The organism is Methylobacterium pseudosasicola (assembly GCF_900114535.1).
GTDB lineage: Bacteria > Pseudomonadota > Alphaproteobacteria > Rhizobiales > Beijerinckiaceae > Methylobacterium > Methylobacterium pseudosasicola.
In genome coordinates this window covers 1-55,593 of record NZ_FOTK01000024.1, presented here as the reverse complement: position 1 = coordinate 55,593, position 55,593 = coordinate 1, and the positions used below count along the sequence as shown (strand labels likewise).

Sequence of the window (55,593 nt, the reverse complement as noted above, 5' to 3'; positions counted from 1 at the left end):
GCCCGGCCCGGCGGATGAAGCGATTCTGCTCGACCGCCTCCATCACTCGGACGGTGTCGCCCTCGGCCTGCGCATCCTCCTGAATCAGGATCGCGTCGGCCCCCTCAGGCACCGGTGCGCCTGTGAAGATCCGCACCGCCTCTCCGGGGCCGATCCGGCCGGAAAAGCCGTGCCCGGCCGCGCTCGTCCCGATCAGCCGCAAGCTCGCACCGACGGTCGCGGCATCGGCGAAGCGGACCGCGTAGCCGTCCATGGCGGAAGCCGGGAACGGCGGCTGCGTGCGGGCCGCCGTGACATCGGCGGCGAGCGTCCGGCCGGCGGCCTGGGCCAGGGGAACGGTCTCGGCCTCGACCGGACCAGGGACGCTCGCCAAGACCCGCGCCAGCGCCTCGGCGACCGGGATCAGGCCGCTCATGCCTCGGGCGCCCGGTAGGCGCCGGAACGGCCGCCATCCTTGGCGACGAGCCGTATGCCCTCGATCCGCATGCCGCGATCCACCGCCTTCACCATGTCGTAGACCGTGAGGCAGGCCACCGAGACGGCGGTCAGCGCCTCCATCTCGACGCCGGTCGGCCCCTGGACCCGCACCTCGGCGGCGATGCGCAGGCCCGGCAGCGCAGCATCCAACTCGCACTCGACCCGCACCTTCGAGAGCAGCAGCGGATGGCAGAGCGGGATCAGCTCGTGCGTGCGCTTGGCCGCCATGATCCCGGCGAGCCGGGCAGTGCCGATCACGTCGCCCTTCTTGGCGTCGCCCTCGCGAATCAGCGCCAGGGTCTCGGGCCGCATCACCACGCTGCCCTCGGCCCGGGCGGTCCGATCGGTGGCGGGCTTGTCGGTGACGTCGACCATGTTGGCCGCGCCGCTGGTGTCGAGGTGGGTGAGCGTCGAACCGGGCTCCATGCTCAGCCCTTCTTCTTGTCTTCTTGCTTCTTGGCCTTGCCGGCTTCGCCGAACAGCAGCGCCCGGGTCGCCTCGGTGACATCCGCCTGGCGCATCAGGCTCTCGCCGACCAGCACGACGCCGAGGCCGTGCTGGCGGAGTCGCTCGACATCGGCATGGCCGCCGATGCCGCTCTCGGCCACGGCAATCCGGTTCTTCGGGATGCCGGGGCCGAGCCGAATCGCGGTGTCGAACGAGACCTCGAAGGTCTTTAGGTTGCGGTTGTTGATCCCGATCAGGGCGGTGCCCAGCGGCAGCGCTCGCGCCAGCTCGGCCTCGTCATGAACCTCGACCAGCACGTCCATGCCGAGCTCGTGCGCGGTGGCGACGAGGGCTTCGGCCTCGTCGTCGTCGAGGCAGGCCATGATGACGAGGATGCAATCGGCGCCCCAGGCCCGCGCCTCGTAGACCTGATAGGGCTCGAACAGAAAGTCCTTGCGCAGGACCGGAAGCCCGCAGGCCGCCCGCGCCTCGGTGAGGTATTCCGGGCGCCCCTGGAACGAGGGCTCGTCGGTGAGAACCGACAGGCAGGTGGCACCGCCGGCCTCGTAGGCCGCTGCCAGCATAGCCGGCGCAAAATCCTCCCGGATCAGGCCCTTCGACGGCGAGGCCTTCTTCACCTCGGCGATCAGGGCCGGCCGCCCGGCGGCGAGATGGGTCCGGATCGCCGCCGCGAAGCCGCGCACCGGCTCGGCCTGGGCGGCCCGCCGCTCCAGCTTGGCCAGGGGCACGCGCAGCTTCGCCTCGGCGATCTCTCGGCGCTTGTAGGCCTCGATCCGGGCCAGCACGTTGGGCCGCTCGGATGGCGCCTCGGCGGCACCCGCTTTGGGCGCCGGATCCTGCGTCAGCGTGCTCATCGGCACTCCTGCCCGTTCGAGCGTTCGTTCGAGGCCCGGACCAGGCGGGCGAGGGTTTCCCGTGCCGCCCCGGAATCTACGGCATCCTGCGCCTGCGCGAGCCCCTCCGCCAGGGTCGACGACGCCCCCGCGACGACGAGGGCCGCGCCCGCATTGAGAACGGCGATGTCCCGGTAGGCGTTGCGCGCGCCCGCAAGGACGGCTTCGAGCGCCCGGGCGTTGTCGGCGGGATCGCCGCCGCGCAGGTCTTCCGGCGCCCGCAGGGGCAGGCCGAACTCCTGCGGATCGATGGTGAAGCGGGTCAGGCGGCCATCTTCGAGGGCGACCACCCGGGTCGGCCCGGTGACGGTGATCTCGTCGAGGCCGTCAGAACCGTGGACGGTCCAGACCCGGCGGCTGCCGAGTTCCCCGAGCACCCGGGTCAACGGCTCGGCCAGCGCCTCCTGGGCAACGCCGAACAGCTGGTAGGCGACGCCTGCCGGATTGCACAGCGGCCCCAGCAGGTTGAAGATCGTCCGCACCGGCAATTCGGAGCGCACCGCTGCGACGTGGCGCATGGCGCCGTGATGGGCTTGGGCGAACAGGAAGCACAGATTGGCCTCGGCGAGGCATCGCGCCTGCCCCTCGGCATCGAGGCCGAGCTTCACGCCGAGCGCCGTCAGCACGTCGGCGGCGCCGGAGCGCGAGGTCGCGGCGCGGTTGCCGTGCTTGGCCACCGGCACGCCGCAAGCGGCGACCAGGATGGCGGCGAGCGTCGAGACGTTGACGCTGCCGGAATGATCGCCGCCGGTGCCGACCACGTCGATAGCGTTGGCGGGCGCGGCGATCCGGGTCATGCGGGCGCGCATGGCCTCGGCCGCGCCGACGATCTCCTCGACGGTCTCGCCGCGCACCTTCAGGGCGGCCAGGAAGGCGCCGGCCTGGACGGGAGTGACCTCGCCCGACAACAGGTCGTCGAAGGCCGCGCGCGCCTCGGCGCGGTCGAGGGCCAAGCCCCCGGCGACCTTGGCGAGATGGGGTCTGAAACTGTCCATGCGCTCTGTCGGAAGGCGGCCCCGGCCGTCCGGCGTCAATGCACGTCGGGGCGGGCTCTGTCACGCGCCGCGTTCCAGGCGGCGGCGAGATCCAGAAAATTCTTCACGATCTCGGTGCCGTGCTGCGACCGGATGCTCTCGGGATGGAACTGCACCCCGTGCAGCGGCCGATCCGCATGCTCCACGCCCATAATCAGCCCGTCGGCTTCCGCGGTGACCCGCAGGGTCTCCGGGCAGCTCGCGCGGTCGATGATTAGCGAATGGTAGCGCGTCGCCTCAAAGCTATCGTTGATCCCGCGGAACAACCCGCTGGCGCCGTGCCGGATGGTCGAGACCTTGCCGTGCAGCGGCAGCGGTGCGCGGATCACGTCGCCACCGAAGGCCTGGCCGATCGCCTGGAGGCCGAGGCAAACCCCGAAGATCGGGATCTCGTCCGAAAGGTCGCGGACCACGTCGAGGCAGATGCCGGCCTCATTGGGCGTGCAGGGGCCGGGCGAGAGCACGATCGCGTCCGGCGCCTTGGCGCGGATGTCGGCGACGCTCAGCGCATCGTTGCGGGCGACCTCGATGGCGCCGCAGAGCGGGCCGATCAGGTGGACGAGATTCCAGGTGAAGGAATCGTAGTTGTCGATGACGAGGACGTTGGGCATCGCGGCGGCACGCTCGGGCATGAAGGCGATGTGACGGCTCACATGCCTCCGGTCAACCGGTGGCTACTGTCCCCGCTTGGCCTGCGCGGCGAATCGCACCGCCTCCTCGGCGGCCCGGAACAGGGCCTTGGCCTTGTTGACGCATTCCTGCTGCTCGGAGGCCGGGTCGGAATCGTAGACGATGCCGGCGCCAGCCTGGACGTGCATCCGCCCGTCCTTCACCAGGGCGGTGCGCAGGACGATGCAGGTGTCCATCTCGCCGCGGGCGCCGAAATAGCCGATGCAGCCGGCATAGGGCCCGCGCTTCTCGTGCTCCAGCTCGTCGATGATCTCCATGGCCCGCACCTTCGGGGCGCCCGAGACCGTGCCGGCCGGGAAGCCTGCCGCCAGGGCGTCGAGGGGATCGTGGCGCGGGTCGAGGTCGCCCTCGACGTTCGACACGATGTGCATCACCTGGCTGTAGCGCTCGATGAAGAACGAGTCGGTCACCCGCACGGTGCCGATCTTGGAGACGCGGCCGGCATCGTTGCGGCCGAGATCGAGCAGCATCAGGTGCTCAGCGCATTCCTTGGGATCGGCCAGCAGCTCGGCGGCCAGCGCCACGTCCTCGGCCGGGGTCGCGCCCCGGCGGCGGGTTCCCGCGATCGGCCGGACCGTGACGGTGCCCTCGCGAACCCGCACCAGGATCTCCGGCGACGAGCAGACGATCTGGAAGGCCTCAAAATCGAGGTAGCAGAGGAACGGCGCCGGGTTCGTGCGCCGGAGCGACCGGTACAGGCTGAAGGCCGGCAGCGTGAACGGCGCCGAGAAGCGCTGGGACAGCACGACCTGGAACACGTCGCCCGCGACGATGTACTCCTTGGCCCGCGCCACCATGGCGGCGAAGGCCTCCGGCGTCGTGTTCGAGACCGGCTCGGGATGGGCCACCGTGGACAGGTCCACCCGGGCATCCACGGGCAGCGGCCCTTCGAGGGCTTCCGCCACCCAATCCATACGCAGAAGCGCGGCCTCGTAGGCCGCGCGGGCGGTGACGCTGGCTAACGGGCGCACCGGCGAGATGACGGTGATCTGGTCGCGGATCGAATCGAACACCACCATCACGCGCGGGCGGATCAGGATCGCGTCCGGCACGCCGAGCGGATCGGGGTTCGGCTCGGGCAGCCGCTCCATGGCCCGGACCATGTCGTAGCCGAGATAGCCGAACAGGCCGGCAGCCATCGGAGGCAGATCCTGGCCGTCGGATTCACCGATGGCGCTCTCGGCGATCAGGGCACGGAGGCTGGCGAGCGGTGCCCTCTCGTCCGGCGCGAAGGCGTCAAGATCGGCACCGCGGGCGATGGCGGGGGCGCCGTCGCGGCAGCGCCAGATCAGGTCCGGATCGAGCCCGATCATCGAGTAGCGGCCGCGCACGGCACCGCCCTCCACCGATTCGAGCAAAAAGGCCGGCCCGGCATGGCGGGCGCGCAGCTTGAGGAACGCCGCGACCGGCGTCTCCAGATCGGCCACGAGGCTCAGTTCGACGAGGCTCGGCTGCCCGGCCTCGTAGCGTCCGGCAAACGCCGCGTAGTCAGGCGCCTCGGCCATGGCCCTCAATACTCTCCGCCGATGGCCCGGCGCAGGGCCGCCTGGTCGATCTTCACGCCGGCGTTCTTCTGGACCTCCGAGATGTACTGGGACAGCACGTCGTCGGCCAGCGCAGCCTGGAAGTTCTTGGTGATAGTTTTGTCGGCCTGGGTGTCGGCCACGAAGGCCGGCATCGTGGCGCTCGTGACCTTGAACACCGCCCGCGAATTGCCCGCCGCCGCGGTGCCGGCCTTGCCCACCGGGGTGGCGAAGATCAGGTTCACGTCGTCGGCGGTGAGCATGTCCTTCGCTTGGTTGCGGGACAGATCCTGCGCCTCCTGGGTGTTGACGCCGACCTCCTGCGCCACCGCCTCGATGGTCGCGCCGCCGTTGAGTTTTTCCACCAGCTCGCGGCCCTTGGCCTGGAGCCGCTTGGCGATCTCGGCGGCAGTCCAGCCGGCCTTCACGCCGTCCCGAACCTCGTCGAGGGGCTTGTCGTGCGCCGCGTCGATGCCGGTCACGTCGTACCAGACGTAGCCGCCGGACTTGGTGCGCAGCGGCTCGTTGTCGCCGCCGATCTCGGCCCGGAACAGGGCCGGCAGGGTGGTGTCTGGATCGGGGATGTCGGCGACGCGCTGACCGTCGGGCGCCTTGTCCTGGGGATCGACCGCCTTGACGGTCACGAGCTTGAGCCCGCGTTCGGCGGCGATGTCGGCGAGCGGCTTGGCGCCGGCGCGCTGGTCCTCGATGGCGTCGCGGGTCGTCTCCATGGCGTCGCGGGCGCGGGTGAGCGCGAGGCTCTTGCGGATCTCGCCCTCGACCTCCTCGAACGGCTTGACCGTGCCGGGCTCGATCTTGGTGACGCGCAGCAGCACCGTGCCGAACCGGCCCTGGACCGGCTGGCTCACGCCGCCCTCGGGCAGCGCGAAGGCGGCATCGGCCACGACCTTGTCGAACAGTTCGGCCTTGGTCAGCGTGCCCAGGGTCAGGTCGGTGCCGCCGGTGCGGCGCTCTTCGGCGACAGCTTCAAACGTCTTCGAGCCGTCCTCGATCGCCTTGCGGGCGGCCTCCGCGGCGGCGGCGTCCGGGAACACGATCTGCTGGATCGTGCGCTTCTCCGGGCTGCCGTAGCGGGCCTTGTTCAGCTCGTAGGCGGCCTTGGCATCCGCGTCGGTGATCGCCTCGGGCTTGGCCATCGCCTCGGGATCGACCACCAGCAGGGTGGCGGCGCGGAATTCCGGGGCCCGGAAGCCCGACTTGTTGGCGTCGTACCAGGTCTTCAGCTCGTCCTCGGTCGGGGCCGGGATCTCCCCGGCAACGGAGGGCGTCAGCATCAGGTAGGCGGCCGAGCGCCGCTCGGTGGAGTAGCGGTGCACTGCCTCGCGCATCGCCGCCGGCACGTGCAGATCGGACGACACCGCCTCAGCGAGTTGCAGCCGGGCGATCACGGCGCGCTGCTCGCGCACGAACAGGGTCTCGTTCAGGCCGGCCCGCTGCAGGGTCTGGTAGAACAGCTGCGGCTCGAACTGCCCTTGCGCGTTTTGGAAGCTCTTTTCGTCGTGGATCGCCCGGATCACCGACGCGTCCGGCACGCCGAGGCCGAGATCATGCGTCTTCTGGTCGAGCGCCGCCTCGGTGATCAGCTGGGACATCACCGCCCGGTCGATGCCGAGCATCCGTGCCTGATCGGGAGTCAGCGCGCGCTTCAGCTGCGCCTGATAGCGCTGCAGCTGGTTCTGGTAGGCCTGGCGCACCTGCTCGGCGGTGATCGGCGTGCTGCCCACCGTCGCGACATTGTTGCTGGAGCCGCCGCGGAAGAACTCCTCCACGCCGAAGATCCCCACGCCCGCGATCAGCAGCGCGAAGATGATCGTCAAGACGATCTTGCCGAGCCAATGCTGGCTGGCGTTGCGGATGCCCTGAAGCATGATCTGTGATCGGATACCTTCGGCCTTCGACCCGTCGCCGGGCCGGTGCCATCCCTGAAAGGCGACCGCGATAGACCATTCGCGCCCGCAGGCAAAGGCTCAGCCTTTCGGACGGTTTGCGCGCCCAAGCTCGCTCTGGTAGGCCCCGCCGACCCCGGAAAACCGAGGCTGAGTGAGGACTAGGGATGACGCAGACGGGGCGGAAGCCGCTGGTCGCCGGCAACTGGAAGATGAACGGTACGCGGGCATCGATCAAAGTGGTCGAGGCGATCCGCGACGGTCTCACGCCAGAACTCGCCGCCCGCGTCGACGTGCTGATCTGCCCGCCCGCGACCCTGATCGGCTCCTGCGTGGCGGCCACCGCCGGCTCCCCGATCGCCATCGGCGGCCAGAACCTGCATGCCCGCCCGAACGGCGCCTTCACCGGCTCGATCTCGGCCGAGATGCTGGCCGATCTCGGCGCCCAATACGTGATTGTCGGCCATTCCGAGCGCCGGGCCTACCACCACGAGACCGATGACGGCGTCCACGCCAAGGCGCTCGGCGCCCGCCGGGCCGGCCTGTGCGGGATCATCTGCGTCGGCGAGACCATCGAGGAGCGCGAGCAGGGCCGCGCTCTCGACATCGTCCGCGCCCAGCTCGCCATCGGCCTTCCGAAGGGCGCGACCGCCGCCGACACGGTGATCGCCTACGAGCCGGTCTGGGCGATCGGCTCCGGCCGGACCCCGACGCCGCGCGACATCGCCGAGGTCCACGCCTCGCTCCGAGAGATGCTGGACAAGCTCGTCGGCGACGAGGCCCACCGGATCCGCATCCTCTACGGCGGCTCGGTGAAGCCCAGCAACGCCCGCGAGCTGATGGCGGTGGAGAATGTCGACGGCGCCCTGGTCGGCGGCGCGAGCCTCGTGGCCGAGGACTTTTTGGGGATTTGCGCCGCCTACGCATGACGGTTTGAGCGCTGTAAGGACGCCCAAGCATCGTCCCCGTCATTCCGGGGCGCCGCAGGCGAGCCCGGAATGACAGGGTGCGGTATCCGGGAGCGATCGCGCCACCGGTCGAAGACTAGATTCGAGCAGGCGCCCAATTCCAGAGACGACGAGTTGCCGGAGGGTGATTGCACCACGCACGAGGCTTCAGGGGTTCTCGGAGCTGTCACACGATCCTGCTTTAGAGTCGTGACGACACGCGACCCAGAAGCTTGCCATGACGCTCGACCACGCCTCCGCGGACCCCACGATGGTGGAGATGATCCGCCGCGAAATCCTCGACAGCTACGACGAGGAGATGGAGCTCGGTTTCGAGGACGACCGCCTCGACAGCCTCGAAGGCGGCTCCGAATCCAGCTCTGAACGCAGACGCTATTTCCGCGAGCTCCTGCGCCTTCAGCACGAGTTGGTCCGGCTCCAGGACTGGGTGCAGCACAGCAAGCTGCGCGTCGTGGTGCTGTTCGAGGGGCGCGATTCGGCCGGCAAGGGCGGCGTGATCAAGCGGATCACCCAGCGCCTCAACCCGCGCGTCTGCCGCGTCGTGGCCCTGCCCGCGCCGAGCGAGCGCGAGCGCACGCAATGGTACTTCCAGCGCTACGTCACGCACCTGCCCGCCGGCGGCGAGATCGTGCTGTTCGACCGCTCCTGGTACAACCGCGCCGGCGTCGAGCGGGTCATGGGCTTCTGCTCCGAAGCCGAGGTGGAGGAGTTCTTCCGCTCCGTGCCCGAGTTCGAGCGCATGCTCGTGCGCTCGGGCATCATCCTGTTGAAATACTGGTTCTCGATCACCGACGAGGAGCAGGCCCTGCGCTTCCACATGCGGATCACCGACCCACTGAAGCAGTGGAAGCTCTCGCCGATGGACGTCGAATCCCGACGGCGCTGGGAGGACTACACCCGCGCCAAGGAGGACATGCTGGCGCGCACCCACATTCCGGAGGCGCCTTGGTGGGTGGTCGAGGCCGTGGACAAGAAGCGCGCCCGCCTCAACTGCATCAGCCACCTACTTGAACAGATCCCCTACCAGAACGTCGAGCATCCGCCGGTTCATCTGCCCGAGCGGGTACGCCACGCGGATTACATCCGCACGCCGACGCCACCGGAGATGCTCGTCCCGTCCCGCTACTGACGGACCTCAGAGCTTGAACGCTTGGCGCGCCATCAGGCGCCAGCGGCCGCCGTCGCGGTGCCAGACCTGCAGCACCCCGATATGGACCGGCGCCGTCTTACCGCCCGAAACGGTCTCGCCGTCAAAGACGTGGCGGACGATGGCGTCGTCACCGATCACCGAGGCCGTGCGGTCCGACAGGGTGATGCTCGGGAATTTCGAGCGACCGCTGGTCAGGGCCTCGATGAACGCCGCCTTGTCCTGCACCACGCCGCTGGAATGGCCGTAGCTCAACCCGTCGAGGGTGAGCGCGTCGAGGGCCTTGCCGTCCGCTGCGAGGAGGGCCTTGGTCAGGTCGTCGACCGCCGCCTCGACCGCGGTGCCCTGGGTGGCATCGCCCGGGCCGGCGGCGATGGCGGATGGCGCGTGCATCAGGATCGGCGCGGCGGCGATGGCGAACGCGGCGGCGAGCGCCGAACGGCGTAACAGGGTCATGGCGGGCCTCCCGGGCGGGGCGGCGCGTTCGGTGAGCCGCCCTTCCCGCCCGACAGAGCACGGCACGCGGCCGGGCGCGAGGGCTGCGGGGAACAGCTTGTGGCCGATCGTCAAGTTGGCGGCGGCCGGCGAGTGGTGTATGGCCGGCGCAGATTTGTGACCGGCGCACCAAGTCGAATCCTTGGCACCGGTCGCCGGGCGCCCGCCGCCGGACCGGCCTCTCGGACCGGCGCGCGAAGCCGAACGAGATTCCGGAACACCGATGCAGACCGTCCTGATCGTCGTCCACCTCATCATCGTGCTCGCGCTGATCGGCGTGGTGCTGCTGCAGCGCTCCGAGGGCGGCCTCGGGCTCGGCGGTGGCGGCGGCGGTGGCGTCGCCGGCTTCATGACCGGCCGGGGCCAGGCCAACGCGCTCACCCGCGCGACCGCCATTCTCGCCGCCTTGTTCTTCGCCACCAGCATGCTCCTCGCCGTGCTGTCGCACCGCTCGGCCGCGCCGAAGTCGATCCTCGATACCGGGGCCGCGACGCCCGCCGGCCAGCCGGCCAAGCAGCCCACCGGCGCCGACAACCTGCTCGACACCCTGCGCCAGCAGCAGGATCGTGCACCCGCCACCGCGCCTGCCCAGCCGGCTGTGCCCGAGGCGCCGCAGTCGCGCTGACGCTCGGTGCGATACCGGGCGCGCTTATCTGATACGGGCATCCAGGGTCTGCGCTGGGCGCGCGTGACATCCGGGTCGGGGGACCGCAAGAGGAGCGGCGGCGGGTGAGCGCGGGGCCGACGAATCGGTTCGGCTTCGGCCCGCCCTGGCAGGCCATTCCCCGCGCCTGCCCGATCCCCAGACATTTCATCGCCGGCAGGCTTGCCGTTTGGCAAATGCCAGCGCCTTCTTTATGGACCGAGGCCCATGACGCGGTACGTTTTCATCACCGGCGGCGTGGTTTCCTCTCTCGGTAAGGGACTCGCCTCTGCGGCGCTCGCCGCCGTGCTCCAGGCCCGGGGCTACCGGGTGCGGATGCGCAAGCTCGACCCCTACCTGAACGTCGACCCGGGCACGATGAGCCCGACCCAGCATGGCGAGGTCTTCGTCACCGACGACGGGGCCGAGACCGACCTGGATCTCGGCCATTACGAGCGCTTCACCGGCGTGCCGGCCAGCCGGGCCGACAACATCACCACCGGTCGGATCTACCAGGACATCATCGCCAAGGAGCGGCGGGGCGACTATCTCGGCGCCACGATCCAGGTGATTCCGCACGTCACCAACGCGATCAAGGACTTCGTCCTAGACGGCAACGACACGTTCGACTTCGTCCTCGTCGAGATCGGCGGCACCGTGGGCGATATCGAGGGGCTGCCGTTCTTCGAGGCGATCCGCCAGCTCGGCCAGGAGCTACCGCGCGGCACCTGTGCTTACGTCCACCTGACGCTGCTGCCCTACATCCCGTCCGCCGGCGAGCTGAAGACCAAGCCGACCCAGCACTCCGTGAAGGAGCTGCGCTCGATCGGCATCCAGCCCGACATCCTGCTCTGCCGCTGCGACCGCTCGATCCCCGTCGAGGAGCGCCGCAAGCTCGCCCTGTTCTGCAACGTCCGCGAGAGCGCGGTGATCGAGGCCCTCGACGTCGCCTCGATCTACGAGGTGCCCCTCTCCTACCGGAAGGCCGGGCTCGACCGCGAAGTGCTCGGCCATTTCGGCTTGGAGCACGGCGAGGAGCCGGATCTCGGCCGCTGGACCACGATCTCCGACCGGGTGCGCAACCCCGAGGGCGAGGTCTCCATCGCCATCGTGGGTAAGTACACAGGGCTGAAGGACGCCTACAAGTCGCTGACCGAGGCGCTGATCCACGGCGGCATCAGCCACCGGGTCAAGGTCAACCTCGAATGGATCGAGGCCGAGGTGTTCGAGCGCGAGGATCCCGCGCCGTTCCTCGAAGGCCTGAACGGCATCCTGGTGCCCGGCGGCTTCGGCCAGCGCGGGGCCGAGGGCAAGATCCGCGCGGCCCGCTACGCCCGCGAGAAGCGCATCCCTTATCTCGGCATCTGCTTCGGCATGCAGATGGCGGTGATCGAGGCGGCCCGCTCCCTGGCCGGCGTGCCGGACGCCAACTCCACCGAGTTCGGCGAGACCTCCGAGCCCGTGGTCGGCCTGCTGACCGAGTGGCTGCGCGGCAACGAGCTGGAGCGGCGCGCCGCGGTCGGCGATCTCGGCGGCACGATGCGGCTCGGCGCCTACGACGCGCAGCTCGATCCCAATTCGAAGATCGCCCAGATCTACGGCTCGGACCGGATCTCCGAGCGCCACCGCCACCGCTACGAGGTCAACATGGCCTATCGCGAGCGGCTGGAGGCCAAGGGCCTGCGCTTCTCCGGGCTCTCGCCGGACGGGCTGCTGCCGGAGACCGTGGAGCATGTCGGGCACCCGTGGTTCATCGGCGTGCAGTTCCATCCGGAGCTGAAGTCGCGCCCGTTCGAGCCGCACCCGCTGTTCAAGGGTTTCGTCGGCGCGGCGATCGAGCAGAGCCGGTTGGTGTAAAACACCGAAGCCGCGGCGGCGCGCCGCTGCTCGCCCCGTGGGCCGGAACCCTATATCGGTCGGATCGTGACCGAGATCCTGTTCTACCACATGCAGCGCCAGCCCCTGGAGAAGGTGCTGCCGAACCTCGTCGAGCGCTCGCTCGGCCGGGGCTGGCAAGCCGCGATCCAGGCGGCCTCCGAGGAGCGGCTGCAGGCCCTCGACGACCACCTCTGGACCTATTCCGACGAGAGCTTCCTGCCGCACGGCACCGACCGCGACCCCGATGCCGCCGGCCAGCCGGTGGTGCTGACGCTCCGCGACGTGAACCCCAACACCGCCTCGATCCGCTTCCTGGTCGAGGGCGCCGACCTGCCGCCCGACGCAGACAGCTACGAGCGGATCTGCATCCTGTTCGACGGGACCGACCAGGACGCCCTGCTGCGCGCCCGCGAGCAGTGGCGCCAGGCCAAGGAGGCGGGTCACGCCGTCGCCTATTGGCAGCAGGACGATTCGGGCCGTTGGAACAAGAAGGCTTGACCGTGCCCCTCAGCAAGCGTCTCGCGCACGCCGCGCTCGCCCTCACCCTCGCGGCAGCGCCGCTGCCGCTCCGCGCGCAGGACGCCCACCACCCCGGACCGCAGGAAGAGGCGAAGCCGGCGCCGCGCGGCCCGGAAGGTCGCCGCCTCCCGCCGGATTCGGCCACCCGGCAGAGCATCAAGCTCCCCGACGGGCGCAGCCTAGACTTCACCGCCACGGCCGGCAGCCTGCCGCTGGTCGACGAGGCTGGTAAGCTCCAGGCCGAGATCGCCTATGTCGCCTATACGATGGCCCCGGAAGCCGGCCGCGAGCGGCCCGTGACCTTCGCGGTCAACGGCGGCCCTGGGGCGGCCTCCGCCTACCTGAATATCGGCGCGATCGGCCCCTGGCGGCTGCCCACCGGCGGGACCAGCATCAGCCCGTCGCAACCGGTGGCGCTGACGCCCAATGATGGCACCTGGCTCGACTTCACCGACCTCGTCTTCATCGATCCCGTCGGCACCGGCTACAGCCGGGCCAGCGACGGCAACGGCAAGACCTACTGGAGCATCGACAGCGACGCCTCGACGCTCGCCGCCGTCATCGCCCGCTACCTGCGGGTCAACGACCGGATGGCGAGCCCGAAATTCTATGTCGGCGAGAGCTATGGCGGCTTCCGCGGCCCGCTGATCACCGAGAAGCTGCAGGAGGAGATCGGGATCGGCCTGTCCGGGATGGTGCTGCTCTCGCCGGTGCTCGATTTCGGCTGGCTGGAGACGCCCCGGGCCAATCCCTGGGGCTACGTGCTGAAGCTGCCTTCCCTGGCGGCCGGCGCCCTGGAGCGGGCCGGCACGATCCCGACCCCCGCGCTGCTCGGCGAGGCCGAGGCCTATGCGGCGGGCCCCTATCTCGCCGACCTGCTCAAGGGCCCCGGCGATACCGCCGCCGTCGCGCGGATGACCGATAAGGTCGCGCCGCTCACCGGCTTCGACCCCGCGTTCGTGCGCGCCCAGGCCGCGCGACTCGCCACTCGCAGCGTCCAGCGGGAGGTCGACCGGGCGGAGGGCCGCGTCACCAGCGCCTACGACACCGGCATCACCGGCTGGGATCCGAACCCGGATTCCGCGCAGCCGAGCTTCGAGGATCCGCAGCTCACGGCACTCCAGGCGCCGCTGACCAGCGCCATGATCGATCTCTACGCGCGCACGCTGAAATGGCCGGTGCCGAACCTGCGCTACGAGCTTTTGAGCAACGCCGTGAACCGCGGCTGGAGCTGGGGCTCCGGCCGACAGGCACCCGAGGTGCTCTCGAACCTCAAGGGCGTCCTGGCCCTCGACGGGCGCCTGCGGGTGCTGGTGGCTCACGGCTTCACCGACCTGGTGACGCCCTATTACGCCTCGAAGCTGCTCCTGGCCCAGGTGCCGGCCTACGGCGCCGGGCGCCTCAGCCTCGCGGTCTATCCCGGCGGCCACATGTTCTATTCGCGGACGGATTCTCGCGCCGCGTTCAAGCGGGACGTCCAGAAGCTCTATCAGGACGCCTTGACGGCGCGCGACGCCGGACCGGCCCCCGCGGCCGGAGCCCCAGCCGAACGCCTCAAGGACACGCCCTGAGGCTCACCGTGTCCAGGCAAAACGACGCGCTTTGAGCGTCAGTCAGCGACCTTGCGTCAAGCCTTGCGCATCGGCCTGCTGATCGCCGATCGAAGAGCGTGCCGTTTCCTGCGCAGCCGCACCCGAAGCGCGGCTGCTTGTCGATTGACGACATCGGCACGCTCCCTGATGTCTCGGCTCCGCGACCGGACGAGCCCCACTCCGCCGAAGCTGATCAGGACTGACTTCACAAGCATCGGGGGTGTGGTCTCCGAATCGTTCGCCTGTCGTCGATAGGGGCATCGACTGCGCCGGAAAAACTCGGTCGTGACCACTGAGGCGCGAATGCTTCGACACGCTCTGGACGAGGATACCCAAACGCGGGTCGAGAGCGCTCGATGACTTGCGATGCGTCCGGCGCATCGCGTTAAAATCGACGGTCATCTCGCGCTGCTCGAACCAAGCCTCACCCCCCTTGAAGACGCCCGACAGATCTATCGGGCACTTTCAGCCTAACGGCCCGCACGCGCGCCAACGAATAATGAATTCGAGCTGGATACAAAGCTATGAGAACCAGACCCTAGTCCGGATAGAGCGAAATAGGACTTTTTTACTCGAAATTCCGAAAAATTCCAGAGGTTACATATGCCGGGCACTGCGATTATAGTGATTGATGTCGGCACGTTAATCAGTATAGGAGCCTTGTAGGCACTTTAATGCAAATCACAATCCGAAAGGATGGCCTGACGTGTTTGATCAATCCCGCAGTATGCGAGCCCCGAACTTAGAAACGCCGCGGCTGATTGGAGAACACGATAGACGCTACTGGTATCATTCGATGTCATTCCCGGACGGCGAGACCGTCAAGGGAAGTTGGACGATCGACGATTTCGATCATTATATTGGTGGCTATGATTTGCAGGGAAAAACAGTTCTCGATGTCGGGACGGCCTCCGGTTTTTTCGCATTCAAGGCTGAACAAGCCGGCGCCACCGTAACGGGTTTCGATGCGGCCACGACTCACGAATTCAGGCATTTTCCATTCGAACAATCTCTGTCCTACCGGGATATCGTGACGTCCCGTGAGGTGTGGGAACGCGAGAATCTAAATCCGATCAAGAATTCCTGGTGGTATGCTTGGAAGAAGTTCGATAGCCGGTCCAGATGCGTGTACGCGCCGATGGCTGAGCTCTACGAGTGGCCGGTGCAGATCTTCGATGTCGTGATGGCCGGCGCCATCGTCGAGCACCTGTCAGATCCAGTCTACGCGATCGGGGCCTGGGCTCGGCTCGCCAAGGAAGCGGTTCTGATCCCCTTCACCGACGTTCTGCCACTCGATGAGCTCGTGATCCACCCGATCACGAACCTGGACAATCCGAATATCTTCTACGTGTGGTGGCATCTCTCCCGCGGTCTCTACACCAAAATCTTCGATAATCTTGGCTTCAATATCGCGTTCACGCAGGCGCATGCACTTCATAACGACGATGCGTCCGGTCCCCGCCTCGCCACCAGACCGTCGATCATTGCCACGCGACGCCGCTGAACGCTACACAACGCATGACGTGGTGGGGGAACGCCATGGAGAAACAACCGCTCGCCGTCGTAACGATGGCCTATAACGAGACGGTCCTTCTGCCGATCTGGCTGAGACATTACGAACGACAGGTTGGACTCGAGCATTGCTACATCATCGACCACGGGTCCGACGACGCATCTACCAAAAACATCCGCGCGAATATCATACGCCTTCCCCGCACGCCCATGGATGAAGACGCTCGCGCTGCGGCAGTGCGCGATTTCTGCTCGGCCCTGTTCCTGGGATATAACCGTGTTCTCTACACGGACGCGGACGAACTGGTCGTTCCGGATCCGAACGTCTCCCCCACGCTCAAATATTGTGCCGCCACACAGAACCTACCTCGTGTCTTGACCTTGTTCGGCGTCGATGTCGTGCATGTCGCTGAAGAAGCGCAAATCGACCTCAGCGTCCCGATCTCCCATCAACGTCAGTTTGCGCGCCCAATCTCGACGCTCTGCAAGCCGACCTTGATTGCCGGCCGCATCGATTGGATGCACGGATTTCATTGCATAACCGGGCATCATCGCCCGAGCTTCGGCGACATTTTTTTATTTCACATCGCCCATTGCGACATCGATATTCTGTACGAGCGCCAGAAGAAGCGAAATGCGACCGCGCCGATCGGGTTACAGCATTCACATCACACGATAACGCCAGACGTGTTCGTCAATCACATACGCTCCGAAGTGGCGCTGCTGCCGCGGCGTGATGTCCAGATGCGAAAAGGTGAGCCGCATTTCGAGAGGACGAAGCTTAGATTCTCGGACGCGATCGAGAGGAAGGACTGGTCCGTCGAGCCCGACCTCTGGCGCATCCCGGCGCGATTCGCGGGCGCGTTCTGAAGTCGGGTTTGGGCCGTCGGCGCAAACCTTCAAGAACGCCCGAAGGTGTTTGGGCTTGGCTCACTAATGTCCTCGGCCGTGACGGACAGGGTTATGTGAGAGCCTCGCCGGTTCGGTCGCGCATGGTCAGAACCGCCGCCAGCGACACGGCCGACAGCATGGCCACGTAGAGGCCCGGACCCGTCGTGAACCCGAGGCGGTGGACGATCCAAGTGGCCGCCATGGGCGCCGTCCCGCCGACGAGCGCCATGGAGGCGTTGAAGCTGATCGCCAGCGCGGTGCAGCGTGTCCGGTGGTGGAACATCTCGACGAAGGCGATCGGGATCACCGAGGCATAGCTGGCCACCAACACCGCCAAGACGATCTGGCACACGACGATCACGGCGATCTGTCCGCCCGCCATCAGCCCAAACAGGGGCCATGCCAGAAGGGTGAGGCCGGCACCGGCCAGGATCAGGACCCGCTTGCGTCCGATGCGGTCGGACACGGCGCCTGCGATCGGAATGCAGACGGCTTGCGTGACCATGGCGAGGGAGTTGATTAGGAACGCCGTGTGCTGCGGGAGGCCCGCCACGGTGTGCAGGTAGGTCACGAGATAGACGAACACGACGTAGAAGCCGCAGGCGATGCCTAGATTCATGGCGAAGGCTCGCGCCATGGCCGGTCCGTCAATCGCGATCGCCGCCCGCAACGGCGAGCGATGGTCCGCCAGGGCGGGATCGGTCCCGAGGGCCTCGTCGATATGCCGCTCGTCCATGTGCCGCCGCAGCACGATGATGAAGGCGCCCAGCGCGATCCCGGCCAGGAACGGCAGGCGCCAACCCCAGGCCTGCACCTCTTCCGGTGTCAGCAGGCCGGTGACGAGAGCTCCGGAGACCGAGCCGAGCAGGATCCCGCCAGCCGCGCCGATGCAGGCGAGGCTGCCCGTCAAGCCACGCCGGGCCGGTTCGGCGGTCTCGGACAGGAAGACCGCCGACGAGGTGTACTCGCCGCCTACCGAGAGGCCCTGGCCGAGCCGCAGTAGCACCAGCAGCACCGGCGCGAGGATCCCCGCGGAGGCGTCGGTGGGCAGGCAGCCCATCGCGAAGGTCGAGACCGTCATGAGGCCGGCCGACAGCAGCAGCGCCGATTTGCGGCCGTAACGATCCCCGATATGGCCGAACACGACGCCCCCGATCGGGCGCATGAAGAACGCCGCGGCGAAGACCGCGAAGGCCGAGAGCAGCGAGGTCGTCGGGCTGTCTGACGGGAAGAAGTTCCGGCCGATGACGGCGCTGAAATAGCCGTAGATCGCGAAGTCGTACCATTCGAGCATGTTGCCGATGGCGCCGGCGATGACGGATCGGCTTCGCAGCGACGGGGCCGGCGCCACGCCGATCTCGGCGCCGATGCGGCCGTGCTCGGAAGTCGGCGCACCGCCGAGAGGGGCGAATTTCATGACCGGACAGCCCTGCCGCTTATATTAGTCATGAAAGCTACATATGGAGACCAAATTCGGCAACAGGATTGATTAAGTTCGAGAATGACCGGCCGATGAATTGAATACGTATGGGAGCGACCTGTGAGGGCGGTGGTCGATCGACCACCCCTTGCTTGCGGCATTGAAGCAGCGACCGGGCATTCATGCCTGAGACGCCAGGGCGCTCCCGCGACGCATAGGGCCGATCACACACGTGACGCTCGCTGCGTCGGCACACGCGCTGGACGGCCGCCTCACCGGCCTTCGAGCGAATGCTCAGGCCGCGTCATCGAACGCAAGGGCTTCGGCCGGGTAGTCGATCATCATCCGGCGCTGGGCGTCGGTGTTCTGCCACTCGCCGACCTTCATGTAGCGGCCCTCGATGTCCCGGACCTCGACCAGCTTGCCGATGGTCTGGATCCCGTGAAAGGCCTGCGGCCAATTGGACGCGAAGTAGAAGACCTGCTCGACCTGCTCGGACAGATGACAGATCGCCGGGCCGAACGTGCCCAGGCCAAAGACGAGGTAGCGGCCGCCCACCAAGGCCGCGACGTCGGCGATCAGGGATTCGCTCTGCGTCTCGACCGGCAGGCCGAGGCTTTTTGCATAGGCTTCGACCTCGGCGATTACCGGGTTCAGCCGGTTCTCGAAGACCAGCTTCACCGAGCGGATCCGGTCCTCGCCGCGTAGCCGGTCGATGACCATGCGGTAGAAGGCAAAGGGCGGCTGCGGATAATGCGGATCGACCCAAGTGCTGAAGATGTCGCCCGAGCGGATATGGATCAGGAGTTGATCGTCGGGCTTCTTCGGGAACGTCGAAGGCAGTCCGTTGAACAGCGGGCGGATGATCTCCCGGATGAGCGTCTGCGAATCCGGCGGGGCGTCGAGGCCCACAAGCCGCTGGAACTGGGTCGGATCGAAGTACAGGCCGGAGAGGAAATAGCCGTCCGGCGGCAGGTCCTCGTCCGGCGGGATGAAGGTGATGCCGTCGCGGGTCAGCCGCTCAGTCAGGAAGATCACCTTGCTGCGGTCGACCTTGGGGACCTTGATGTATTTCAGGTTCAGCGCCTTCGCGACCGAGACCGCGATGATGTACTGGACCAGGCAATTACCGAACGCACCGTTCTCGAACAGCGACAGGCCGACGAGGGTGCGGCTCGCCCGACCGGGGCCGCTCGTGAGACTGTAGGCGAGATAGGCGTTGGCGCCCGGCTTCTCGTTCAAGAGCGTGATGTCGAGGTCCAGCATCGCGCGCAAGGCGAGCAGGTCGATGGCGGCCTCCTCCGAACAGACCTGAATTGCGGCGACCGTATCGGAATTCGGCACCGCGACGCGCACGAACCGCGCCCAGGCGCGCTCGTCGGCTTCGATGATGGCCGTGCCGGAGCCCGCCTCGACCTTCCGGGACGCAATGCCGGGCTCCGTCCAGGAGACGCCGTCCTGCGAGACCTGAACCGCATCGTCGGTGGCCGGCTCCCCCGCCTCGCACGGAATACCGGTGACGGACTGGATCGGGAAGCGGCCGGCGAGATCGATCTCCAGCCATGTCCTGTCCCCGACCACGACCGTCCGCGGCGCGCGACCAGCGGCGAGGTCGACGAGGGCGGGATTCGAGGCGTCAGCCGAGGCCATCATGTCTCCGGGGCGGATCTGGGCCGGTCGCGCCGGGGACGCGGCCGGACGGCGCGCCCGGCGGTGCCCGCATCGGGACGGGCCCGTCAAGCCCGGCTCGGTTCCGCTACCGCGGGATCAGAGCCGGGACGCGTCGATATCAAACCGAGAGCCCGTCCCGCCAGGCAGCGATGCCCGGAACGCGCGCAGCCGGTCGCCAAACCCTCCAAAAAAACGGCTCAATCGCCCGTCCCGGTCTTCAGAAAAAGAATGTCGATGTCGCGCTTGGGGACGTAGTCCTTCACGACCGTCTCGAAGGTCGTCGGGCCGATCTTCTTGAGGTTAGCGGCGCAGAACGCGACCTGAGTCGCGGGATCGCCCTTGTCCACGACAAGCCTGAACGTCCCAATCGGTCCAGCCCCGTTGCCCCCCGACGTGATCCCATAGGTGAGGTAGCGCTCATAGGCCTGGAACGACCGGCTGCCATCCGCGCTCGCCCGGCGATACAGGGCCTGGGCCACCTTCTCGAAGGCGGGCTCCGTGCAGTACCGGTTGACATACTGAGCCTTCCGCGGCGGGTCCAAGTCCGGGGACCCGTAGGACAGGCTGGACAGGCCGCCGAGGCTCGGCACGTAGCTCGTGCGGATCGCGATCTCACGGCCGGCCGGGAAGACCTGCCGACGCCAGAACTTCGACTTCAGCGTCCAGAGCGGCACGTCCGCGATCGTGCCGTCCTTATGCACCTGCCGCTCCAGGATGCCGGCCTGGATCAAGGCCATGCGCTGGTTCTCGCCGAGGCGGCGCAGGGCCTCCTCCGTCGCCTCCACGGTCGGCACAAGCGGAATGGACAAGGCTCTCAGCCGGTCACTGATCTCGATGGGAGGCTTGCCATTCCGGAGCAGGAAGGCCCGCTGCTCGATCTCGGGTGTCACGGACTGGCCGTCGATCTCGATCGTGAACCGGAGGAAGTTGTCGTGCGCCGGGTCGGGTATCGAGCCGTGCCGATCGAGATCGCCGGTGATGTCGGGCATCGGAAACACGATATTGGTCTCGACATCCGCGTCGGTCCGGTTGCGGAACCGGTCGTCGATCCGCACGGCCTTCTCCGACAGGTACAGATCCTCGGCGATCAGGGCGACGGTGTCGGTCTTCTCCAGGACGAGACCGCCGGCGGCGAGCTCGGCTGTGCTGTCATCGGCCCGGACGGGCAGGGACGCCGCCGCCAGGATAGCTAAGACCAGCGTCAGGGTACGCATCGACATCACGCTCATGTGTTCGGGGACAATCCGGCTGCCGGGGCCGTCATGATGCGGTCGCGCCGGTGAGGCTGCGCGGGCGCAAGGGGTCCGTCCCGGCGCTCCGCGCCCGGAAACGGCCGAATTTTGGTCACCGCCGCTCGACCTGCATATCCGCGCCGTTTCCTAAAGGACCGGAAACGATTCCGTCGCGCCTCCGTTGTGCGAGAGCTGTCATGCGTCTACAACGATCCCGTGACGGTGCCCCGGCAACGGGGTGAAAAGGGAATGCGGTGAGGAGCGCGAGTTCCGAATCCGCGGCTGCCCCCGCAACTGTGAGCGGCGAGCGTCTGCCAGTGGCCACCGGAGCGATCCGGGAAGGCGGCAGGCGCGCCGAGCCGCGAGCCAGGAGACCTGCCGTCGCGATGAGATCCCACAATGCCGCCGGTGGGGCGGCTGGAGACATGTTGATGACCACCTCGACCCTCGCCCCCATCGCCACCGGCACCCGCGCCGCTGAGCGCCCGGTTGCCGTCGCGCTCGCGGCCTTCCTCGGCCTCGGCCTGCTGTTCATGGCGGGCTTCTCGCCGGCAATCGCGCTGCACAACGCGGCGCACGATTTCCGGCATACCCAGAACTTCCCCTGCCACTGACGCCCCTGCCCCAGGGATGATCATCCGGCTTCTGTCGGCGGCGCTGGCCGCCGGCTTCCTCGCGGCCGTCGTGGTGACGGGCCTCGAGCTGACGCTGACCTCGCCGCTGATCGTGGCGGCTGAGCGTTACGAGACCCACGAGACGCATCAGGCCCAGCGCGGCCTGCCGATCGTCCTGGCGCATGCCGGGCACGACCACGCCACGCCGGATGCCGCCCCCGAATGGCAGCCCGGCGAAGGCCTTCCGCGCATGGCATTCACGGCGCTGGCGACCCTCGTCGGCGCGGTGGGCTACGCCCTGCTGCTCGGTGCCGCGATCCTCGCCTGCGGGCGGGAGCCGACCCGGCAGGTCGGTCTCGCCTTCGCGATCGCGGGCTTCGCCAGCGTCGCCCTGGCCCCAGGCCTCGGGCTGCCGCCGGAACTGCCCGGCAGCGAGGCGGCCCCGCTCGTCACCCGCCAAGCCTGGTGGGTGATGACCGCGGCGGCCACCGGCATGGGCCTGTACCTGATCGCGATCCGGCGCTCGCTGATCGCGATCCTGGGCGGGCTCGTACTGCTCATCGCCCCACACGTGGCCGGTGCACCGCAGGCACCGGAGGCCACCTCCGAGCTTCCCGCGGCGCTGGCGGCGCAGTTCGCGGCCCGGTCGCTGGCGATTAGCTTCGTGTTCTGGGTGCTGATCGGCCTCGGCTTCGGCTGGGCCTGGCAGGCCTTCGCCCGGGGCCCGGCACGCGGGACGGCCCATGCCTGAGACCGTGCTCTACGTCTGCACCACCTGCCGTCGCCCGGGCGACGACCCGGACGGCCCCCGGGCCGGGGCGCGCCTGCTCGACGCCCTCCGTGCGGGCAATGCGGCTCCGGATCTGCGGATCGAAGGGGTCGAGTGCCTGTCCGTGTGCAAGCGGCCCTGCTCCGTGGCCGTCGCCTCGGCGAACCGCTGGACCTACGTCTACGGCGACATGGACCCAATCGAGTCCGCCGCGATCATCCTCGGCGGCCTCTCGTCCTACGCGGCGACGCAGGACGGCATCGTGCCGTGGCGGGAGCGGCCCGCCGCCTTCAAGACCGGCGTGATCGCCCGGATCCCGCCCTTTCCCGATCCCCGCCCGCTTCCGGCCGGCACCCTGGAGGCTGCGGAATGACCATCGTGACCAAGATCCCCTGCACCATCGTCACCGGCTTCCTCGGCGCCGGCAAGACGACGCTGGTCCGCCACGTCGTCGAGAACGCGAAGGGTCGCCGCCTGGCGATCCTGGTGAACGAGTTCGGCGATGTCGGCTTCGACAAGTCGTTCCTGGCCGCCTGCGGCGTCGAGGGCTGCACCGAGGACTCCATCGTCGAGCTGCCCAACGGCTGCATCTGCTGCACCGTGGCCGACGATTTCGTGCCGGCCCTCGAGACCCTGCTCGGTCGCGCCGAGCCGCCGGAGCACATCCTGATCGAGACCTCCGGCCTCGCTCTGCCGAAGCCCCTGGTCCAGGCCTTCCAATGGCCGGCGATCCGCTCGCGGGTCACCGTCGACGGGGTCGTGGCCGTGGTGGATGGGCCGGCCGTCGCCGCTGGCGCTTTCGCGGAGGATCCCGAGGCGCTGGCCGCCCAGCGCGCCGCCGACACGGCGGTCGATCACGACAATCCGCTCGAAGAAGTGTTCGAGGACCAGCTCCTCTGCGCCGACCTCGTGGTGCTCAACAAGTCCGACCTGCTCGATGCCGAGACCCGGGCGCGGGTGCGCGCCGAGGTCGAGGGGCATCTGCCCCGGGCCGTGAAGGTGGTCGAGACCGCCAACGGCGCGATCGATCCGCTGGTCCTGCTCGGGCTGGGCGCGGCCGCCGAGAATGATCTCGACGCCCGCCCCTCGCATCACGGCGACGGCGAGGATCACGACCACGACGATTTCGAGACCGTCGCCCTGCCGGTCCGCCCGGCCATTACCGCCGGCGACCTCGCCGCGCGGGTCGAGAAGGCCGCGGAGGCCGAAGGCGTCCTTCGTATCAAGGGGTTCGCCGAGGTGGAGGGCAAGGCCATGCGCCTCGTGGTGCAGGGCGTCGGCCGGCGCGTCGTCCACCATTTCGACCGGCCCTGGCGGGCGGGCGAGAGCCGCGACGGGCGCCTCGTGGTGATCGGCTTGAAGGGGTTCGACCAGGGCGCCGTCGCCGCGGCGCTGGCGGGATGAAGGCGGTCGCGCGCGCTTTCTCGCTGAGACGCTGCGCGCGCGCCCATCTCGGCGCGGCCTAGGAGGCGCGCCATGCATCTCGTTCGCATCGATAGCGTCTCCCTCGACGAGGGCGAGGCGGCCGTGGATCTCGGGCAGGAGCCCGGAGATCTCGTCGTGCTCTCGTTCACCGACAGCGACCTCGCCGGGATCGGGCAGGCCCAGGCCGCGGAGCCCGGTCTGCCGAGCTTGCGGCTCGCCAAGCTCGCCAAGCTCCGGCATCCGATGTCGGTCGATCTCTATGTCGAGCGCGTGGTGTCCCGGGCGAAGCTCGTGGTGATCCGCTGCCTCGGCGGTCTGGATTACTGGCGCTATGGGATCGAACGCTGTGCCGCCGCGGCGCGGGCGAACGGAATCGTGCTCGCGGTACTGCCGGGCGACGACCGGCCGGACCCGCGGCTGGCCGACTTCTCCACCGATCCGGACTTCGCGCAAACGGTCGACGGGTATTTCCGCGCCGGCGGCCCGGAGAACCTGCGGCGGATGCTGCGCCTGCTCGCCGCCCGGATCAGCGCGGGTGGGGCCGTCGAGCCGCCGCAGCCGCTGCCGCGGGGTTTCCCCTGGTGCCCGGGCTGCGGCGTGCTCGCGCTGGATACGGCGATCGAGGCCGCCGGGACGGCGGTGCCGCTCTTGGACCCGCGCGTGACCGCCACTCCGCTCGCCCTGCTCCTGGTCTACCGCTCCGCGGTGCTCGGCGGCGATACCGCGCCGTTCGTCGCCCTGGCCGCTGCCCTGCGCGTCCGCGGCATCGGCGTGCTGCCGATGGCAGTGTCGAGCCTCAAGGAGTCGGTGGCGGCCAAGGCCGTCGCCGAAGCCGTGCGGACGCGCAAGCCGGATCTCGTGATCGCCGCAACCGCCTTCTCGGCGCGGGAGGACGGGATCGATTTCGTCCTCGACGGCGCCGATTGCCCGGTGCTCCAGGCCTACACGGTCGGCGCCCCCCGGGTGGCCTGGGAAGCCTCGGCCCGGGGCCTCGGCGCCGCCGACCTCGCCATGCAGGTCGCCCTGCCGGAATTCGACGGCCGGCTCTCCGGCTTCCCGATCTCGTTCAAGGAAGAGGCAGCGGAAGTCGCCGGCTTCGCCGAGCGCCGGGCCATCCCCTATCCAGCCGGCATCGATGCCCTGGCCGAGCGGGCGGCGGGCTGGCTGCGTCTCGCCGCCCTCCCCCGGGCCGAGCGGCAGGTGGCCGTCGTCCTCTCCGATTATCCCGCCCGCGGCGGCCGGGCCGGCTTCGCGGTCGGCCTCGACACGCCCGAGAGCGCCCGCGCGCTTGCTTTGGACTTGGTTGAGGCGGGTTACGCGACCGGGGCATTGCCCGAGCCGGCCGCGCTGATGCAGGCGCTTACCGAGGGTGAAGCGGGGTTCACGGTCCCGCTGGCGGATTATTCCGCTTGGCTCGCCGGATTGCCCGCGCCGTCCCGTGATGCGCTGATGGAAGCCTGGGGCGAGCCGGCCAACGACCCGATGTGTCGCGACGGTCTTTTCCAGTTTCGGATGGTCACGTCGCGTCCCGCGCACCAGCCCCTTGCTGCGGACGACCACATCCAAACGCTGCCGAATGGAGCGCCGGTCCCCTCTCCCGTGCGGGAGAGAGGGCACGTCGCATCTTTCGCGCGCCGGAGGACGGATGCCGAGGCCTTGGCGGGAAAGGGCGGAAAACTCGCCTTCTTCCTCCAGCCCGACCGCGGCCGCGATCCCGACCGCAAGACGGGCTATCACGACCCGGATCGCGTCCCGACCCACGCCTACCTGGCCTTCCATCTGGGACTACGGCAGCGTTTCGACGCGCTGGTGCAGCTCGGCACGCATGGCACCGCCGAATGGCTGCCCGGCAAGGCGGTGGCCCTGTCCCCGGGCTGCTTCCCGGCGCTCTGCGTCGGCGGGCTGCCGGTGATCTATCCGTTCATCGTCGATGACCCGGGCGAGGCCGCCCCGCTGAAGCGTCGGCTCGGCGGGATCGCCCTCGGGCATCTCACCCCCGACACCACCCTGCACGCCCTGCCGCCGGAGGCCGCCCGCCTGCGCGAGCTGGTGGAGGAGTATTCCGCCGCGAGCGTGCTCGATCCGCGCCGGGCCGGCCTGATCGCCAGCGCGATCCTGGAGGATGCGGATGCTGCCGGGCTGCTCGACGGCGCCGGCATCGGCCGGGACACACCGATGGAGGAGGCGCTGACCCGCCTCGACGCCCATCTCTGCGACCTCGGCGAGACCACGTTTCGCGACGGGCTGCACGTCTTCGGCCGCGCCCCCGACACTGCGCCGGAGGCGGTCGTCGCAAGCGCCACCGGCGAGCGGGCGGGCCTGCTGGCGGCGCTCGATGGCCGCTTCGTGCCGCCGGGCCCCGCGGGCTCGCCGTCGCGTGGCCGCGCCGACGTGCTGCCTACCGGGCGCAACCTCGCGACTCTCGATCCCCGGGCGATCCCGAGCCGCGCCGCGGCGCTGCTGGGCGAGCGGGCCGCCGCCTCGGTGGTGACCCGCTACCTGCAGGACGAGGGCGAGTACCCGGCCCGGATCGTCATGGATCTTTGGGCCTCCCCGACCCTGCGCACCGGCGGTGAGGACGTCGCCCATGCCCTGGCGCTGATGGGCGTGCGGCCGGTCTGGGACCATGCCAGCACCCGGGTCACGGGCTTCGAGGTGCTGCCCCTCGCGATGCTCGACCGGCCGCGGATCGACGTGACCGTCCGCGTGTCGGGCGCGTTCCGCGACACCTTCCCCGATACCCTCGCCCTGCTCGACCGCGCCGCCCGCGCGGTGGCGGAACGCGATGAGGAGGATGCTGAGAATCCTTTGGCCGCCGCCCGGCGCCGTGGCGAAGCCATCGCCCGGGTCTACGGCGCAGCGCCCGGCCGCTACGGCGCCGGCACGGCCGCCACCGCCCTCGACGGCACCTGGGACGATCGGGCCGATCTCGCCCGGGCCTATCTCGCGGCAAGCGGCCATGCCTACGGCGACCGCGAAGGACCGGACGCGGCCTTCGGCGCCCGGGTCGCCGCGGCGGACGCCTATCTGCACGCTTTCGACGTGGCTGAGCGCGACCTGTTCGACGGCGACGCCGCGGTGGATGCCATGGGTGGCTTCGCGGCGGCGGCCACGCTCCAAGGCGCCAGCCCCGCCCTCTACAGCCTGGACGTCTCGGTTCCGGAGCGCCCCAAGACCCGTACCGCCCGGGAGGATGCCGCACGGCTGATCCGCGGCCGGCTCGCCGATCCGCGCTGGATCGCCGCCCAACTCCGCCACGGCTACCGCGGCGCGCAGGAGCTGGCCCAGGGGCTCGACGCGGTGTTCGTCCTCGCCGCTGCGAGCGACGCCGTGACCGATGCCGGCTTCGACCGGCTCTACGCCACCTGGATCGCCGATTCCGAGGTGTTCGACCGGCTGCGCGCCGCCAACCCGGCGGCGACCCGGGCGATCCTGGAGCGGTTCGACGAGGCCCGCGACCGCGGCCTGTGGCACAGCCGGCGCAACGCGCTGCCCGCCGACGCGCTGATGCCGGAGGCCGCCGAATGAGCGTCGCCGCCCATCGCCGCGCCCTGCCCGACGCCCCCGCCCGCCGGGGCTGGTGCCCCGGGCTCAGCCGCCCGATGCCCACGGGCGACGGCCTGCTCGCGCGGGTGCATCCGCCGCTGGGGATCCTGACCCTGCCGCAGGCCCGCGCCGTGGCCGAGGGCGCGCGCCGCTTCGGCAACGGCCATCTCGACCTCACCGCCCGGGCCAACCTCCAGATCCGGGGCGTCTCGGATGCGACGCGCGCGCCGCTCGCCCGCCTGCTGGAGGCCGCCGGCCTCGGCGACACGCGCGCCGACGGTGGCCCTCAGCGCCTGACGCTCACCAGTCCCCTGGCCGGCCGCGATCCAGCCGAGACGTTCGACGTACCGGCCCTGGCCCGCGCCATCGAGGCCGCGGGGCTCGCCGTGTCGGGGCTGCCGGCCAAGACGTTGGTGGTGGTCGAGGGCCGCCTACGTGCCGAGATGCCGGAGGCCGATGCCTATGTTTTCCCAGCCGCCTCGGGCGGCGTCCGGATCGCGGTCGCCGCGGAGGAGCACGGTCGTCGCGATTGCGTCACCTGTTCAGAGGAGGAGGCGCCAGCCGCGGTAGCCGCGCTGCTCAACGCCTTCGCCGGGACCGGGCGGCGGCGGACGCGCGATCTGTCGCCAGATGATTTCAGCGCGTTGGAGAATGCCGTTCGGCTCGCGATGCAGGCGCAGGTCCCCTCTCCCGTGCGGGAGAGGGACAGGGTGAGGGGACAGGTCTTTCCGGATCGGGCGCACCCCTCACCCCAACCCTCTCCCGCACGGGAGAGGGGGCGCGGTGGCGTTTCTCCGATCGGTGCGCCTTTCTCCCCACCGGCTGGCATCGCACCGTTAGCGGCAAGCCAGTCCGTGCTCACCGTCGATGCGCCGTTCGGTCGCTGCACGGCGGACGCTCTCGATCGCCTCGTGGACCTCGCCTCGCGCCTCAGTGCCGAGGAAATCCGCCTGTCACCCACCCGCGGCTTCATGCTGCTGTCGCGTCAGGAGCCTTCGGATGCAGATCTGACGGCCCTGGCCCAAAACTTCATCGTCGCACCCGACGATCCGCGGCGCAGCGTCGCCGCCTGCACGGGCGCACCGGCCTGCGCCTCAGGGTCGACGCCGACACTCGCGGACGCCGCAGATGTCGCGGAGGCGTTCCGGCCGTTCGGTGCGGACGGGCGATCCGCCCACGTCTCCGGCTGCGCGAAGGGCTGCGCCCGGCCGGGCCCTGCAGACCTCACCCTCGTCGGCCGGGACGGCCTCTACGGCGCCGTTATCGGCGGCGCCCCGGGCGATGAGCCGGCGATGCACCTCCCTATCGAGGCGGTGCTGGAGCGGTTAGGAAGGGCCAAGACAATCGGGCTCGCCGCCGCCTTCGCGCCGGATCGCGCCAAAACTGATATCGGGAGGACCAGGAGACCGGCATGAGCGCGAGCCAGAATGCCCTGCGCCAGGCAGGTTCGGAGCCGGAGGTCACCTCTCGCTACGAGTATATCCGCGACGGCGCCGCGATCTACGCGCGCTCCTTCGCGATGATCCGGGCCGAGGCCGACCTCGCGCGCTGGTCGGGGGCGGCCGAGCGCGTCGTCGTCCGGATGATCCATGCCTGCGGCATGACCGATCTCCCCGCCGACGTGGAGATGTCGGACGGCTTCGCTGAGGCCGGTGTCGCGGCGCTCCAGGCCGGGGCCCCGATCCTGTGCGATGTCCGGATGGTCGCCGACGGCGTCACTCGGGCGCGGCTGCCGGCCAAGAACGCAGTAATCTGCACGCTGGGCGACCCACGGGTGCCCGATCTTGCCGCGAGCCTGGGCACCACCCGGTCCGCCGCCGCCATGGAGCTGTGGCGCGAGCACCTGCCCGGCAGCATCGTGGCGGTGGGCAACGCCCCGACCGCCCTGTTCCGCCTGCTCGAACTGCTCGATGCCGGCGTGCCGCCGCCGGCCGCGGTGATCGGCATCCCGGTGGGCTTCGTCGGCGCCGCCGAGTCCAAGGACGCGCTGGCCCGGGACGGCCGCGTGCCCTTCGTCGTCGTCCACGGCCGGCGCGGCGGCAGCGCCATGACCGCCGCGGCGGTCAACGCGCTCGCCAGCGAGGTCGAGTGATGGACGGGTTCGAGCGCGTCGAAGCCCCCGTCGAGGAGATTCCCGCGGCTTCGGTGACCGGCACCCTCTACGGCGTCGGCATGGGGCCGGGCGACCCGGAACTGCTCACCGTCAAGGCGCAGCGCATCCTGATGCGCGCGCCGGTGCTGGTGCATTTCTGCAAGCGCGGCCGGCGCGGCAACGCCCGCACCATCGCGGACGCGATCCTGCGCGACCCGGCCCGCGAGATGCCGCTCGCCTATCCCTACACCACCGAGATCCACCCGGAACACCCGGACTACGTGGCGGCGCTCGCGGCCTTCTACGACGACGCGGCCGGGCAGCTCGCCGACCATCTTGGCGCGGGCCGTGACGTCGCGATCCTGTCGGAGGGCGACCCGTTCTTCTACGGCTCGTTCATGCACCTCTGGCGGCGCTTGAAGGACCGCTTTCCCGTGGAGGTGATCCCGGGCGTGACCGGAATGTCCGGCTGCTGGACCCGGGCCGGCACGCCGATCACCTGGGGCGATGACATCCTCACGGTCTTGCCCGCGACGCTGCCGATCGACGCCCTCACGGAGCGCCTGCGCGGCACCGACGCCGCCGTGGTGATGAAGCTCGGCCGTCACCTGCCGAAGGTCCGGGCGGCGCTGACCGCCGCCGGGCTGCTCGGCCGGGCCATCTATGTCGAGCGCGGCACCATGGCGGGCGAGCGCGTGGTGATGCTCGCCGACAAGGCGGACGACGACGCGCCCTACTTCTCCATGGTCCTCCTGCCCGGCGAGGGGCGGCGGCCGTGAGCGGAAGCCTCACGGTGGTCGGCCTCGGCCCCGGGGATGCGGGATTGCTGACCGACTCGGCGCGCCGGGCCCTCGACGCTGCCGAAGACTTGGTCGGGTATTTTCCCTACGTCGCCCGCGTGCCCGAGCGTCCGGGCCTGATCCGACATGCCAGCGACAACCGCGTCGAGGTCGACCGCGCCCGTCACGCCCTGCAGCTCGCAGCCTCCGGCCGGCGGGTCGCGGTGGTGTCGGGCGGCGATCCCGGCGTGTTCGCTATGGCCTCGGCCGTGTTCGAGGCGGTGGAGCACGGCGAGCCCGGTTGGAGGGACCTCACCATCACGGTCGAGCCGGGCATCACCGCCATGTTGGCCGCCGCGGCCCGGCTCGGGGCGCCTTTGGGCGGCGATTTCTGCGCCCTGTCGCTCTCCGACAATTTGAAGCCCTGGCCGGTGGTGACCGCCCGGCTGGAAGCGGTGCTGCGCGCGGACTTCGTCATCGCGCTCTACAACCCGATCTCCACCGCGCGGCCCTGGCAGCTCGGCGCGGCCCTCGAACTCGCCGCCGGGATCCGGGCGCCGGAGACGCCGGTGATGTTCGCCCGGGCGATCAGCCGGCCGGACGAGGCGATCCGGGTCTCGACCCTCGCCGAGGCGCGCGGCGTGCCCGCCGACATGGCCACGATGGTGATCCTCGGCGCCTCGACCACCCGGCTCATCCCGCGGACCGACGGCCTGCCCTTCGTCTACACCTCGCGCAAAGTCGCGGGGCCGGCATGATCGCCGGCATCGAGCCAGCGCAGCGCGCCGGCGGCGTCGGGGACGCTCGGCACGTCGGGTTTTTCAGGCCGGCGCACCATGATCACGGGGATGGCGAGGCTGCGCGCCGCCGCGATCTTGCCGTAGGTCGCCGCCCCACCGGAATTCTTGCTGACCAGGATCTCGGTGCCGGTGGCGCGCATCAAATCCGCCTCGGCCGCCGCGTCGAACGGGCCGCGCGCTTCGAGGGCGGTGAGGTCTGGCACCGGCAGCACCCCGTCCAGGGGCTCGACCGTCCGCGCCAGATAGGCGTGCTGCGGCGCTGCGGCGAAGGCACCGGCCTCCTGGCGTCCGATCGTCAGGAACACGCGCCGGGGCTCACTTCCAAGGGCGGCGACCGCCTCCTCCATGCCGGCGACATCAGTCCAAAGATCGCCGGGCTCGCGGTGCCAGGCCGGTCGGCGGATCGCGAGCAGCGGCACGCCCACGGCCTCCGCGGCATGCGCAGCATTAGCCGAGATGGTCGCGGCGAAGGGATGCGTCGCGTCGATCAGGCGGTCGATGCGCTCAGTGAGCAAATAGTCGGCGAGCCCCTTGGCGCCGCCGAACCCGCCGACCCTCGTCGGCACCGGCTCGGGTTTCGGCGCGGCGGTCCGACCGGCGAGCGACAGAATCACGGCCCGATCCTCCCGGCCGGCCAAGGCCCGCGCCAGGGCGCTCGCCTCGCCGGTTCCGCCGAGGATCAGGATTCGCATGGCGCCACGGATCATGGGTGTCTTGTCCATGAGCGCTGAGCCCCTGTCGAGCGGCCGCTGGCTGTCGATCGTCGGCATCGGCGAGGATGGGCGGGCTGGGCTCGCGCCCGCCGCCGCCGCCGCGCTGGACGCCGCGCGGGTGGTCTATGGCGGCCGGCGCCACTTCGCCCTGGCCGGCCCCCTCGTTGCCGAGACGCGGCCCTGGCCGAGCCCGATCCACGAGGCCTATCCGGAGATCCTGGCCCGGCGCGGCCAGCCGACCTGCATCCTCGCCACCGGCGACCCGTTCCATTACGGCATCGGCGCCGAGATCGCCCGGTTGGTAGCGCCTGCCGAGATCCAGGCCTTTCCGCAACCCTCGGCCTTCAGCCTCGCCTGCGCGCGGCTCGGCTGGCCGCTCGCTGAATGCAGCCTCGTCACCCTGCACGGCCGGGCGCTCGCCCGGATCGTCCCGCATATCCAGCGGGGTGCGCGCCTCCTCGTCCTGTCCTGGGACGGCACGACACCGGCGGCTCTGGCGGACCTGCTGACCGCGCGCGGCTTCGGCGCCTCGACCGTCACCGTCCTCGAAGCGATGGGCGGCCCGCGGGAGCGAACCCGTGCGGCGCATGCCGAAGCCTTCGACCTCCCGGCCATCGATCCGCTCAACACCGTGGCGATCGCGGTTGCCGGCGCGGGGCAAGCCCTGCCGCTGGCGCCCGGCCTCGACGACGGCCTGTTCGAGAATGACGGGCAGCTCACCAAGGCCGAGATCCGGGCGCTGACGCTCGCGGCGCTGCGCCCGCATCCGGATCAGCATCTCTGGGATATCGGGGCCGGCGCGGGCTCCATCGCCATCGAGTGGATGCTCCGCCATCCGAGCCTGCGCGCCACCGCCATCGAAACGCGCCCCGACCGGGCCGAACGGATTCTTCGGAACGCACAATCGCTGGGGGTGCCGGACCTCGCGGTGGTGACCGGCGCGGCGCCGGCGGCGCTTGCCGGCTTGCCTGCTCCGGATACGGTCTTCATCGGCGGCGGCGTCTCGGAGCCCGGCATCCTGGCGACTGCGCTCGCCGCGTTGCGGCCGGGCGGGCGCTGCGTCGCCAACGCGGTGACGCTCCAGGGCGAGGCGGCGCTGCTCGCGGCCTTCGCGGACCATGGCGGCAGCCTGCGGCGGTTCTCGGTCGACCGGGCGAGCCCGGTGGGCGGCCTGCACGGCTGGCGGCCGGCAATGCCAGTCACCCAATGGGCCTGGACCAAGCCATGAGCGACCGGATCGTCGCCGGGATCGGGTTTCGCCGCGGCACGGGCGCCGACGAGATCGCCGCCCTCATCGCCCGCGCCCTCGGCACGATCGGCGCCAGCCGAACCGATCTCACCGTCGTCGCGACCGCCGCCGACCGGGCTGCAGAACCCTCCATTTGCCAAGCTGCGGCGGCGTTCGGCCTGTCGCCCTGCCCGGTCGGCGCACCAGCCTTGGAAGCCTGCGACGCCCGTGTGGTCACGCGCTCCGCCCGGATCGAGCGCTTGCGCGCGGTCGGCTCATTGGCCGAAGCGGCCGCCCTCGCTGCAGCTGGGCGGGATAGCCGCCTCGCCCTCCCCCGCATCGCCAGCGCCGGCGCGACCTGCGCTCTCGCGATCCCGCACGACACCGCTCGGCACCCATGACCGTCCATTTCATCGGCGCCGGCCCCGGCGCCGCCGACCTCATCACGGTGCGCGGCCGCGACCGCATCGCCGCCTGCCCGGTCTGCCTCTATGCCGGATCCCTGGTCGCGCCCGAGATCCTGGGCTGGTGCCCGCCGGGCGCCCGCATCATCGACACGGCGCCCCTCGACCTCGACGCGATCATGGCCGAGATCGCGGTAGCCGACGGCCGCGGACAAGATGTGGCGCGGCTGCATTCGGGCGACCTGTCGATCTGGAGCGCGCTGGCCGAGCAGATGCGCCGGCTCGACCGCCTCGGCATCGCCTACACGGTGACGCCGGGCGTGCCGGCCTTCGCGGCCGCCGCCGCGATGCTGCGCCGGGAGCTGACCGTACCGGGCGTGTCGCAATCGGTGGTGCTGACCCGGACTTCCGGCCGGGCGAGCGCGATGCCCGAGCGGGAGACCCTGGCAGCCTTCGCGGCGACCGGTGCGACGCTGGCGATCCATCTCTCGATCCACGTCGTGGAAAAAGTCGCGGCCGAGCTGATCCCGTTCTACGGCGCCGCCTGCCCGGCGGCGGCTTTGTTCCGCGCCTCCTGGCCGGACGAGCGGGCGCTGGTCGGCGACCTCGCCGGGCTGCCGGCCCTCGTCGCCGAGGCCGGGCTCGAACGCACCGCCCTGATCCTCGTCGGGCCAGCGCTCGGCGCCGCCGATTTCCGCGAGAGTGCGCTCTACGCGCCTGATTATGACCGGCGCTATCGACCCGGCGGCACCGTCGGGAGCGCGGTTTGAGCGCCCCCGGTCTTCTGGTCGCGGCGCCGCGCTCCAGCTCCGGCAAGACCACCGTCACGCTGGCGCTGATGCGGGCGCTGACCCGACGCGGCCTGCGCGTGCGCGGCGCGAAATGCGGCCCGGACTATATCGATCCGGCCTTCCATCACGCGGCCACCGGCCAGCCGAGCTTCAACCTCGACAGCTTCGCCATGGCGCCCGGCCTCCTCGACGCCCTGGCCGGCGAGACGGCGGCGCAGGCCGACATCGTTGTCGCCGAGGGCTCGATGGGCCTGTTCGACGGGGTCCGAGCAGCGGAGAGCCGCACCGGCGCGAATGCCGACATCGCGGCCCGCTACGGCTGGCCGGTGGTACTGGTGGTCGATGTCTCCGGCGCGGCGCAATCGGCCGCCGCGGTGGCGCTCGGCTGCAAGCTCTACGATCCGCGGATCCGGATCGCCGGGGTGATCCTCAACAAGGTCGCGAGCGCTCGCCACCGCCGCCTCGTGGAAGCCGGCATGGAGCGGGTCGGGCTGCCGGTCCTCGGCGTGCTGATGCGTGACGCCGAACTGGTCCTGCCCGAGCGCCATCTCGGCCTGGTCCAGGCCGGGGAAACTGCGGACCTGGAAGCTCGGCTCGACCGGCTCGCCGACCTCGCCGAAGCCGGCATCGACCTCGACGCCGTGCTCGCCGCCGCGGCGGGCGCCACACCGGCCTCAGCGGGCCTGTTGCCGCGTCCGCCCGGGCAGCGCATCGCGGTGGCCCGGGACGCGGCGTTCAGCTTCCTCTACCCACATCTGGAGGCCGGCTGGCGCCTGGCCGGTGCCGAGATCGTGCCGTTCTCGCCCCTCGCCGACGAGGCGCCGCCGGAGGGTTGCGACACCTGCTGGCTGCCGGGCGGCTATCCGGAACTGCATGCGGGCCAGCTCGCCTCCGCCAGCCGGTTCCTCGGAGGCCTCCGCGCCTTCGCGGCCACGCGCCCGGTCCACGGCGAGTGCGGCGGCTATATGGTCCTCGGCCGCACCCTGGAGGACGCCGACGGCACCAGCCACGCCATGGCCGGCCTTCTGCCGGTGGCCACCTCCTACCGGAAGCGCAAGCTGCATCTCGGCTATCGCGTCGCGCGGCTGTGCAGCGACGGCCCGTTGGGCCGGCGCGGGGCGCGTGTCGTGGGCCACGAGTTCCACTATGCCAGCGAGCTCTCGCCGGCCGCCGCGGAGGCGGATGCCCTGGCCCGCGTCACGGATGCCGAGGGCACGGATCAAGGCCTCGCCGGACACCGGATAGGCTTCGTAGGTGGGAGCTTCTTCCACCTCATCGCGGCGGACGAGGGATGAGCCCGCAGGCCTGAACGGCGAAGCGCCCCACGATCCACCGGATCGCGGGGCTCCCTGCCAATCTCGCAATCAAAAAAAGTTCAGGCCGGGTCAGCCGCCGGCGGCGCGCTGCGGGCCTGTGCGAGTCGCGCGGCGCTCCGGACCAGCGCCAGGACATCCCGGCGCATCTGCTCATCTTCGATCTGGGCGTAGGCGCGGAGCAGCTCGATCGCTCCATGGGCGCTCAGGAAGCCGAACACGTCTTCCTGCGCGTTCTCGCGCGGCTCGCTCTCCTCGAAGAAGGCCGAGACCGGCACTTCGAGCAGGCGTGCGATCTCGCGCAGCCGACCGGCACCGACCCGATTCTGGCCCTTCTCGTATTTCTGCACCTGCTGGAACGTGACGCCGACGGCATTGCCGAGGGCAGTCTGGCTCAGGCCTCGCGCCTTCCGCAAAGCGGTGATGCGAATACCCACCAGACGGTCCACGTCGGTGGTCTGCTTCGGCATCATCTGACTGTTCGCATCCTTTTCCGGGGCCTGAACAACGTCCCCTTGCGGATCCGGTGTTCTCGCCTCGCCATCGCGCCGCTTCACCGTCCGACCCTCAATCTCATAGTCCGTCTACACCTAAAGTGCGGTGCCACACGCTAGAGCAGCCGCCGCCTGCATTGCAATCGGCCACAACTCGAAGCCCTTATTGTGACCCGCCCTCCTACGTCGACCAAGAAATTACATCGACAGTGAGCGTTATAGCAGTCGGTCAATGGCCCGACTGCGACACAATATGAACCGTCAGGCAATTGGACACGAAGTTGTTAAACTCCGCAAGTCTAAGTCTACATCTTGTGGTTTAACCTGACGTATCTTTGAAACGTTGTTGCGGAAATGTCGATCCGCAGACTGTGCGCAGTCCATTTCACGCGCTGCGTCGCCGCAGGAGGGCTCGCCCGGACGGGGTTCAGGGCCTAAATCCGACGTTTCAACGGAGAACACCATGTTTATCGCGATGAATCGCTTCAAGGTCGTTAAGGATGCGACCGAGGACTTCGAGGCCGTCTGGCTCGGCCGCGACAGCCATCTCGGCGAAATGGACGGCTTCGTGGAGTTTCACCTCCTGCGCGGGCCCGAACAGGAGGATCACGTGCTCTACGCCTCGCATACCGTGTGGCGTTCGCGGGGCGATTTCGAGGCCTGGACGCGCTCCGAGCAGTTTCGCAAGGCGCATAGCCGGGCCCCCTCGACCAAGCCCCTGTATCTCGGCCATCCGCAATTCGAGGGCTTCGAGATGGTGCAGACGGTCGGAGGCGCGGGCGAGACCCCGCAGCGGGCCGACGCCGTCTGACCCTGTCGATCATCGCATCATAAGCGCTTGCTGCCGGATCGGCAGCGAGCGCTCTCCTGTTCAGGGACGCTTCGACCGGCGCCGGCCGCAGGCAGAGCCGCCGCGCCCGGGGTCGCCGTAGCAACCGCCAAGCTTCCCGGCGTGACGGAATTCAACCGTCCAGCAAGAATCCGACATTACAATGCAACTGCCGGTATCGGGCCGTCGAGCCCGGGCGAACGGTATGTGTCTGTATTTCGGTGACTCAGCATTTACCATGTATTGCCCGCCGCCGGACGTTCGCATAAATGACCGCCCATTCCCAAGCGGCCGAATCACCGGTCTTCGCGGCTCACCCCTTGCTCCGTCATCGGCAGATGCCGGCGCTGAAATCTTTCGTGTTTCAGACTGGTACAAAGTCCGATCAAACCGGGACGTGGCGGGCCAGATGTTTCACGAACGGGTTCCGGAGACGTTTCAGGCCTTGCCGACCTCGGCCGAACGCCGTCGCAGCGTGTGGTCCGCGCTCCTGCCGCGTCGCGGTCGTGCGGTGGCGCGGATCGCCCTGTCGTCGTCGCTAGCTCTCGCCGACATCGCGGCGATCCTCGCCGTCATCCTGACCGTCGAGTTCGGTTACCAAGTCGCCTTCGCGGGCGACAGCATCTGGGTGACGGGCTTCCGCAGCCTGCGGCTCGCCGCCCTGCTCGGCGCCATCATCGTCGCCACGAACGTGCTGCGGGAGGATTACAGCCTCGACGGCATCATGGCGCAGAAGCTGAACTTTCAGCGCATGGCCTCGCTCTGGCTGGTCGCCTGGGCGGCGGTTCTGGTGGTCGGCTTCCTAACCAAGACGACCAACGACTATTCCCGCATCGTCTCGATCACCGCCTTCGTGCTCGGGCTGCCCACCCTGGTGATGACCCGCACGGTAGCGACCCGCCTGGTGCGCCGCAGCCTCGCCTCCGGTTCGGCCTCCGCCAGCCGCGTCCACCTGGTCGGCTACGAGGAGGACATCGCCCGCTTTTATGCCAGCCACGAGGCCGACCAGCTCGGCTCCCGGATCGTCGGCACCAGTTACCTGCGCCGGGTCGATCCGGGCGCCGACACCGTGTCGCGCCACGACCAGCTCCAGGAGGATCTCGACCTCGCCGTGTCGGTAGTGCGGTTCCTGCGGCCGGACGACGTGTTCGTGCTGGTGCCCTGGACCGACACTGCCGAGGTGGAGCGCTGCATCGACGCATTCCTGCGGGTGCCGTCCGCCCTGCATCTCCGGCCGGGCAGCGTGCTCGATCGGTTCCCCGACATGCAGGTCGCCCGGGTCGGCGGCGTCTCCGGCATCAATATCGGTCGCCGGCCGCTCAACGTCGCCGAGATCGTGCTGAAGCGCGCTCTCGACCTGACCGTGGCGGCGATCGCCCTGGTGTCGCTGTCGCCGCTGCTGGCGGCGATCGCGATCGCGATCAAGCTCGATAGCCCGGGCCCGGTCTTCTTCCGCCAAAAGCGCTACGGCTTCAACCAGCAGCCCTTCGGCGTGTTCAAGTTCCGTTCGATGCGGGCGGATGCCGCCAGCGCGGTGTTCAAGCAGGCGACCCGCAACGACAGCCGCATCACCCAGGTCGGCGCGATCCTGCGGCGGACCAATCTCGACGAGCTGCCGCAGCTCCTGAACGTCCTCAAGGGTGAGATGTCTTTGGTCGGCCCGCGTCCTCACGCGCTCGCGCATGACCGCAGCTTCGAGCGGCGGATCGCCCTCTACGCGCGGCGGCACAACGTCCGCCCCGGCATCACCGGCTGGGCGCAGGTCAACGGCTATCGCGGCGAGACCCTGACCGACCTCGACATGGAGCGGCGCGTCGCCTGCGACCTGCACTACATCGACAATTGGTCGATCTGGTTCGACATCCAAATCATGATCCAGACCATCGTCTCGCGCCGGGCCTACAAGAACGCGCGCTGAGGTATTGGGGGCGCCTTAGGATGGCTGCTGGCGCTCCCGGCAGGCCCCGCAATCGCCCTCGACCTCCAGGATGGTGTGGGCCGGCGTGAAGCCCGCCCGCTTCAGGGTGCGGTCGAGACCGTCCTCCAGCTCCTCCGACGAAGCCTCGTCGACGAGGCCGCATGTCCGGCAGATCAGGAAGACGACGCCCTCGCCCGGCGCGTGCCCGTGGGCGCAGGGGATGAAGGCGTTGCGGCTGGCGATCCGGTGGACCAGGCCCTGCTGCATCAGGAAATCGAGGGCGCGATAGACCGAGACCGGCGCCACGCGCTTGCCCGGCGCGCTGAGCTTCTCGGCGATGTCGTAGGCGCCCTGCGCCTTGCCGGCCTCGGCCACCGCCTCCATCACCTCGCGGCGCAGGGGCGTGAATTGCAGCCCGCGCTCGCGGCAGACGGCCTCTGCCCGGGCGAGCATGTCGCCGACGCCTGTGTGGCACGCGTCGTGACTCTCGTGACGGTGCATGATTGCTCCAACCGGAAAACCGCCGGTTGTCCGGCGGGAGTGTTACAGTGTATCACCGCCGCCCCGGACCATGCCAGTGCCCGAAGGGTCCCCGCGCCGGCCCGAGCGCGCGACGAGGACGTCTTGCCCACCACTTCTCGTTCAAGACAAGCAGTCCCGCGATCCCTGTTCCGCAGCGGCATCGGCCCGCGCCTCGCCCTCGCCGCGAGTCTTTCGGCCCTGGTCTGGCTGCTGATCGCCTGGGCGCTGACGGCATGAGCATCCGGCCCGCGACACAGAATGCCTTCCGCTTGGTCGGCCTGACACTGGGCTACGACCGGCACCCGGCGGTCCACCACCTCGACGGGGCCGTGCGCACCGGCGACCTGCTGGCTTTGGTCGGGCCCAACGGCGCCGGCAAGTCGACCCTGCTCAAGGGGATGGCCGGCGAGATCCCCTGCCTGGAGGGGCACATCGATCGCTCCGGTGACCTCGCCTACATGCCCCAGGCCGACGAGATCGACCGCAGCTTCCCGTTGAGCGTCATGGACCTCGCCGGAATGGGCCTGTGGCGGAAATCCGGGTCTTGGCGCAGCCTTTGGCGGTGGCGGCCGGAGATCGGGGCGGCGCTCGACGCGGTCGGGCTCGGCGGGTTCGAGGCGCGGCCGATCAGTACCTTGTCGGGCGGCCAGTTCCGGCGGGCGCTGTTCGCCAGGCTGATCCTGCAGGATTGCCCGGTGGTGCTCCTCGACGAACCGTTCACCGGCATCGACAACCGCACCGTCGAGGACCTGCTGGCCCTGATCCGGCTCTGGCACGGCCAGGGCCGCACCGTCATCGCCGCCCTGCACGACCTGACCCAGGTGCGCGAGCATTTCCCGACGACGCTCCTGCTCGCCCGCGAACCCGTGGCCTGGGGCCCGACCGCGCGAGTCCTGACCGCCGAGAATCTGGCGCGCGCGCGCAATCTCTCGGAAGCCTGGGACGAGGACGCCGCGATCTGCGTCGGCCCGCGACAGGCGGTTGGGCACGACCACGGCTCCCACGGCCCGGACAGCCATCACCACGAGGATGCCGCGTGATCGATCCATTCGGGCCGATCATCGCGCCGTTCGTGGAGTTCGGGTTCATGCGCCGGGCGCTGGCGGGCTGCCTCGCGCTGTCGGTCTCGGCGCCGCCGGTCGGGGTATTCCTGACGCTCCGCCGGATGAGCCTGATGAGCGACGCGATGAGCCACGCGATCCTGCCCGGCGCCGCGGCGGGCTTTTTGGTCGCCGGCCTGTCCTTGCCGGCCATGACCCTCGGCGGGCTGGTCGCCGGCTTGGTCGTGGCGTTGCTCGCCGGCGCGGTGACCCGGGCCACAGTGGTGCGCGAGGATGCCAACCTCGCGGCCTTCTACCTGATCTCCCTGGCCGGCGGCGTGTTGCTCGTGTCCCTGCGCGGCTCGCAGATCGACCTGATGCACTTCCTGTTCGGCTCGGTCCTGGCGCTCGACGACGCCGCCCTGATCCTGCTCGGCGGGATCAGCACGCTGACGCTGGTGGCGCTCGCCGCGATCTATCGGCCGCTGGTGATGGAATGCGTCGATCCGCTGTTCCTGCGCACGGTCAGCCGCAGCGGCGGCCCCGTCCACCTGGCCTTCCTGGCGCTGGTGGTGGTGAACCTCGTGGGGGGCTTCCAGGCGCTGGGCACCCTATTGGCGGTCGGTCTGATGCTGCTGCCGGCTGTGGCGGCGCGGTTCTGGACGCGCGACCTCGGCGGCCTGATCCCGATTTCGATGCTGATCGCCGCGATCGCCAGCGTGACCGGTCTCAGCCTATCCTACCACCTCGACCTGCCGAGCGGCCCGGCCATCGTGCTCGCCGCCGGCGCGCTCTACCTCGTCTCGATGCTGGCGGGCCCGCGCGGCGGCCTGCTGCGCCGCCTGATCCGCGCGCGCCACCTCGAGGCCTGATCAGGCCTGATCCTTCAACGCGGCCAAGCCCTCGCGATAGGTCGGATAGGCGAGCGTGACGCCGAGCTCGTCGCGGATCAGCCGGTTCCGCACGCGCTTGTTCTCGCCGTAGAAGCTGCGCGCCATCGGCGACAGGTCGGCGGTCTCGAAATCGATCTCTGGGGGCAGCGGCAGGCCGGTGAGCGCAGCGGCGTGCTCGGTGACGGTCTGGGGCGGCGTCGGCTCATCGTCGGTGACGTTGTAGACTGCCCCCGGCCGCGGCCGATCCAGCGAGGCCAGCAGCGTCGTGGCGATGTCGTCGACATGAATGCGGTTGAAGACCTGCCCCGCCTTCACGATCCGCTGCGAGCGGCCTTCGCGCAGCTTCACGATCGGGTTGCGCCCAGGCCCGTAGATGCCCGACAGCCGGAACACCTGCACGGCCTTGCCGGTCCGGGTGCCGAGATCGAACCAGGCCGTCTCGGCCTCCACGCGAATCCGGGACCGGGCACTACGCGGCGCGGGAGATGTCGTCTCGTCGATCCAGGCGCCGTCCTGGTCGCCGTAGACGCCAATGGTCGAGAGATAGCCGATCCAGCCGATCCGGCTCGCGGCGATCGCCTCCGCGTAGCGCCGCAACACCGGGTCGCCCTGCTCGGAGGGCGGCGCCGAGACGAGGAGCGCGTCGGTGTCGGCGAGGTCGGACGCGATGCGGGGATCGTCGGCCTCCGGCCCGAAGGCTCGTACGGCGAAGCCGGTCTCGGCGGCGAGCCGCGCGGCAGCTGCCGGATCGGTGACGGTGGCGCGCACGGTCTGGAAGCGGTCGCGCGCCCGCTCGGCGAAGCGGCGGCCGGTGAAGCCGAGCCCGAAGACGAAGAGATTCATGCCGGGGATGTCTCGCCGGCCCGGGTTTCCGTCAAGGCGGTGGCGGCGATCCACTCGTCGCGCACATGGGAATCCGTCTCGGTCGGGGCGTGCCGACGGTGCAGCGCCTGCACGGCGCCCGGTTCCAGCAGGCGCCTGCAGGCCCAGACTGCCATGCCGCGCACCAGCGGCGAATCGTCGTTCAGCCGCGCGATCGCGGATTCGGCGAGGCGCGGATCGCCGGAATTGCCGACCGCGATCATCACATTTCGAAGAAACCTGTCCCGCCCCGTGCGCTTCACCGGAGTCCCGGCGAAGAGTTTGCGGAAGGAGGCGTCGTCCAATTCGGCGAGATCGGCCAGCGCCGGCGCTTCGAGATCCGCCCGGGCGGCGAGCCGGGCATCGGCGGCTGTGCGGGCGAACTTGTTCCAGGGGCAGACCGCCAGGCAGTCGTCGCAGCCGAAGACGCGGTTGCCGATCGCCGTCCGGAACTCGTCCGCGATCGGTCCGACATGCTCGATGGTCAGGTACGAGATGCAGCGCCTTGCATCGAGGCGGTAGGGCGCCGGGAACGCGTCGGTGGGGCAGATATCGAGGCAGGCCCGGCAGGAGCCGCAATGGCCGCGCCCGGGCGCGTCGGGCTCGAACTCGGCGCTGGTGTAGATCGCCCCGAGCAGCAGCCAGTTGCCGTGCTCGCGCGACAGCAGCACCGTGTGCTTGCCCTGCCAGCCGAGCCCGGCGGCCTCGGCGAGCGTCTTCTCCATCACCGGTGCGGTGTCGCAGAAGACCTTCACCCGGACATCGCCCTTGGCGGAGAGGTAGCCGCCGAGTTCTTTCAGCCGGCCTTTCAACACTTCGTGATAGTCCCGGCGCCGGGCATAGGCCGCGACGGCGCCCCGGTCCGTCCGGGTCACGAGGTCGAGGGGGTCGTCCTCCGGGCGGTAGCTCATGGCGAGCACCAGGATGCTGCGCAGGCCGGGCCACAGGCCGATCGGGCTGGCGCGCTGGTCGGCGCGCTCTTCCATCCAATCCATCGTGCCGTGGGCGCCGTCTTCCAGCCAGCGCGACAAGCGGGCAGGCAGGTCCGGCAAACGGTCGGGCCGGGTGATCCGCAGCCCGCAGAAGCCGAGATGCTGCGCCCGCGCCTCGACGAGGCGACGCAGGTCCGCGCCGAAAGAGATCCGTCGTGGGCTCAGAAATCCAGATCCGCGTAATGCGCCGCCGGCGGCATGCCCGCCACCCGGTCGGCCAGCAGCCCCCGGAAGGAGGGCCGCGACTTGATCCGAGCATACCAGTTGCGGGCCATCTCGTCCTCGTCCCAGGGGACGTCGCCGAGATAGTCGGCACAGGAGAGATGGGCGGCCGCCGCGAGATCGGCATAGGTCAGGTTGTCGCCGGCGATCCAGCGCCGCCGCGCGATCAGGTAGCCGATATATTTGAGGTGGTAGCGCACGTTGGTCCGCGCCGCCCGGATCGCGTTCATGTCCGGCGGGCCGCCGCCCTCGTGGGCCGACATGAAGCGCTTCGAGATCTTCTCGTTGACCAGGTAGCCGGTCACCTCCGAGTCGAACTTGATCAGGAACCAGTCGAGCAGGCGCCGGACCTCGACCCGCTCCACCGTGTCGTCCGGCAGCATCCGCCGTCCGGACAGGCCGAGGCCGCGGGTCTCATCCAGGTATTCGGCGATGACCCCGGCGCCCGGCACCACGAGGCCGGTCTGCTCCAGCAGCACGGGGGTCGCCCCGGCCGGGTTGATCAGCAGGAAATCGTCCCGGCGCTCCCAGGGGCGCTCCTCGAACAGCGTCGGTTCCAGGCCCATCTCGGCGAGTACGAGACGGATGAACCGGGAATTCGCGCAGAAGGGGAAGTGGTAGAGGGTCGCCATGGAGGCCGTGCGGACTGTTCGGTCTGACGGTGCGGCCAGTCCCGCGCCGGTCGTCGGCCCAGGCGCGCAGATCTTCGGCGCGCAGGACTTCAGAGCGAGCGTTATTGCTCGATCGTTGCCGAGCCCTTAACACGCGCCGCCTGTTCCGGTAACTGCCCGTCAACCCTGATGGGCGAAGCCTCCGGGCGCAATTTTCCCATGGTCCGCGACGCGTCCGAGACGGGCGGTCGCGCGCCCGCGGCGCGAGGCTCGACAATGGATCCGGTAAGCATCGGCAAGGCGGTCCTGCTCGCCCTGGTGGAGGGCGCGACCGAGTTCATCCCGGTCTCCTCCACCGGTCACCAGCTGCTGGTCGGCCACTTCATCGGCTTCCACTCCCCCAACAACACCTTCGAGGTGCTGATCCAGCTCGGCGCGATCCTGGCGATCCTGGCGGTGTATTTCCGCCGGCTGATCGGCATCGCCACCGCGCTGCCGACCAATCCGCAGGCTCGCCGTTTCGTGATCGGCATCCTGGTGGCGTTCCTGCCGGCCGCGATCATCGGCGGCCTCTTCTCCAAGGTGATCAAGGCCTACCTGTTCAACCCGTGGATCGTCTGCGCGACCCTGGTCGCCGGCGGCCTGGTGCTCCTCGTCATCGACGACACCGATCTCGATGTGAAGAAGACCGACGTCTACGACTTCACCCTGCCGATGGACCTGAAGATCGGCATCTTCCAGTGCCTCGCCATGATCCCGGGCGTGTCGCGCTCGGGCGCCACCATCGTCGGCGCGATGCTGATGGGCGCCGACAAGCGCTCCGCCACCGAGTTCTCGTTCTACTTGGCTATGCCGACCATGGCCGGCGCCTTCGCGAAGGACCTGTTCGACAACTACAAATTCCTGTCGCGCGACGATGTCGGCCTGATCGTGATCGGCTTCATCGTCTCGTTCCTCTCGGCGCTTTTCGTGGTCCGCGTGCTGCTCGACTACGTGTCCCGCCACGGGTTCCGGCTGTTCGCCTGGTGGCGGATCATCGTCGGCGCCCTGGGCTTCGCCGGGCTGATCATCCTTGGATAACAATCCTCGCCCAAGGGGTGATTGCCTCCGGCCGAGCGGCATGCGAGGCAAGTCCCTGAAAGCGGTGCACAAGACGCCGCGGCCTGGGACGTTCCGATGGAAGACACAAAGCTCGCCGACCTGTTCGAGCCCGCCGACCGGGCGCGCTGGCTCGGCCTCGTCGACAGCGTCCTGAAGGGCGCCGATTTCGAGAAGCGGTTGGTCTCCCGGACGAGCGACGGCCTGCGGATCGAGCCGCTCTATCCCCGGGCCGACCCCACCGTTCAACCCTTCCGCGAGCCGGGACCCTGGCGGGTCTCGCAGCGGGTTGACCATCCCGAGATCGCTGTCGCCAACGCCCAGGCGATGACCGACCTCGAAGGCGGCGCCGACGCGCTGGCCCTGGTGTTTGCCGGCTCACCCGCCGCCCGCGGCTACGGCCTCACCGCCCAGAGTGTCGAAGACCTCGACGCCGTTCTGAAGGGCGTGATGCTGCCGCTGATCGCCCTGCGCCTGGACGCCGGCGCCCGCGGCCTCGAAGTCGCCGGTCTGGTGAAGGCCCTGGCGGCGCACCGGGGCGAGGACCTGTCTTCCTACGATCTCGATCTCGGCATCGATCCGGTCGGCACGCTCGCCGCCACCGGCAGCCTCGGCGCGGTCTGGAGCGAGATCGCCCCGCGGCTGGCCGCTACCGTCTCGGATCTCGAAGCGGCGGGCTTCAGTGGCCGGGCCTTCCTGGCCGATGGACGCCCCTACCACGAGGCCGGCGCTGGCGAGGCGGTCGAACTCGGCGCCGTGCTCGCCACCGCGGTCACCTATCTGCGCGCGCTGGAAGCCGCCGGCCACGACCTCGCCACCGCCCGCGACCGGATCGCGGTGCTGCTCGCCGCCGATGCCGACGAGTTCGTGACGGTGGCGAAGTTCCGCGCCCTGCGCCGGCTCTGGGCCCGGATCGAGCAGGCCTGCGGTCTGGAGCCGAAGCCCCTGCGCCTCCACGCCGAGACCGCGTGGCGGATGATGACCCGGCGCGACCCGTTCGTGAACATCCTGCGCACCGGCATGGCCGCCGCCTCGTCCGGCATGGGCGGCGCCGATGCAGTCACGGTCCTGCCCTACACCCAGGCGCTCGGCCTGCCCGACGCCTTCGCCCGCCGGGTGGCACGCAACAGCCAGATCGTCCTGCTGGAGGAATCGCACCTCGCCCGGGTCGCCGACCCGGCGGCCGGCGCTGGCGGGTTCGAGGCCCTGACCGACCAACTCGCCGAGGCGGCTTGGGCGGCGTTCCAGGCGATCGAGGCGGAGGGCGGCATCGTCGCCTCGCTCAGCGTCGGCAAGCTGCAGCGGCGTATCGAGGTCACCCGCGAGGCCCGCGCCAAAGCCGTGGCGACCCGTCGTGAGCCGCTGACGGGGGCGAGCGAGTTCCCGAACCTCGCCGAGAAGCCGGTGACGGTCCTCGACGTGAAGCCGGTCACGGCCGCACCCAGCTCGAATTTCGGCTCCGGCTCGGCGGTCGCGTGCGATGCGCTGCCCGCGGTCCGTCTGGCGGAGCCCTTCGAGGCGTTGCGGGACGCCTCCGATGCCTATCTCGCCAAGACCGGCCGCCGGCCGGCCGTGTTCCTCGCCAATCTCGGCTCGGTCTCGGCCTTCAACGCCCGGGCGACCTTCGCGGCCAACGCCTTCGCGGCCGGCGGCATCGAGGCGCTGTCGAATGACGGCTTCACCGATCCGGCCGCGCTGGCGGCGGCGTTCCGGGACTCGGGCGCCGCGCTCGTCTGTATCTGCTCCACCGACGCGATCTACGCCGAGCAGGCCGTGCCGGCCGCTGAGGCGCTGAAGCAGGCGGGCGCCGGAACGATCTACCTTGCCGGCAAACCGACGGATCTGCTCGACCCGCTGAAGGCGGCGGGCGTGGACGCCTTCCTGCATGTCGGCTGCGATCTGGTGGCCCTGCTCACCGGCGCGCTCCGCGCCGCGATGCGCCCGCCCGCGGCCTCGTAAGCCTCATCGAACCGCGCCTGCCTCGTCCCCTGCCCCATCCCCTGCCATGAGCCGAAACCGCTTTTGGTGCCTGATCGGCGCCGCCCTGATCCTCGGATACGCGATCCCCGCGGAGGCCGTCCCCCGCGGCGTCCCGATCCCGGACCGGTTCGACGGCACCTGGAGCGTCGAGATCCTGACCGAATCCGGTACCTGCGACCGGGCCTATCGCTATCCGGTGCGGATCGAGCACGGGCAGGCCCGGTTCATCGGCACCGCCTTCGTCGTGCAGGGCAGCGTCACCCGCAACGGCGTGGTGCGCGGATCGATCGCCAGCGGCATCGCCACCGCCAACGTCGCCGGCCGCCTCGGGTCGAACGGGTTCGGGACCGGCACCTGGGTCGCCTCCGGCGCCCTCGAATGCCGCGGCCGCTGGAAGGCCGAGCGGCGCGGCTGAGGCGGCGCGGCCACGGTCGCGAAATGGTCCGCATCTTGCCCGAGATCGGGCGGATGCAGCGGCCCCTCAGCCCCGATCCCGACGCAATCATGAGGGAATGCTGAACGCCATTCGGACACCCGACGAGGCCGCCCGCATGAAGTCCACGATCCTCGCCACCTTCGCCGTCCTCACGCTCGTCTCGACCGCGCAGGCTCGTCCTCACCGCCACCCGGCCGCTCCGGCGGTGAACCAGGCGGACGCCGAGAAGGTCCTGGCTCCCCTGCGACAGGCGGCGACGGAGTGCTTTGCCGAGACCGTGCTGGCCAACCCTAAGGCGACCGCCGAGGCCCGGGCCGGCCACTGGTACGAGGCCGTGGGCATCACCGGCTTCCTGTGCCGCCCGGAGGTCGCCGCGATGATCCAGGCGCATGACCGGATCTACGGTGCCAAGACCGGCGAGCGCTACTTCAAGGGCGCCTACGTCAAGCACCTCGACCAGCAGCTCGCCGAGCATCTGCAGCCGATGCTCGCCCACAAGGCGGTGGCCAGCGCCGAGCCGCCGCCCGAGAAGGTGTCCGACAGCGACGCCCCGGCGAACTGAGCGGGAACCGCTCGCGAGCGCCGCGTTTTCTCGGTCGAGGAGATGCGATGCCCTACGAGCTGCATTACTGGCCGATGATCCAGGGGCGCGGCGAGTTCGTCCGCCTCGCCCTCGAAGAAGCCGGCGTCGATTACATCGACGTGGCCCGCCGGGACGATGACGACGGCGGCATCGAGCCGATGCTCGACCGCCTCGCCGATCCCCAGAACCCGCGCCCGCCCTTCGCACCGCCGTTCCTGCGCGACGGCGCCATCGTGATCGGCCAGAGTGCCGCGATCCTGCTGTATCTCGGGCCGCGCCTCGACCTCGTCGGCGCCTCCGAGCCGGACCGGATCTGGACGCACCAGCTTCAGCTCACCATCGCGGATGCGGTGGACGAGGCGCACGACACCCACCACCCCCTCGGCGTCGGCCTGTACTACGCCGACCAGAAGCCCGAGGCGCTGCGCCGGGCCGAGGGTTTTCGCGCGGAGCGCATCCCCAAGTTTCTCGGGTATTTCGAGCGGGTGCTGACAGCCAACGGCGGCGAGCATCTGGTCGGCTCGACGCTCTCCTACGCCGACCTGTCCCTGTTCCAGCTCGTCGCCGGCCTGCTTTACGCCTTCCCGAAGGCGTCCGCCGCGGCCCTGCGCGACACGCCCCATGTCGCGCGGCTGCACGAGGCGGTGGCGCAGCGCCCACGCATCGCCGCCTATCTCGCGAGCGACCGGCGCATCCCGTTCAACGAGGACGGGATCTTTCGCCGGTATCCGGAGCTCGACGGCTGAACCTTAGAGCCTCAGCCCTTTCAAGGTGTTTGGCACAGCGCTTCGAGCGAGACGCGACGCGCTCTCCTCCCCCTTGCGGGGAGGAGTTGGAGGTGGGGGTGGTGCAGAAGGCACCTTTCCGTTCGATCCTGCACCACCCCCACCCCTGACCCCTCCCCGCAAGGGGGAGGGGAAAAGCGACTATTTTTCAAAGCGTTGGCATCAAGGGGAAACGTGTGAAGCCGCCTCGGGATGAGGTTGAGAATGGGAAAGGCCGGTCAAACAGGCTCTTCCACATTACCGGGGCGGGTGGGCGATCAGGATGCCGGCCAGCGTCAGCGCGATGAGCCCCAGCACCAGCGACAGCAGCCGCCAGAACAGCAGCGGATCCCGCTCCAGCAAGGAGGCCCGGCGCGTCTCGGTGAAGGCCGGGTTGGGGTACCGGAGGTCGTGGACGAATTCCGAGAGCGCCTGGTAGCGCCGGGCGGGATTGGGATGCACGGCCTTGCGCAGCGCCCCATCGACCCAGACCGGCAGCAGCGGCCGCACGCCCCGGGCGGAGGCGTAGCGGAGCTTGCGCTGGGCGGCCCGGGTCAGGGCCCGGGGCACCCGATCGCCGTAGGGCAGCCGGCCGGTGAGCATCTGGTAGGCGATGACGCCCACCGCGAAGATGTCGGAGGACGCGGTCGAGGGCTCGCCGAGAAAGCATTCGGGGGCGGTGTATTGCACCGTTCCCAGGATCTCGGCAGCGTCGATCCGCGGATCGCCCTCGACCACCCCGGCCACCTTGGTGGCGCCGAAATCGATGACCTGCACGGTCCCGGCTGTGTCGAGCAGGACGTTGTCCGGCCGGAGGTCCTGGTGGACCATCTCCCGCCGGTGAAAGGCCTGCACGCCCTTGGCAAGCTGTTCGATCAGCCCGCGCACCGCCTCCAGCTCGGGCGAAGCGTGGTCGCGCATCCACTGGGTCAGGGTCTGGCCCTCGACGTAGCGCATCACCGTGTAGAGGTGGCTGCGGCGGCGGGTCTGCGGATGGGCCTTGAGCACGTGCGGACTGTCGATCCGCCGGGCGATCCACTCCTCCAGGGCGAAGCGCTTGCGCTGGGCCGGGTCGTCGCGCAGGTCGAGCGACAGCACCTTCAGCGCGACCGGATCCCCCATCTCCGCATCGACCGCGAGGTAGACCCGGCTGCGCGGCCCGGAATGCAAAATGCGCAGCAGCCGGTACCCGTCGAACTCGGCCGGCGGGTCGAGCAGCGGCGCCGGGTCGAGCCCCTCGACGCCGCCGAGGAGATCGGCCGGCTCGCCCTCGGGCACGGCGTCGAGCCGCACGATCTGGACGGTGAGGTTGTCCGGGCTGCCGGCCTCGTGCGCAGCCTCGACGATCGCCCGGGCGGCGCCGTCGAGATCGTCCCCGGCCTCGGCGATCAACGCCGCCACGTCCCGGGGGCGGACATGCTCGTGGATTCCGTCGGTGGTGAGCACGAAGACGTCGCCCGCCTCGACGCTCACCGTGTGGTAGTCGATCTCGACATGCCCGCCCGCCCCCAGGGCCCGGCCGAGATAGGATTCCGCCGCCGAGACGATGACACGGTGATCTTCGGTGAGCTGTTCCAGCGACCGGCCGGCCACCCGCCAGATCCGGGCATCGCCGACATGGAAGAGATGCGCGGTGCGCGCCTTCAGCACCAGGGCGCTGAAGGTGGTGACGTAGCCCTTGTCGGCATCGTGCGGATCGAGCCCGCGCCGCGTCTGGGCGTAGAGCCAGGAATTTGTCGCCGCGATCACCCGCTGGGCCGAGGACTTCACCGACCACGTGTCGGGGGTGGCGTAGTAGTCGCTGAGGAAGCTCTTGACCGCGGTCTCGCTCGCCAGGGCGCCGACCGCGCTGCTGCTGATCCCGTCGGCGAGCGCCACCGCGATGCCCTTCAGGCCGAGCGCCGGCTGGGACGGCACCAGGGCGCCGTGAAAATCCTGATTGGCCTCCTTGCGGCCGGCCGCGCTGGCCTGACCGAGCGTGATCGTCAGCGCCTCGCTCACGCGGCGGCCGCCGACGCGTCGCCCCGGCCCCGATAGGACAAAGCTTCGGCGAGATGCAGCCGGCGCACCTGCGCCTCCCCGTCGAGATCCGCGAGCGTGCGCGCCACCCGCAGGGTCCGGTGGAAGCCGCGGGCGGAGAGCCGCATGCTCTCGGCCGCCTGCCGGATCAGGGCCGTCCCCTCCGCATCAGGCGATGCGACTTCCTCGATCAGGGTTGCCGGGCAGGTGGCGTTGGTGGTGGCGGCCGGCAGGGCGCGGGCGGCGTAGCGCGTCGTCTGGAGGATGCGGGCGGCGGCGACCCGGGCGGCGGCCTCGCGAGAGCCCTCGGCCGGCGGCGGCAGAATCAGGTCGGCGGCGGTGACCGCCGGCACCTCGATGCGCAGGTCGATCCGGTCCAGCATCGGCCCGGAGATCCGCGCCTGGTACTGCGCCATGCAGCGTTCGTTCGGCCCCCGCCGGCAGGCATAGCCCGGCTCCAGACCCTGGCCGCAGCGACACGGGTTCATGGCCGCCACGAGCTGGAAACGGGCCGGGTAGGTCACCCGGTGGTTCGCCCGGGCGATCATGACCTCGCCGGTCTCCATCGGCTGGCGCAGGCTGTCGAGCACCTGCGGCGTGAATTCGGGCAGCTCGTCGAGGAACAGCACCCCGCCATGGGCGAGCGACACCTCGCCGGGCCGGGCCCCGAGGCCGCCGCCGACCAGCGCCGCCATGGAGGCGGAATGGTGCGGCTGCCGGAACGGCCGGCGGTTCGAGAGCGCCCCGTCCTTCAGCTCGCCCGCCACCGACTGGATCATCGAGATGTCGAGCAATTCCCGGGGCGTGAGCGGCGGCAGGATCGAGGGCAGCCGGGCGGCCAGCATTGATTTCCCGGAACCGGGAGGACCGTTCATCAACAGGTTGTGGCCGCCGGCCGCCGCGATCTCCAGGGCGCGCTTGGCCCCCTCCTGGCCCTTGATGTCGGAGAGGTCCGGCAGCGGTCCCGCCAGACCGGCCACCGAGGGTTCCGGCCGGGCCATGACCTGGCTGCCCTTAAAGTGGTTGGCGAGCTGGATCAGCGAGCGCGGGGCGAGCACGTCGAGGTCGCCCCCGGCCCAGGCCGCCTCGGACCCGGTCGCGGCCGGGCAGATCAGCCCGAGGCCGCGGGCCGCCGCCGCGATGGCCGCCGGCAGCACGCCGTTCACGGCGGTGATGCTGCCGTCGAGCGCCAGCTCGCCAAGCACGCAATAACCGCCGAGCGCGTCGGCCGGGATCGCCCCGATCGCCGCCATGACGCCGAGCGCGATCGGCAGGTCGTAATGCGAGCCCTCCTTCGGCAGATCGGCCGGGGCGAGATTGACGGTGATCCGCTTGGCCGGCAGCGCCAGCCCGGAGGCGATCAGCGCGCCGCGCACCCGCTCGCGCGATTCCGCCACGGCCTTGTCGGGCAGGCCGACCACGTTGAACACGACGTTGCCCGGGATGATCTGGACCTGCACGTCGACGGACCGGGCCTCGATCCCCTCGAACGCCACGGTGGCGACGCGTGTGACCATAGGTCGGCAGTCCTGGACCCCGGAGCCGGAGCGGCGCGACGGGCAACCTTAGCTGTGCTGGAAAATCGAAGCGGGCTCAAGAGGATCGCGGATCGCGCGGAACCCGGGCGCTGTCTTCCTGTTCAAAGCCGGCACGCCATAAAAATCGGAGACCGCCATGCGCCTCGCCATCCCCCTGCTCGCCCTCACGCTGTCCGCCGGCTTCACCGCCACCGCCCGGGCCGACGAAAAGCTGCCGCCCGACCAGCAGGCCAAGGTCGAGGCCGTGCTCCGCCAGGAGGGCTTCACCAAGTGGAAGGAGATCGAGCTCGACGACGGGATGATCGAGGTCGACGACGCGATCGACGCCAACGGCAAGCAGTTCGACCTGAAGCTCGATCCCAAGACCCTGGCTGTGGTCAAGCGCAAGGCCGAGTAGCCGGCGCTTGCGTTCGTCCGAGAGCCCGGCCATATAGCCGGCGGGGGGTTGGCGAGGGACGTTTCACTCGCCAACCGGGTCAGGTCCGGAAGGAAGCAGCCCTAACGAGACCGAGCGGGTCTTCGTCCAGCCTCCCACCTCTATTTCCTGGCGCTCGGAAGCCCGACCCGACACGGCATGGACGCTTCGACCGGCACGCCTGACGACGAGCCGGGCCTGCCCGGGTTCGCAGCCACCGCCAACGCGGCGACGCCCTATCGGGTGCTCGCGCGGAAATACCGCCCCACCAATTTCGGCGACCTGATCGGCCAGGACGCGATGGTCCGGACCCTGGCCAACGGGTTCGCGGCCAATCGCATCCCGCAGGCCTGGATGCTGACCGGCGTGCGCGGGGTCGGAAAGACCACCACCGCCCGCATCCTCGCCCGCGGTCTCAACTATGCCCGGGCCGGCGTGCCCGATACCGGCCCGACCGTGTCGATGCCGGAGCTCGGCCTGCACTGCGCGGCGATCATGGAATCCCGGCACATGGACGTGCTGGAGATGGATGCCGCCTCGCATACCGGCATCGACGATGTCCGCGCGATCATCGACGGCATCCGCTACGGGCCGGTCTCGGCGCGCTACAAGGTCTACATCGTGGACGAGGTCCACATGCTCTCCGAGAAGGCGTTCAACGCGTTCTTAAAGACGCTCGAGGAGCCTCCGCCTCACGCCAAGTTCGTGTTCGCCACCACGGAGATCCGCAAGGTTCCGGTGACGATCCTGTCGCGCTGCCAGCGCTTCGACCTGCGCCGGGTCGAGGCGCCGATCCTGCACGCGCATCTCGCCAAGGTCTGCGCGGCGGAAAAGGTCGAAGCCGAGGACGAGGCGCTGGGCGCGATCGTGCGCGCCGCCGAAGGCTCCGTGCGCGACGCGCTCTCGCTGCTCGACCAGGCCATCGCCCATGGAGCCGGCGCGGTCACAGCCCAGAGCGTGCGCGACATGCTCGGGCTCGCCGATCGGGCCCGGATCCTCGACCTGTTCGAGGCGGTAATGCGCGGCGCCGTGCCGGCGGCCTTCGCCGAGTTGCGGGCGCAGTACGATTCCGGCGCCGACCCGTCGGTGGTGCTGTCCGACCTCGCGGCTTTCACCCATCTCGTGACCCGCCTGAAGGTCGTGCCCGAGACCGCCTCCGACCCGACGCTCAGCGAGACCGAGCGGGTGCGCGGCGGCGCGTTCGCGGAAAAGCTCTCGATCCGCGCCCTGTCGCGGGCCTGGCAGATCCTGCTCAAGGCGATCCCCGAGGTCCAGGCCGCGCCGCGCCCGCTGGCGGCGGCCGAGATGGCGATCGTCCGCCTCGCCTACGCGGCCGACCTGCCCACCCCCGACGAGGCCCTGCGCCAGCTCAAGGCCGAGGCCGCGGCGGCTCCGGCCGAGGAGGCGCCACCCTCCTCCAGTCGCCCGCCCCTGCCGCCGATCCCCGACCTGCGCGGCGGCGGCGGACAGGCGGCCGTGGCAGCGGCCCCCAGGCCGATGCCGGTCGCCCCGCCCGTGGCCTCCCCGGTAGCGATGGTGTCCACGGCCCCGACCGCGATGGCCGCCCCGGCGGAACGTCCGGCCGCGCCGCCCGCGCCGCGCCTGACCCGCTACGAGGATGTGGTGGCTTTGGCCGATGCCAACCGCGACATCCTGCTGAAGACTGCTCTGGAGCGGGACGTGCACCTCGTGCGCTTCGAGGAGGGGCGGATCGACTTCCGGCTGGCCCCCGGCGGCCGGGCGACGCTCGCCACCGACATCGCCGCCGCGATCCAGCGCTGGACCGGCCAGCGCTGGGTCGTCTCGATCTCGAAGGAAGAGGGCGCGCCGACCCTCGACGCCACCGTGAAGGCCGCCACAGAGACGCGTCGCGAGAACGCGGCGGCCGACCCGTTCGTGCGCGAGGTGCTGACGCGCTTCCCCGGCGCCGAGATCGTGGACGTGCGCGAGACCGCGCCGCTTCCGACTTCCGATTCGGCGATCACCGGCGACGGCGACCCGGTGCCGGCCGATGAAGTGCCCGACGACGACTTCTGAGGGGGAGGCACTGCCGCACGTGGCGGCGCGCCGAGACCATCCCCACCTAGACTGATCTTCACGCGACGAGAGAGAGCTGCATGCGCGACCTGATGGGCATCATGAAGCAGGCTCAGGCCATGCAGGAGAAGATGGGCTCCCTGCAGGCCGAGCTCGACGAGATCGAGGTGCAAGGCGCCTCCGGGGGCGGCTCCGTCCGGGTCACCATGACCGCCAAAGGCCAGATGCGCGGCGTCAGCATCGACCCGTCCCTGATGGTCGCCGACGAGCGCGAGATCCTGGAAGACCTGATCGTCGCCGCCTGCAACGACGCCCGCGGCAAGGCCGAGGCGACCATGCAGGAGCGCATGGCCGAGCTGACCAAGGGCCTGCCCCTGCCCCCCGGCATGAAGCTGCCGTTTTAGAGACCTGTCTGACGGTGCGGACTCGGAAGACGGTTCGAACACCGGGTTATCCCAATCTCTTCCCTCATCCTGAGGTGCCGGGCGATCGAAGATCGCTCGGCCTCGAAGGAGCGCTCCAGATGGCTCAGTGATCCCTGGAGGGCTCCTTCGAGGCCCGCTGGCGCGAGTTCCTCAGCGACTGTGTTGGGCGTCAAGCGGTTTGCCATGGTTTCTGATCCCGGATCATGGCGTTGAGGATGGTGAGGAGCTTTCGGGCGACGGCGACGACGGCGACGATCTTGGGCTTGCCGGCAGCGACCAGCCGGTCGCGGAACAGCTTGAGCACCGGGTTGTGCCGGCAGGCAGTCAGTGCCGCCAGGAACAGCGCCGTGCGCACGCTCTTGCGCCCGCCGGCCACCATGGCGCGGCCCTTCCACTTGCCGGACTCGCGCACGAACGGGGCGAGGCCGGCCAGCGCGGCGATCTGCCGGGCCGTGAGCCGGCCGAGTTCGGGCATCTCGGCC

At 69.8% G+C, this 55,593-nt stretch carries 54 protein-coding genes, 1 other RNA gene and 1 riboswitch (1 of these 56 only partly in view); of the genes, 35 read left to right on the top strand and 20 right to left on the bottom strand.

Annotated elements, in window-relative coordinates; genetic code table 11:
• The 7 genes from BM228_RS21240 to BM228_RS21210 form a co-directional block, all read right to left on the bottom strand.
• A protein-coding gene (locus BM228_RS21240; RefSeq protein ID WP_092043726.1) for a molybdopterin molybdotransferase MoeA crosses the window boundary here: on the bottom strand, positions 1-415 show its 5' portion. Its footprint begins 815 nt before the window's first position; the window shows 415 of its 1,230 coding nt (coding positions 1-415); it begins with the start codon at positions 413-415; its stop codon lies off the left edge, out of view.
• The gene (moaC, locus tag BM228_RS21235) at positions 412-903 is read right to left on the bottom strand and encodes a cyclic pyranopterin monophosphate synthase MoaC (RefSeq protein ID WP_092043725.1); all 492 of its coding nucleotides are present in this window, start codon (positions 901-903) and stop codon (positions 412-414) included. Before moaC ends, BM228_RS21240 begins: the two co-directional genes overlap by 4 nt.
• A gap of 2 nt (positions 904-905) precedes the next feature.
• A complete protein-coding gene (gene trpC / locus BM228_RS21230) occupies positions 906-1,799 on the bottom strand; it encodes an indole-3-glycerol phosphate synthase TrpC (RefSeq protein WP_092043723.1) in 894 nt (297 codons plus the stop codon).
• A complete protein-coding gene (trpD, locus tag BM228_RS21225) occupies positions 1,796-2,833 on the bottom strand; it encodes an anthranilate phosphoribosyltransferase (RefSeq protein WP_092043722.1) in 1,038 nt (345 codons plus the stop codon). The genes trpC and trpD overlap by 4 nt, the downstream gene beginning before the upstream one ends.
• Before the next feature lie 35 nt (positions 2,834-2,868).
• Complete coding sequence (locus tag BM228_RS21220) at positions 2,869-3,483, bottom strand: anthranilate synthase component II (RefSeq protein ID WP_092043804.1); 615 nt, start codon at positions 3,481-3,483, stop codon at positions 2,869-2,871.
• Positions 3,484-3,546: 63 nt separating this feature from the next.
• Positions 3,547-5,067, bottom strand: a complete 1,521-nt coding sequence (gene trpE / locus BM228_RS21215) for an anthranilate synthase component I (protein ID WP_092043720.1) — start codon at positions 5,065-5,067, stop codon at positions 3,547-3,549.
• A gap of 5 nt (positions 5,068-5,072) precedes the next feature.
• Positions 5,073-6,974, bottom strand: coding sequence for a peptidylprolyl isomerase (locus BM228_RS21210; protein ID WP_092043719.1), 1,902 nt, complete (start codon positions 6,972-6,974; stop codon positions 5,073-5,075).
• A 185-nt stretch (positions 6,975-7,159) separates the two neighbouring features.
• On the opposite strand from BM228_RS21210, the gene tpiA reads away from it, so the two are divergent.
• Positions 7,160-7,921 (top strand): triose-phosphate isomerase, encoded by a 762-nt coding sequence (gene tpiA / locus BM228_RS21205; RefSeq protein ID WP_092043717.1) that lies wholly within the window; start codon positions 7,160-7,162, stop codon positions 7,919-7,921.
• Between the two features lie 256 nt (positions 7,922-8,177).
• Positions 8,178-9,089 (top strand): polyphosphate kinase 2, encoded by a 912-nt coding sequence (gene ppk2 / locus BM228_RS21200; RefSeq protein WP_208612071.1) that lies wholly within the window; start codon positions 8,178-8,180, stop codon positions 9,087-9,089.
• 6 nt (positions 9,090-9,095) lie between these two features.
• On the opposite strand, the gene BM228_RS21195 is transcribed toward ppk2, so the two are convergent.
• The gene (locus tag BM228_RS21195) at positions 9,096-9,563 is read right to left on the bottom strand and encodes a nuclear transport factor 2 family protein (protein WP_092043716.1); all 468 of its coding nucleotides are present in this window, start codon (positions 9,561-9,563) and stop codon (positions 9,096-9,098) included.
• A 262-nt stretch (positions 9,564-9,825) separates the two neighbouring features.
• On the opposite strand from BM228_RS21195, the gene secG reads away from it, so the two are divergent.
• From secG to BM228_RS21165, 6 genes are all read left to right on the top strand, one after another.
• A complete protein-coding gene (gene secG, locus BM228_RS21190; RefSeq protein ID WP_092043714.1) occupies positions 9,826-10,227 on the top strand; it encodes a preprotein translocase subunit SecG in 402 nt (133 codons plus the stop codon).
• 246 nt (positions 10,228-10,473) lie between these two features.
• The gene (locus tag BM228_RS21185; protein WP_092043713.1) at positions 10,474-12,102 is read left to right on the top strand and encodes a CTP synthase; all 1,629 of its coding nucleotides are present in this window, start codon (positions 10,474-10,476) and stop codon (positions 12,100-12,102) included.
• Between the two features lie 66 nt (positions 12,103-12,168).
• Positions 12,169-12,621: a DNA polymerase III subunit chi gene (locus tag BM228_RS21180; RefSeq protein ID WP_092043711.1), complete on the top strand. Its 453-nt coding sequence runs from the start codon at positions 12,169-12,171 to the stop codon at positions 12,619-12,621.
• 2 nt (positions 12,622-12,623) lie between these two features.
• Positions 12,624-14,213 carry a S10 family peptidase gene (locus BM228_RS21175; protein ID WP_092043801.1) on the top strand — a complete coding sequence of 530 codons (1,590 nt, stop codon included), beginning with the start codon at positions 12,624-12,626 and terminating at the stop codon, positions 14,211-14,213.
• Positions 14,214-14,940: 727 nt separating this feature from the next.
• A complete protein-coding gene (locus tag BM228_RS21170) occupies positions 14,941-15,738 on the top strand; it encodes a class I SAM-dependent methyltransferase (protein WP_139234146.1) in 798 nt (265 codons plus the stop codon).
• 35 nt (positions 15,739-15,773) lie between these two features.
• Complete coding sequence (locus BM228_RS21165; RefSeq protein WP_092043799.1) at positions 15,774-16,616, top strand: glycosyltransferase family 2 protein; 843 nt, start codon at positions 15,774-15,776, stop codon at positions 16,614-16,616.
• A gap of 91 nt (positions 16,617-16,707) precedes the next feature.
• Here the strand turns inward: BM228_RS21165 and BM228_RS21160 are convergent, their stop codons facing one another.
• From BM228_RS21160 to BM228_RS21150, 3 genes are all read right to left on the bottom strand, one after another.
• Positions 16,708-18,054, bottom strand: coding sequence for an MFS transporter (locus BM228_RS21160; protein WP_092043708.1), 1,347 nt, complete (start codon positions 18,052-18,054; stop codon positions 16,708-16,710).
• Between the two features lie 297 nt (positions 18,055-18,351).
• A complete protein-coding gene (locus BM228_RS21155; RefSeq protein ID WP_342030176.1) occupies positions 18,352-19,710 on the bottom strand; it encodes a discoidin domain-containing protein in 1,359 nt (452 codons plus the stop codon).
• A gap of 215 nt (positions 19,711-19,925) precedes the next feature.
• Entirely contained in the window at positions 19,926-20,948 is a 1,023-nt protein-coding gene (locus BM228_RS21150; protein WP_244537244.1) for a DUF4424 family protein, read from the bottom strand.
• Between the two features lie 215 nt (positions 20,949-21,163).
• Positions 21,164-21,357: riboswitch (cobalamin riboswitch) on the top strand.
• Between the two features lie 34 nt (positions 21,358-21,391).
• Between BM228_RS21150 and BM228_RS21145 the strand changes: the two genes are divergently transcribed.
• The 9 genes from BM228_RS21145 to cobJ all read left to right on the top strand — a co-directional run bounded on the left by BM228_RS21145 (position 21,392) and on the right by cobJ (position 30,943).
• A complete protein-coding gene (locus BM228_RS21145; protein WP_092043794.1) occupies positions 21,392-21,574 on the top strand; it encodes a CbtB domain-containing protein in 183 nt (60 codons plus the stop codon).
• A gap of 16 nt (positions 21,575-21,590) precedes the next feature.
• Entirely contained in the window at positions 21,591-22,325 is a 735-nt protein-coding gene (locus BM228_RS21140) for a CbtA family protein (RefSeq protein ID WP_092043707.1), read from the top strand.
• The gene (locus BM228_RS21135) at positions 22,318-22,716 is read left to right on the top strand and encodes a DUF1636 domain-containing protein (protein WP_092043705.1); all 399 of its coding nucleotides are present in this window, start codon (positions 22,318-22,320) and stop codon (positions 22,714-22,716) included. Before BM228_RS21140 ends, BM228_RS21135 begins: the two co-directional genes overlap by 8 nt.
• Positions 22,713-23,747: a cobalamin biosynthesis protein CobW gene (gene cobW / locus BM228_RS21130; RefSeq protein WP_092043704.1), complete on the top strand. Its 1,035-nt coding sequence runs from the start codon at positions 22,713-22,715 to the stop codon at positions 23,745-23,747. The genes BM228_RS21135 and cobW overlap by 4 nt, the downstream gene beginning before the upstream one ends.
• Positions 23,748-23,819: 72 nt before the next feature.
• Positions 23,820-27,296, top strand: a complete 3,477-nt coding sequence (cobN, locus tag BM228_RS21125) for a cobaltochelatase subunit CobN (protein ID WP_092043702.1) — start codon at positions 23,820-23,822, stop codon at positions 27,294-27,296.
• Positions 27,293-28,729 (top strand): precorrin-3B synthase, encoded by a 1,437-nt coding sequence (gene cobG / locus BM228_RS21120; protein WP_092043701.1) that lies wholly within the window; start codon positions 27,293-27,295, stop codon positions 28,727-28,729. The genes cobN and cobG overlap by 4 nt, the downstream gene beginning before the upstream one ends.
• A complete protein-coding gene (locus BM228_RS21115) occupies positions 28,726-29,406 on the top strand; it encodes a precorrin-8X methylmutase (protein ID WP_092043699.1) in 681 nt (226 codons plus the stop codon). The genes cobG and BM228_RS21115 overlap by 4 nt, the downstream gene beginning before the upstream one ends.
• Positions 29,406-30,185: a precorrin-2 C(20)-methyltransferase gene (locus BM228_RS21110; RefSeq protein WP_092043697.1), complete on the top strand. Its 780-nt coding sequence runs from the start codon at positions 29,406-29,408 to the stop codon at positions 30,183-30,185. The genes BM228_RS21115 and BM228_RS21110 overlap by 1 nt, the downstream gene beginning before the upstream one ends.
• A complete protein-coding gene (gene cobJ / locus BM228_RS21105) occupies positions 30,182-30,943 on the top strand; it encodes a precorrin-3B C(17)-methyltransferase (RefSeq protein ID WP_092043696.1) in 762 nt (253 codons plus the stop codon). The genes BM228_RS21110 and cobJ overlap by 4 nt, the downstream gene beginning before the upstream one ends.
• On the opposite strand, the gene BM228_RS21100 is transcribed toward cobJ, so the two are convergent.
• Positions 30,910-31,677, bottom strand: coding sequence for a cobalt-precorrin-6A reductase (locus BM228_RS21100; RefSeq protein ID WP_244537243.1), 768 nt, complete (start codon positions 31,675-31,677; stop codon positions 30,910-30,912). The two genes, cobJ and BM228_RS21100, sit on opposite strands and share 34 nt — an antisense overlap.
• Before the next feature lie 28 nt (positions 31,678-31,705).
• Between BM228_RS21100 and cbiE the strand changes: the two genes are divergently transcribed.
• Genes cbiE through BM228_RS21080 form a run of 4 tightly spaced genes read left to right on the top strand, consistent with a single transcriptional unit; the run spans position 31,706 to position 35,416 of the window.
• Positions 31,706-32,926, top strand: coding sequence for a precorrin-6y C5,15-methyltransferase (decarboxylating) subunit CbiE (cbiE, locus tag BM228_RS21095; RefSeq protein WP_092043694.1), 1,221 nt, complete (start codon positions 31,706-31,708; stop codon positions 32,924-32,926).
• Positions 32,923-33,327 (top strand): cobalamin biosynthesis protein, encoded by a 405-nt coding sequence (locus BM228_RS21090; protein ID WP_244537242.1) that lies wholly within the window; start codon positions 32,923-32,925, stop codon positions 33,325-33,327. The genes cbiE and BM228_RS21090 overlap by 4 nt, the downstream gene beginning before the upstream one ends.
• On the top strand, positions 33,324-34,100 hold the full coding sequence (gene cobM / locus BM228_RS21085; protein WP_092043691.1) for a precorrin-4 C(11)-methyltransferase: 777 nt from the start codon (positions 33,324-33,326) through the stop codon (positions 34,098-34,100). The genes BM228_RS21090 and cobM overlap by 4 nt, the downstream gene beginning before the upstream one ends.
• The gene (locus tag BM228_RS21080) at positions 34,097-35,416 is read left to right on the top strand and encodes a cobyrinic acid a,c-diamide synthase CobB (protein WP_092043690.1); all 1,320 of its coding nucleotides are present in this window, start codon (positions 34,097-34,099) and stop codon (positions 35,414-35,416) included. The genes cobM and BM228_RS21080 overlap by 4 nt, the downstream gene beginning before the upstream one ends.
• A gap of 80 nt (positions 35,417-35,496) precedes the next feature.
• On the opposite strand, the gene BM228_RS21075 is transcribed toward BM228_RS21080, so the two are convergent.
• A complete protein-coding gene (locus BM228_RS21075; protein ID WP_092043688.1) occupies positions 35,497-35,907 on the bottom strand; it encodes a helix-turn-helix domain-containing protein in 411 nt (136 codons plus the stop codon).
• 484 nt (positions 35,908-36,391) lie between these two features.
• Between BM228_RS21075 and hmuQ the strand changes: the two genes are divergently transcribed.
• A complete protein-coding gene (gene hmuQ, locus BM228_RS21070; RefSeq protein WP_092043687.1) occupies positions 36,392-36,739 on the top strand; it encodes a heme-degrading protein HmuQ in 348 nt (115 codons plus the stop codon).
• A 427-nt stretch (positions 36,740-37,166) separates the two neighbouring features.
• The gene (locus BM228_RS21065; RefSeq protein ID WP_092043790.1) at positions 37,167-38,675 is read left to right on the top strand and encodes an undecaprenyl-phosphate glucose phosphotransferase; all 1,509 of its coding nucleotides are present in this window, start codon (positions 37,167-37,169) and stop codon (positions 38,673-38,675) included.
• A 15-nt stretch (positions 38,676-38,690) separates the two neighbouring features.
• Here the strand turns inward: BM228_RS21065 and BM228_RS21060 are convergent, their stop codons facing one another.
• A complete protein-coding gene (locus tag BM228_RS21060; protein ID WP_092043685.1) occupies positions 38,691-39,176 on the bottom strand; it encodes a transcriptional repressor in 486 nt (161 codons plus the stop codon).
• A gap of 123 nt (positions 39,177-39,299) precedes the next feature.
• Between BM228_RS21060 and BM228_RS35870 the strand changes: the two genes are divergently transcribed.
• The 3 genes from BM228_RS35870 to BM228_RS21050 are packed head-to-tail and all read left to right on the top strand — an operon-like array spanning position 39,300 to position 41,109.
• On the top strand, positions 39,300-39,434 hold the full coding sequence (locus BM228_RS35870; RefSeq protein ID WP_280142341.1) for a hypothetical protein: 135 nt from the start codon (positions 39,300-39,302) through the stop codon (positions 39,432-39,434).
• Positions 39,431-40,237 (top strand): metal ABC transporter ATP-binding protein, encoded by an 807-nt coding sequence (locus tag BM228_RS21055; RefSeq protein ID WP_092043683.1) that lies wholly within the window; start codon positions 39,431-39,433, stop codon positions 40,235-40,237. Before BM228_RS35870 ends, BM228_RS21055 begins: the two co-directional genes overlap by 4 nt.
• A gap of 47 nt (positions 40,238-40,284) precedes the next feature.
• On the top strand, positions 40,285-41,109 hold the full coding sequence (locus BM228_RS21050) for a metal ABC transporter permease (protein ID WP_092043788.1): 825 nt from the start codon (positions 40,285-40,287) through the stop codon (positions 41,107-41,109).
• On the opposite strand, the gene BM228_RS21045 is transcribed toward BM228_RS21050, so the two are convergent.
• Genes BM228_RS21045 through BM228_RS21035 form a run of 3 tightly spaced genes read right to left on the bottom strand, consistent with a single transcriptional unit; the run spans position 41,110 to position 43,837 of the window.
• Positions 41,110-41,973, bottom strand: a complete 864-nt coding sequence (locus BM228_RS21045) for an SDR family oxidoreductase (RefSeq protein ID WP_092043682.1) — start codon at positions 41,971-41,973, stop codon at positions 41,110-41,112.
• A complete protein-coding gene (gene queG / locus BM228_RS21040; protein WP_092043680.1) occupies positions 41,970-43,115 on the bottom strand; it encodes a tRNA epoxyqueuosine(34) reductase QueG in 1,146 nt (381 codons plus the stop codon). Before queG ends, BM228_RS21045 begins: the two co-directional genes overlap by 4 nt.
• A gap of 29 nt (positions 43,116-43,144) precedes the next feature.
• On the bottom strand, positions 43,145-43,837 hold the full coding sequence (locus BM228_RS21035; RefSeq protein ID WP_092043679.1) for a glutathione S-transferase family protein: 693 nt from the start codon (positions 43,835-43,837) through the stop codon (positions 43,145-43,147).
• Between the two features lie 255 nt (positions 43,838-44,092).
• Here BM228_RS21035 and BM228_RS21030 point away from each other — a divergent pair, with 255 nt between their 5' ends.
• The 5 genes from BM228_RS21030 (at position 44,093) to BM228_RS21010 (ending at position 48,659) form a co-directional block, all read left to right on the top strand.
• The gene (locus tag BM228_RS21030) at positions 44,093-44,896 is read left to right on the top strand and encodes an undecaprenyl-diphosphate phosphatase (protein ID WP_092043677.1); all 804 of its coding nucleotides are present in this window, start codon (positions 44,093-44,095) and stop codon (positions 44,894-44,896) included.
• A 96-nt stretch (positions 44,897-44,992) separates the two neighbouring features.
• Positions 44,993-46,873, top strand: coding sequence for a methylmalonyl-CoA mutase family protein (locus BM228_RS21025; protein ID WP_092043676.1), 1,881 nt, complete (start codon positions 44,993-44,995; stop codon positions 46,871-46,873).
• Positions 46,874-46,919: 46 nt separating this feature from the next.
• Positions 46,920-47,309 carry a hypothetical protein gene (locus BM228_RS21020; protein ID WP_092043674.1) on the top strand — a complete coding sequence of 130 codons (390 nt, stop codon included), beginning with the start codon at positions 46,920-46,922 and terminating at the stop codon, positions 47,307-47,309.
• Between the two features lie 136 nt (positions 47,310-47,445).
• Entirely contained in the window at positions 47,446-47,892 is a 447-nt protein-coding gene (locus BM228_RS21015) for a hypothetical protein (protein ID WP_092043786.1), read from the top strand.
• Positions 47,893-47,939: 47 nt separating this feature from the next.
• Positions 47,940-48,659: a glutathione S-transferase gene (locus tag BM228_RS21010; RefSeq protein ID WP_092043673.1), complete on the top strand. Its 720-nt coding sequence runs from the start codon at positions 47,940-47,942 to the stop codon at positions 48,657-48,659.
• Between the two features lie 276 nt (positions 48,660-48,935).
• Here BM228_RS21010 and BM228_RS21005 read toward each other — a convergent pair whose 3' ends face one another.
• Both BM228_RS21005 and BM228_RS21000 read right to left on the bottom strand, forming a co-directional pair.
• Positions 48,936-50,678 carry a bifunctional protein-serine/threonine kinase/phosphatase gene (locus BM228_RS21005; RefSeq protein ID WP_092043672.1) on the bottom strand — a complete coding sequence of 581 codons (1,743 nt, stop codon included), beginning with the start codon at positions 50,676-50,678 and terminating at the stop codon, positions 48,936-48,938.
• Entirely contained in the window at positions 50,675-52,213 is a 1,539-nt protein-coding gene (locus BM228_RS21000) for a YifB family Mg chelatase-like AAA ATPase (RefSeq protein ID WP_092043670.1), read from the bottom strand. Before BM228_RS21000 ends, BM228_RS21005 begins: the two co-directional genes overlap by 4 nt.
• A 157-nt stretch (positions 52,214-52,370) precedes the next feature.
• On the opposite strand from BM228_RS21000, the gene BM228_RS20995 reads away from it, so the two are divergent.
• From BM228_RS20995 to BM228_RS20980, 4 genes are all read left to right on the top strand, one after another.
• On the top strand, positions 52,371-52,631 hold the full coding sequence (locus tag BM228_RS20995; RefSeq protein WP_092043669.1) for a PepSY domain-containing protein: 261 nt from the start codon (positions 52,371-52,373) through the stop codon (positions 52,629-52,631).
• A gap of 41 nt (positions 52,632-52,672) precedes the next feature.
• Positions 52,673-52,771: signal recognition particle sRNA small type (ffs, locus tag BM228_RS20990), an RNA gene on the top strand.
• Between the two features lie 37 nt (positions 52,772-52,808).
• Entirely contained in the window at positions 52,809-54,686 is a 1,878-nt protein-coding gene (locus BM228_RS20985) for a DNA polymerase III subunit gamma/tau (protein WP_092043667.1), read from the top strand.
• An 80-nt stretch (positions 54,687-54,766) separates the two neighbouring features.
• On the top strand, positions 54,767-55,090 hold the full coding sequence (locus tag BM228_RS20980) for a YbaB/EbfC family nucleoid-associated protein (RefSeq protein ID WP_092043666.1): 324 nt from the start codon (positions 54,767-54,769) through the stop codon (positions 55,088-55,090).
• Positions 55,091-55,280: 190 nt separating this feature from the next.
• Here the strand turns inward: BM228_RS20980 and BM228_RS20975 are convergent.
• Positions 55,281-55,593: transposase (locus tag BM228_RS20975; RefSeq protein ID WP_139234144.1), on the bottom strand; the 313-nt coding region annotated here is incomplete at its 5' end.

Excerpts from the sequence above, each read along its gene's own strand:
- BM228_RS20980 (WP_092043666.1), top strand. The coding sequence starts at position 54,767 with ATGCGCGACCTGATGGGCATCATGAAGCAGGCTCAGGCCATGCAGGAG.
- cobM (WP_092043691.1), top strand. The coding sequence starts at position 33,324 with ATGACCGTCCATTTCATCGGCGCCGGCCCCGGCGCCGCCGACCTCATC.
- BM228_RS21135 (WP_092043705.1), top strand. The coding sequence starts at position 22,318 with ATGCCTGAGACCGTGCTCTACGTCTGCACCACCTGCCGTCGCCCGGGC.
- BM228_RS21075 (WP_092043688.1), bottom strand. The coding sequence starts at position 35,907 with ATGATGCCGAAGCAGACCACCGACGTGGACCGTCTGGTGGGTATTCGC.
- BM228_RS21195 (WP_092043716.1), bottom strand. The coding sequence starts at position 9,563 with ATGACCCTGTTACGCCGTTCGGCGCTCGCCGCCGCGTTCGCCATCGCC.
- trpC (WP_092043723.1), bottom strand. The coding sequence starts at position 1,799 with ATGAGCACGCTGACGCAGGATCCGGCGCCCAAAGCGGGTGCCGCCGAG.
- BM228_RS21025 (WP_092043676.1), top strand. The coding sequence starts at position 44,993 with ATGGAAGACACAAAGCTCGCCGACCTGTTCGAGCCCGCCGACCGGGCG.
- ppk2 (WP_208612071.1), top strand. The coding sequence starts at position 8,178 with ATGACGCTCGACCACGCCTCCGCGGACCCCACGATGGTGGAGATGATC.
- BM228_RS20985 (WP_092043667.1), top strand. The coding sequence starts at position 52,809 with ATGGACGCTTCGACCGGCACGCCTGACGACGAGCCGGGCCTGCCCGGG.
- BM228_RS21100 (WP_244537243.1), bottom strand. The coding sequence starts at position 31,677 with ATGCGAATCCTGATCCTCGGCGGAACCGGCGAGGCGAGCGCCCTGGCG.
- BM228_RS20995 (WP_092043669.1), top strand. The coding sequence starts at position 52,371 with ATGCGCCTCGCCATCCCCCTGCTCGCCCTCACGCTGTCCGCCGGCTTC.
- BM228_RS21145 (WP_092043794.1), top strand. The coding sequence starts at position 21,392 with ATGACCACCTCGACCCTCGCCCCCATCGCCACCGGCACCCGCGCCGCT.
- BM228_RS21000 (WP_092043670.1), bottom strand. The coding sequence starts at position 52,213 with ATGGTCACACGCGTCGCCACCGTGGCGTTCGAGGGGATCGAGGCCCGG.
- trpE (WP_092043720.1), bottom strand. The coding sequence starts at position 5,067 with ATGGCCGAGGCGCCTGACTACGCGGCGTTTGCCGGACGCTACGAGGCC.
- tpiA (WP_092043717.1), top strand. The coding sequence starts at position 7,160 with ATGACGCAGACGGGGCGGAAGCCGCTGGTCGCCGGCAACTGGAAGATG.
- BM228_RS21210 (WP_092043719.1), bottom strand. The coding sequence starts at position 6,974 with ATGCTTCAGGGCATCCGCAACGCCAGCCAGCATTGGCTCGGCAAGATC.
- BM228_RS21110 (WP_092043697.1), top strand. The coding sequence starts at position 29,406 with ATGGACGGGTTCGAGCGCGTCGAAGCCCCCGTCGAGGAGATTCCCGCG.
- cobG (WP_092043701.1), top strand. The coding sequence starts at position 27,293 with ATGAGCGTCGCCGCCCATCGCCGCGCCCTGCCCGACGCCCCCGCCCGC.
- BM228_RS21115 (WP_092043699.1), top strand. The coding sequence starts at position 28,726 with ATGAGCGCGAGCCAGAATGCCCTGCGCCAGGCAGGTTCGGAGCCGGAG.
- cobW (WP_092043704.1), top strand. The coding sequence starts at position 22,713 with ATGACCATCGTGACCAAGATCCCCTGCACCATCGTCACCGGCTTCCTC.
- BM228_RS21030 (WP_092043677.1), top strand. The coding sequence starts at position 44,093 with ATGGATCCGGTAAGCATCGGCAAGGCGGTCCTGCTCGCCCTGGTGGAG.
- BM228_RS21160 (WP_092043708.1), bottom strand. The coding sequence starts at position 18,054 with ATGAAATTCGCCCCTCTCGGCGGTGCGCCGACTTCCGAGCACGGCCGC.
- BM228_RS21150 (WP_244537244.1), bottom strand. The coding sequence starts at position 20,948 with ATGTCGATGCGTACCCTGACGCTGGTCTTAGCTATCCTGGCGGCGGCG.
- BM228_RS21050 (WP_092043788.1), top strand. The coding sequence starts at position 40,285 with ATGCGCCGGGCGCTGGCGGGCTGCCTCGCGCTGTCGGTCTCGGCGCCG.
- moaC (WP_092043725.1), bottom strand. The coding sequence starts at position 903 with ATGGAGCCCGGTTCGACGCTCACCCACCTCGACACCAGCGGCGCGGCC.
- trpD (WP_092043722.1), bottom strand. The coding sequence starts at position 2,833 with ATGGACAGTTTCAGACCCCATCTCGCCAAGGTCGCCGGGGGCTTGGCC.
- BM228_RS21185 (WP_092043713.1), top strand. The coding sequence starts at position 10,474 with ATGACGCGGTACGTTTTCATCACCGGCGGCGTGGTTTCCTCTCTCGGT.
- BM228_RS21055 (WP_092043683.1), top strand. The coding sequence starts at position 39,431 with ATGAGCATCCGGCCCGCGACACAGAATGCCTTCCGCTTGGTCGGCCTG.
- cbiE (WP_092043694.1), top strand. The coding sequence starts at position 31,706 with ATGAGCGCTGAGCCCCTGTCGAGCGGCCGCTGGCTGTCGATCGTCGGC.
- secG (WP_092043714.1), top strand. The coding sequence starts at position 9,826 with ATGCAGACCGTCCTGATCGTCGTCCACCTCATCATCGTGCTCGCGCTG.
- BM228_RS21090 (WP_244537242.1), top strand. The coding sequence starts at position 32,923 with ATGAGCGACCGGATCGTCGCCGGGATCGGGTTTCGCCGCGGCACGGGC.
- BM228_RS21155 (WP_342030176.1), bottom strand. The coding sequence starts at position 19,710 with ATGATGGCCTCGGCTGACGCCTCGAATCCCGCCCTCGTCGACCTCGCC.
- BM228_RS21220 (WP_092043804.1), bottom strand. The coding sequence starts at position 3,483 with ATGCCCAACGTCCTCGTCATCGACAACTACGATTCCTTCACCTGGAAT.
- BM228_RS21035 (WP_092043679.1), bottom strand. The coding sequence starts at position 43,837 with ATGGCGACCCTCTACCACTTCCCCTTCTGCGCGAATTCCCGGTTCATC.
- hmuQ (WP_092043687.1), top strand. The coding sequence starts at position 36,392 with ATGTTTATCGCGATGAATCGCTTCAAGGTCGTTAAGGATGCGACCGAG.
- BM228_RS21060 (WP_092043685.1), bottom strand. The coding sequence starts at position 39,176 with ATGCACCGTCACGAGAGTCACGACGCGTGCCACACAGGCGTCGGCGAC.
- BM228_RS21010 (WP_092043673.1), top strand. The coding sequence starts at position 47,940 with ATGCCCTACGAGCTGCATTACTGGCCGATGATCCAGGGGCGCGGCGAG.
- BM228_RS21020 (WP_092043674.1), top strand. The coding sequence starts at position 46,920 with ATGAGCCGAAACCGCTTTTGGTGCCTGATCGGCGCCGCCCTGATCCTC.
- BM228_RS21015 (WP_092043786.1), top strand. The coding sequence starts at position 47,446 with ATGAAGTCCACGATCCTCGCCACCTTCGCCGTCCTCACGCTCGTCTCG.
- cobN (WP_092043702.1), top strand. The coding sequence starts at position 23,820 with ATGCATCTCGTTCGCATCGATAGCGTCTCCCTCGACGAGGGCGAGGCG.
- BM228_RS21140 (WP_092043707.1), top strand. The coding sequence starts at position 21,591 with ATGATCATCCGGCTTCTGTCGGCGGCGCTGGCCGCCGGCTTCCTCGCG.
- BM228_RS21045 (WP_092043682.1), bottom strand. The coding sequence starts at position 41,973 with ATGAATCTCTTCGTCTTCGGGCTCGGCTTCACCGGCCGCCGCTTCGCC.
- BM228_RS21165 (WP_092043799.1), top strand. The coding sequence starts at position 15,774 with ATGGAGAAACAACCGCTCGCCGTCGTAACGATGGCCTATAACGAGACG.
- BM228_RS21065 (WP_092043790.1), top strand. The coding sequence starts at position 37,167 with ATGTTTCACGAACGGGTTCCGGAGACGTTTCAGGCCTTGCCGACCTCG.